The sequence below is a fragment of the Albidovulum marisflavi genome, assembly GCF_025751435.1.
GTDB classification, from domain to species: Bacteria; Pseudomonadota; Alphaproteobacteria; order Rhodobacterales; family Rhodobacteraceae; genus Albidovulum; species Albidovulum marisflavi.
In genome coordinates this window covers 55,039-110,215 of sequence record NZ_JAOWKY010000004.1, presented here as the reverse complement: position 1 = coordinate 110,215, position 55,177 = coordinate 55,039, and the positions used below count along the sequence as shown (strand labels likewise).

The window sequence follows — 55,177 nt, the reverse complement described above, 5'->3', positions numbered from 1 at the left end:
AGGTGACCCGAACAGCGGCCGGCTACGATTACGAGGAACTTCGCCCCGTGCGTTTCGTACCGCTGGTCGAAGGACTGGGGCAGGATTGAGCCCCGGCAAGAACACAAAGGCCCGGAGAACAGGGCCCGTGCGATGAGGAGCGAGCGATGACGAATTCCCGGAAAAGCCGGTTTCCATCCGTGGCCCTTTTGGGCATTTCCGCCCTGTCTCTGGCAGCCTGCAATGGCTTCGATCCGGATCTCAGGCGCTATGGCGGTGGCGGGTTTTCCACCACCACGGCCGCCTCGCAGGCTGCGCAGGCCAGGCCAAGCACGGATTCGCGTGGTGTCATAACCTACCCGAACTACCAGGTCGCGATAGCGCAGGACGGCGACAGCGTTGCCAACGTCGCCACGCGCGTCGGCGTCAACGCCGAGGAACTGGCGCGTTTCAATGCCGTTCCGATGGGAACGCAGTTGCGGCGCGGCGAGGTGCTGGTGCTGCCAACCCGTGTGGCTGCCGGGCCCGTCGGCACGCCCGGCGTTCCGGTTACGGCTGCCCCCGGCGATGGAATCGATGTGACCGCCATAGCGTCCTCGGCCATAGACCGTGCGCAGAGCGGCGGCACGACGCAGGCCCAGCCAGTCGCCGCCAAACCTGCCAGCGCCCCCGTCGGCGAACCGATCCGCCACCGGGTGCAGCGCGGTGAAACCGCCTATTCGATCGCAAGGCTTTACAACGTCAACGTCAAGGCCATGGCGGACTGGAACGGGCTGGGTGCAGATCTGGCCGTTCGCGAAGGTCAGTACCTCCTGATCCCCGTTGCCGCGACAGGCTCGCTTGGCGATCCCGTCACGCAGCCCGGCCAGGGGTCGCCGACCCCCGTACCGCCCTCGGCCTCCACGCCTTTGCCGGACGAAAAGACCACACCGAGCGCGACTCCGGTGGCGACTCCGCCCTCGCCCGAGATGAGTGCGGAACGCACTTCGGCCTCGCGCCTGGGGATGCCGGTAGAAGGCAAGATCATCCGCGCCTACCAGAAGAAGAAGAATGATGGCATCGACATCGGCGCCGCCGCTGGCACGACCGTCAAGTCCGCGGGCGATGGCACCGTCGCCGCAATCACCAAGGACACGGACCAGGTTCCGATCCTCGTGATACGACACGACGGAAACCTTCTGACGGTCTACGCCAACATCGACGGGATCAAGGTCGCCAAGGGTGACAAGGTCAAGCGTGGTCAGCCCATTGCCGTCGTGCGCGCTTCCGATCCTGCATTCCTGCACTTCGAAGTTCGCCAAGGCCTCGACAGCACGGACCCCGTACCGTTCCTTAAATGAGTTCGGCAGGCAGCCCGCGTGATCGCGGGCTGCCGATCGCCACGCATCAGAGCTTGACGCCGCGGCGCCCCGCCAGGTCGGTGAAATACTGCCATGCGACACGGCCCGAGCGCGAGCCTCGCGTCGCCTGCCACTCGATCGCTTCGGCCCGCAGGAGATCCTGCCCGATCTCGATCCCGTAGGCGTCGCAATATCCCCGGATCATGTCCAGGAATTCGTCCTGGCTGCAGGGATGGAAGCCCAACCAGAGGCCGAAGCGGTCAGAAAGCGACACCTTTTCCTCGACCGCTTCGGATGGGTTGATCGCACTGGATCGTTCGTTCTCGATCATGTCGCGCGGCATCAGGTGGCGCCGGTTCGACGTGGCGTAAAAGATCACGTTTTCGGGTCGCCCCTCGATCCCACCGTCCAGAACCGCCTTCAGCGCCTTGTAGTGCTGGTCGTCGTGCGAAAACGAAAGGTCGTCACAGAACAGAAGGAAACGATGATCCCGCGCGGCGCGCAGATGCGCCAGCAGTCGCCCGATGGTGGGCAGATCTTCGCGGCTCAGTTCCACGATCTTCAGGCCCAGGCCCTGGCGCAGGACCTCTGCATGAACCGCCTTCACCAGGGACGACTTTCCCATGCCGCGCGCGCCCCAGAGCAGCGCGTTGTTGGCCGGAAACCCCCTGGCGAACTGAAGCGTGTTTTCAAGAAGGGTGTTGCGAGCCCGATCCACCGCCACCAGCAAGGCCAGGTCAACCCGCGCCACCTCGGGCACCGGGTCCAGCCTGTCCGGCGCGGTGTGCCAGACGAAGGCATCGGCCGCGGTCCAGTCTGGCGCCTGCGCTGGCGCCGGGGCCATCCGCTCAAGCGCGGCGGCGATGCGGCGCAACTCCTCTTCGTTCACGCTTCTTCCTCGTCCTCTTCCCAGGTGCCGTCGGCCCTTGCCTGAGCTTCACGCTCTCGCTCGAAGCGGGTGATCAGGAAGATCGACATCTCGTACAGGGGATAGACCGCGCAGAACAGGATGACCTGCGAAAACACATCCGGCGGGGTTACGACGGCGGCGACAGCAAGGATCGCGACCACCGCGTATTTTCGCGTTGCCTTCAGGCCCTGGGACGAAATCAGGCCTGCCTTGCCCATCAGCGTCAGCAGAACCGGCAACTGGAAACAAAGGCCGAACGCCATCACGAAGGTCATGGTCAGCGACAGATAGGCTTCCATCGACCCCAGGAAGGATATCCCGGCGGGCGGCGACGACAAGGAACCGCCTTCCTTGATCGCGTCGGCAAAGACGTCCTGGAAGCCCAGGAAGAAGCTGAAAGCGAAGGGCAGGATGATGTAGTAGGCGAACGCTCCACCAATCAGGAACATCACCGGAGAGGCGACGAGGAACGGCAGGAAAGCCGCCTTTTCCGAGCGGTACAGCCCCGGCGCCACGAAACGCCACATCTGGTATGCGATGATCGGAAAGGCCAGCGCGAAGCCGCCCCAAAGCGCGATCTTGATGGCGACGAAGAAGCCTTCCTGCATCTTCACCAGGATCAGCTGGCATTCCTGTCCGCGCTCGGTCAGCACCACGCACATCGGTCGGGCAAGGAACTTGAAGACATACTGCCAGACCATGTAGCCGATGACGAAACAGACCGCGAAGGCAGAGATCGAATACAGGATACGTGTGCGCAACTCGCGCAGGTGCTCGATCAGCGGCGCTGCGGAATCGTCGATATGGTCCGTCTTGGTCATGCCTCGTCGGCCTTCTTCTTGCGCGGGGCGCGGGGTTTGGGCGCGGGTTTGTCGGCAGTGTCCGCGGCGGCAGCCTTGGGCTTGGCAGCGGCCTTTGGTTTCGCCGCCGCCTTGGACTTGGCCTCGGCGTCAGGTGCGGCAGTCGCGCCGCCCTCGTCGATTGCCTTGAGCTTGGCGCTGGTTTCCGCGATGACGGCCTTGCGGGCCGCCTGCTTTTCCGCGAGCGCCTGTGTCGCCGGTCCAAGCGGGGGCTTTTGCGTGACCGCGGCCGGTCCGGCCGTGTCGGGCGCGACTTCGGGCGTGGGATTATCAGGCTTGGCGGCGGGCTTGGCCGGCTTCGACTGCTTCAGCGGATCCCATTTTTCAAAGCGATCGGCCGCACCCTTCACCGCATCCAGCCCAAGCGCCTTGGGCGAGGTCGCGGACTTCAGGTCCTTGGCCACATCATTGACGCCCGACTCTTTTGCAGCCTGATCCATGGCGCGCTGGAACTCCCGTCCCATTGCGCGGATCTTGCCCGTGAACCGCCCGAGCTGGCGGAACATTTCCGGGAGGTCCTGAGGCCCTATGACGATCAGCGCCACCACCCCAATGACCAGAAGCTCGGTCCAGCCCATGTTGAACATCTGCGGCCCCCGTCAGTTCGAAATTCAGGCCTTGTCTTTTTCTTCCGGGGTCACGTCCTTGGCCGTGTCGGACGCTTCCTTTTCCAGTTCGGCGGTGCTGTCCTTCACGCCCTTCTTGAACGCGGTAATGCCCTTGCCGACCTCGCCCATGAGAGAGCTGATCTTGCCGCGCCCGAAGAGCACCAGCACAACGATCGCGATGATGATTAGCTGCCAAGGACCCATCTGCATCTCAAGTACCTCCAAAATGCGCCGCCCACGGGGCGGCCTTGCCGGCGGGTTGCCGACGTTCCGAAGCGCATCAAAGACTGAAAGCGCACTGCGCGCCATCTCTCCTACTGCCCGGGCGACGCGGCAACTGACAGGATTCTGTCGGTAAGTCTTGCCAATCCCCCACGTTTTCGGGCAGGATCTGGACGCGCAGGCGCGGTTCCGCCTGACACGACGCCATCATAGACTCATTCGGCACAGACCGCCACCGACCCGCCATGCCCCGTCCCGACCGCCTGCTCGATCTGATCCGCATCCTGCGCGACGGCAAGCTGCATCGCGCGGTCGACCTTGCGGAAAAGACCGGCGTTTCGGTACGCACGATCTGGCGCGACATGGGGCGCCTTCAGGCGGGCGGCGTACCCATCGAAGGGGAAAGAGGGATTGGCTACATGCTGCGCGATCCCGTCGCGCTGCCCCCCGTCGCGTTGTCGCGAGACGAATTCGAGGCACTGAGGTTGGGCCTAGGTCTTGTCGCATCGGGCGCGGACCAAACCGCCGCGCGCGCGGCGGTAAGCCTGCGCGCCAAGATCGCGGCCGTGGCGCCCACGATCCTGGCCGAAGCGGGCAGCGACAGCTTCGTCTTTTCCAGCGCCGAGGCCGCCCGCGCGGCCCCCCATCTGGGCCTGATACGGCGTGCGATCCGCGAACACCTGACGCTTTCGCTGTCCTACCGCGACGAAACGGGCACAGAGACGCAGCGTCGGATCCGTCCCCTGCAGCTTGAGTTCTGGGGCAAGGTCTGGACCTTGCTGGCCTGGTGCGAGCTGCGCGCCGATTTCCGCTTCTTCCGCGTTGACATGATCATCGCGCTGGTGCCCGACGGCGGGGCGTTCATGCCAGAGCCGGGACGCACGGTCGAGGACTACCTGGCTCGACTCGCCGAGCCCTGACGTGTACCTGTCAGGCCTTGGGAAAGACGAAGCAGCGGTCGCGGCGCAGCATCAACCACATCGGCGTGCCCGGTTTCGGCAGAAATACGGCGGGCACGGAGGCCTTCAGGATCTGACCGTCGTGGCACAGCCGGAATTCCACCAGGCTCTCGCGGCCCATGAAGCGTGCGCGCGCGACCTCGGCCCGTGCCGCGGTTCCGTCGACCGCGGTCGGCAGGGGTCCCTTTCCCGCCCGATCGAAGTCGATCTTTAGATGCTGCGGGCGGATGACGATCTCGACCTCGGTGCCGTCGGGAAGGCCGGGCGTCAGGAATTCACCAAACGGGGTCTGGGTCAGCGCGCCCTGCACCCTGCCCTCTAGTATGTTGATGTCCGAAAAGAACGCCGCCGCCGCCCGGTCCACGGGCGCGTTGTACAGGTTGTATGGCGCACCGTGCTGTACGATCGCGCCCGAGCGCATCAGCGCGATCTCATCGGCCATGCGCATGGCTTCGTGCGGCTCGTGCGTGACCAACAGGACCGCTGACCCTTCCTCTTTCAGAAGCGCAAGCGTGTCGTCTCGGATCCCGTCGCGAAGCCGCTCGTCAAGTCCGGAAAACGGCTCATCCATCAGCAGGATGCGAGGGCGCGGCGCCAGAGCGCGGGCAAGTGCCACGCGCTGCTGTTCACCGCCCGAAAGCTCGTGGGGATACTTGGGGCCGAACCCGGACAACGCCACCCGCTCCAGCAGTTCATCAACGCGGGCCATGCGCGCCGCATCCGAACGCGGCAGCCCGAAGGCGATGTTCTCGGCGACGCTGAGATGGGGAAACAGCGCGAAATCCTGAAACATCAAGCCGATGGACCGGCGTTCGGGCGGAACGCGGAAGACCGTGTCGCAGACCAGGTTGCCGTCGACGAAGATGCGGCCCGCGTCCTGCATGTCGACGCCCGCGATCATCCGCAGGGTCGTGGACTTGCCGCAGCCAGAGGGGCCAAGCAGGCAGGTCACCTGCCCAGCTTCGATGGAAAGCGAAACGTCATTGACCACCGTACGCCCATCATAGACGCGGATCAGGTTCTGCACCTGCAATCTCGGCGGTGTTGCGGTCACGTCTTCCCCTTTGCCCGAGCGAAATCGTCGGGTTTCATTCCGATAGCAGGCTGCAGAAGCGGTCGCAAGCGCTACCGGGGCCTGCGACGCCCGACCGCACGGGCATCGCAGGCGGGCGATCTCACATCGTCAGGTTAACCGCGCCGCCGTCCAGCAGGATGTTCTGGCCGACGATGAAACCCGCATGGACAGAGCACAGGAAGGCACACATCGCGCCGAACTCTTCGCTTGTGCCATAGCGGCCTGCGGGAATGGTTGCCGACCTGCGGGCGATCGCCTCTTCCATCGTGACGCCCTCGGCTCTCATCACGCCCTTGTCCAGCGAAACCGCACGGTCGGTCGCGTGAATGCCGGGCAGCAAGTTGTTGATCGTGACGCCGTGGCGCGCGACCTGGCGCGAGGTTCCCGCGACGTAGCCTGTCAGACCGGCGCGCGCGCTGTTCGAAAGCCCAAGCGCCGGGATTGGCGATCTGACCGCCTGGGACGTGATGTTGACCACGCGCCCCCACCGCCGGTCAATCATGCCGGGCAGCGTTGCCTTCATCAGAGCGATAGGGGCCAGCATATTGGCGTCGAGCGCCCGGATGAAATCGTCGCGGTCCCACTCGGACCAAGTTCCGGGCGGCGGGCCGCCCGCGTTGTTGACCAGGATGTCGATGTCGCCCGATGCCTCAAGCAGGGCGCGCTGGCCGGCTTCGGTGGATACATCCGCCGCCACGGTCGTTACCGCGACACCAAAGCGCGACCGAATGTCTTCCGCAGCGGCGTCAAGCGCCTCGCCGCCGCGGGCGTTCATCACAAGCTCCACGCCCGCGGCCGCCAGCGCTTCGGCGCAGCCGCGCCCAAGCCCCTTGGACGAGGCGCAGACAAGCGCGCGCTTTCCGCGAATCCCAAGATCCATCATCATCTCCTTTTCGCTTCGGGACGGAGCATAGCGAAACGGGGCGCCTGGGCCATAGCCCTTGCTGTCCAAACTTGTCATGCCGCTTGGCGCGCGCTAAGCCACCGCGATGACCGATCCCGAACCCCCGCCCGCGCAGTTCGCGCATGTCTATCCCGCGACCGCTTTCAGGGTTGTGCTGGGGGCCAATCAGGGCGACCCGATCGGGGCAGCGGACAATTGCGAACTCGGCGACGTCTATCGCCTTGCCCCGGAGTCGCAATCGTCGCGGCTGGCCCTTCGCCTGTCCGATAGCCCGGCCGCACCGCAGGTCGTTGGCCCCGGCACGCGGATCGGCACCGAAGGCGACACAGTAACCTTGCTGTCGCTTCTGACACTGGTGGCTGCAAACGGGGACAGGGTCGAGGTCCTGATCCTTCGCCATGACCCGTCGGATGAGATATTGGCGCTGCCGCTCTCGCCCCTTTCCCCCCGCGCCGACCATACGCTTGTCTCCGCCGCGCCACCGCCGCCGGGGCTTCGCATTGCCGAAACCGTCTGCGTTGCCTTCGCGCGTGGAACGCTCATTTCCTTGCCCGAGGCGGCTCCGTTACCGATCGAGCAGCTTGCCCCCGGCGACCGCGTCCTGACACGAGACCACGGCGCGCAGGTGCTGCGCTGGACCGGCAAGGCGACCTTTCCCGCGCAGGGCGGGTTCGCCCCTGTGGTGATCGCAGCCGGCGCCATGGGCAATCTTGGCGACCTTGCCGTCAGCCCGCACCACCGCCTTTTCCTCTACGCAAGCGGTGTAACCCCGACTGCCGACCTGCTGGTTCAAGCCAAGCACCTGGTCGACGGCGACCGCATCACGCGGCGCGAGGGTGGCTTCGTCGACTACTACAGCCTTGTGTTCGACCGGCACGAAATCATCTACGCCGAAGGGATCCCATCGGAAAGTCTCAACGTGACCCAATCGGTAATGCCCATGCTGCCGACCGAGCTTTCGGACGAATTGCGCGCACGCTTTCCCGGCCTTGACCAGCACGCGCATGCGGCGATCGAGATTGCGCAGGACGCCGTGCCTTCCGTCGCGGCGCACCTGCGCGACAGAGGGCGCTGATCTGCGCGAAGCGGGCGCATTGCGCGCGGCCCCCGCGCGCGCTAAAGGGCGCCCATGCTGGAGACACCGATGAACCGCCCTGCCCTGCCGACCGAAATCGCCCGCCGCCGCACCTTTGCGATCATCTCGCACCCCGATGCGGGCAAGACCACGCTGACCGAAAAGTTCCTGCTGTTCGGCGGCGCGATCCAGATGGCCGGACAGGTCCGTGCCAAGGGCGAGGCGCGTCGGACGCGATCGGACTTCATGAAGCTGGAACAGGACCGCGGCATCTCGGTGTCAGCCTCGGCCATGTCCTTCGATTTCGACAAGTACCGGTTCAACCTTGTCGATACGCCCGGCCACAGCGACTTTTCCGAGGACACCTATCGCACGCTGACCGCCGTCGATGCGGCGATCATGGTGATCGACGGCGCGAAGGGCGTTGAAAGCCAGACCCGCAAGCTGTTCGAGGTCTGCCGCCTGCGCGATCTTCCGATCCTGACCTTTTGCAACAAGATGGACCGCGAAAGCCGCGACACGTTCGAGATCATCGACGAGATCCAGGAAAACCTGGCCATCGACGTGGCGCCGGCAAGCTGGCCGATCGGCATGGGACGCGACTTCATCGGCGCCTACGACCTGCTGCACGACCGGCTTGAGATCATGGACCGCGCCGACCGCAACAAGGTCGCGGAGTCCATCGCGATCACCGGTCTGGACGACCCGAAACTGGCCGAGCACGTCCCTGCCGAACAACTCGCGAAACTGCGCGACGAACTTGAGATGGCGCGCGAACTGCTGCCCGCCTTCGATCGCCAAGCGTTCCTTGAGGGGCACATGACGCCGATATGGTTCGGATCTGCCATCAACTCGTTCGGGGTCAAGGAACTGATGCGCGGGATCGGCGACTATGGCCCTGAACCCCAGCCGCAGAAGGCCGCCGAGCGCGAGATCCTGCCAGAAGAATCCAAGGTCACGGGCTTCGTCTTCAAGGTGCAGGCCAACATGGACCCCAAGCATCGCGACCGCGTGGCCTTCGTCCGGCTCGCCTCTGGCCATTTCGCGCGCGGCATGAAGCTTCTGCATGTGCGGTCGAAGAAACCAATGGCGGTGTCGAACCCGGTCCTGTTCCTGGCCGCCGACCGCGAACTGGCCGAGGAAGCCTGGGCGGGCGACATCATCGGCATACCGAACCATGGCCAGCTTCGCATCGGCGATGCGCTGACCGAGGGCGAGGCGCTGCGCTTCACCGGGATCCCGTCGTTCGCGCCGGAGCTGCTTCAAACCGTTCGCGCGGGCGACCCGATGAAGGCCAAGCACCTGGAAAAGGCGCTGATGCAGTTTGCCGAGGAAGGCGCCGCCAAGGTCTTCAAGCCGGCGATCGGTTCAGGCTTCATCGTCGGCGTGGTCGGCGCCCTTCAGTTCGACGTTCTGGCAAGCCGGATCGAGATCGAATACTCCCTGCCTGTCCGCTTCGAGTCGTCGCAATTCACATCTGCCCGCTGGGTCACGGGGCCCAAGGCTGACGTGGAAAAGTTCGTAAATGCGAACAAAGGCCATATCGCCAACGACCATGACGGCGACATCGTGTACTTGACGCGGCTACAATGGGACATTGACCGGATCATTCGCGACCATCCCTCGTTGAAACTGTCGGCCACCAAGGAAATGATGGTTTGACGAAAGCGAGCGCGCACTGGCGAATCGTGGCAATAGCGCCGAGCCGTCACCACGAAATCGCCAGAGTCGCGGCTCGCAGTTTCCCATGAACACCCTGTCAAGCCCCCAAGACCCGGATTGACACCCAATGCGGAAACAGTTTGCGTGCGCAGAAGCCAATTGTGGCGCCCGCGCGGAAACAGCGCGCCACGCCACAAAATTGCCCCATTCCCGAACAAGATGATTGATTAAGAGCTTTCAACAATAGGTGCGAAAGTTTGGAGTTAAGCGGTTGGAGCATCGTCGGCCACCCCGGGCCAGAGCAGACGACGGTGCGAAAGCAAAGGGGCGGCGCGCGTTCTCCCTCGTAGCCGCCGCCCCGCTTGATCCGACCGCTTCCATCCGGCCCTGGGCCGGCAACTTGAACCAGCGTCGAAAGGCGCGGGAACAACAGGAAAGGAGACGGCCGGCAATCACCTGACACACCCAAGAACCATTACCCACCCAACGGCGCCGTCCGGCATTCGGGCGGCGTCCGTCTTTGCAAGCAGGATGCGGGGTTGTATGGGTCAGGGGTGGGCAGACAGACAGGCGGCCGGATGCACGGGGAAGACGGATTCGAAACCTATCCAGACGGAATGCGCGACCTGATCGCGGCCCGTCGAAGACGGCGGGCCGGGCTTGTCTATCACGAGGGCGAAGCGCTGCCGCTGCTTGACGTCGATCTGGACGCGCTCGTATCCGGCCTCGTCCCCGACCAGGATCCCGCCCCCTTGCCACGGGGCCACAGCAGCTTTGCACGCAAGCGGCACGATCTTTTGCCCGATTTCAGAGGCAAGCCCGAACTGTGCCTGCTCAACGCGCTGCTCATCGCCAACCTGAGAAAATTCAACTGGCCCGAACAGGCCCCGGCGCTTTTCCTGAGGATATGGCGCGAAAAAGCCGACCTGCTGCTTGAGCATCTGAACTCGCGCTGGCTGATTTCCTCGATCATCACCTTCGCTGAACACGGGCCGACTGAGGCAGACCGGCGCATCGGCCAGTCCATGAACGTGCTGTTTTCACTTATGAAGCTTTATGAGTACGAGCGGCAATATTCAGGCACGCCATCGGATGAGCCCTTTCGCATTCCCGGTCGCGCAAAGGGCCCTCTGCCGCTGAACATGTTGGGCTTTCAGATCGTGGGCGGCGACCTGGAGGCAAACCTGCTGCTCGACATTGTCGAGCAAGCTCTGGCTGCGCCGAACGCCGGTCCGCTTGCAACGGCGCTGATGGACCGGCTGAACAGGGATCCACGCAACATTTTCCGCCGCTTCGCGCTTATGCGTCATCGATTGGAACTTATGCGTTTGAACCGGGAAGAAGCCGGCTAAGCGCGCGGTCTGGCCGCACGAACCTTGACCTTTTGCGCCTCTTCGGCTAACGGAACGCACGGCCTGTGGCCAGACGATGCACGGGCGCCCAGTGTTAGCGCCCATCACCCTTGCGGCCCGATGCCGCAGATTGACGGACGCTAATGACCAAATTCACTGACCTCAAGCTGGACGCGCGCGTCCTGCAAGCTATTGCCGAAGCCGGCTACGAAACCCCCACCCCGATTCAAGCCGGCGCCATTCCCCACGCGCTTGAAGGCCGCGACGTTCTGGGCATCGCCCAGACCGGCACGGGCAAGACGGCAAGCTTCACGCTGCCCATGATCACGCTTCTTGGACGCGGGCGGGCTCGCGCGCGCATGCCGCGGTCGCTGGTTCTGGCGCCGACGCGCGAACTGGCCGCGCAGGTGGCCGAGAACTTCGACATCTACGCCAAGCACACCAAGCTGACCAAGGCGCTGCTGATCGGCGGCGTCAGCTTCGCGGATCAGGACAAGCTCATCGATCGCGGAGTCGACGTGCTGATCGCGACGCCCGGCCGGCTTCTGGACCACTTCGAGCGCGGCAAGCTGCTGCTGACCGGCGTGCAGATCATGGTGGTGGACGAAGCCGACCGGATGCTCGACATGGGTTTCATCCCCGACATCGAGCGCATCTTCCAGCTGACCCCGTTTACCCGGCAAACTCTGTTCTTCTCGGCCACCATGGCGCCCGAGATCGAACGGATCACCAACACATTCCTTCATGCCCCGGCCCGGATCGAGGTTGCGCGCCAGGCCACGACCTCGGAAACGATCGAGCAGAGGCTGATCGAACTGACGCCGACGCGCAAGGACCAGAGTTCCAAGCAAAAGCGTGAACTTCTGCGCGCCCTCATCAACGCCGAGGGCGATTCCTGCACCAACGCGATCCTCTTCTGCAACCGCAAGAGCGAGGTCGACATTCTTGCCAAATCGCTGAAGACGCACGGCTTCGACGCCGCGCCGATCCATGGCGATCTGGATCAGAGCCAGCGAACGAAAACCCTCGACGGGTTCCGCGACGGATCGCTGCGCTTCCTCGTCGCCTCGGACGTGGCGGCCCGCGGGCTGGACATTCCGCAGGTGAGCCATGTCTTCAACTTCGACGTGCCAAGCCACGCCGAGGATTACGTGCACCGCATCGGCCGCACCGGGCGCGCCGGCCGCAAGGGGGTGGCGATCACCATCGCGACGCCGGCCGACAAGAAATTTCTGGACGCGATCGAAAGCCTAGTGAAAAGGGAAATCCCGCGCGGCGCGATCCCCGAGGATTTCGCCTTGTCGGACGCCGCGCAAAAGCCCCCCCGCCCCCGTACCGAAAAGCCCGGACGCGAAGGCGGGCGCCGTGGACGCGAAGACCGCCGCGAACGCCCAGTCAAGCCGCATAACGAGGTCGCGCCGATGCAGGCGCTTGACGTGGAGCAGATCGAGCCCTGTCCCGAACCCGAGCAACCGAAGACGCGCGAACCCCGCCGTGAAGACCGTCGTGAAGACCGTCGGGAAGAGCGCCGTTCGGAACGCCGCAACGAAGGCCGCAAGGGCGACGATCGTCGCGATCGCCGCCGCGACGATGCGCCGGTGATCGGGATGGGCGACCATGTCCCCGACTTCCTGCTGCGCGGGCTTAAATCCTCGGAAGAAGTCTGAGACCGGGACGCCCTCCTTACAAGCCATTGCCGGTCACGGTCCGTCCACCGGCAGGGCGCAGCATCGGATAGCGGGCGGGGCCATCCCCGACCCGCACTTCCGCCAAGAGATCGAACCCCGCCCGGCGGTAGAACGACAGATTGCGGGGATTGCTGGACTCAAGATACACCGGCACCCCCTTTTGATCGAAGAGCGTCAGGCCTTCGCGCAGAAGCGCCGCGCCCACGCCATTGCCGCTATGTGCCGGATCGACCGCGATCAACTCCAAGCTCGCAAAGTCGCCATTGGGACGATAGCGCACGCACGCTTCGATCAGGTCGGAGAATAGCTTTTGCTGCTCTGGCTGCACGACCGCCTGAACAAGCTCCTCCAGCGCCGCGTAATCCGCCTTGATCCCCGGCGGATACCAGATCGCGGCCCCCATCATCATGCTGAACGCAAAGACCGTGCCGCTGTCGAATCCGGGCGCGGCACACAGCCGCGCGTACTGGCGATGGCCATGAAAATACTGCTCTGCCCTAGGTAGGAAGTACCGCGCGGTCGGATCAGTCACGAAGCCCAGATCCATCACGGCTGCGACGGATTCGATTTCGTCCGGGGATGCCTTTCGAACGCGAGCGTCCACGCTGGTCCCCTTTTTCATGGGACCAGCGTACCCGAAAAGCGCGAATTCAGGAAGCCTGAGGCGGGCTGGCCTACTCCACCGCCAGCCGGCTGACGACGACCGTCACCTCGGGCTTCTTGCCGATCTCTTCCATCGTCACCTGGCGCACGATGCGCTTGACCGCCTCTTCGATCTTGTCGTCGTTGGTGATCACCTTGGGGCCTGCGTTTTCGAGGAACTCGGTCAGTTCGCTTTCGATTTCGTCGGCAAGCGACGCGCCGGAGCGCGTGGTTTCCGCGAGCCCCTTCAGGTCGACCCAAGCGTCGCCCAGGGGCTGGTCGTCCTCGTCCAGAAGGATCGTCACCAGCACGTGACCGTTCAGCGCCATGCGGATCCGGTCGCGCACGACACCGTCCATCGCCCCCAGCAGCGTGCTGCCGTCCAGGTAGGTCCGGCCGGCCTCGACATACTCGACCACCGCCGGCTCGTCGCCGGTGATGTCAAGCATCATGCCGTTGGTCGCGATTTCCGAAGCGATGCCTTTGGCCAAGCCAAGCTTCACATGTTCGCGCAGATGCCGGTGTTCGCCGTGCATTGGAATGAGGATCTTGGGTCGCATCAGGTCGTGCACGGCCTCAAGATCAGGGCGGTTTGCATGGCCGGACACATGGTACAGCCCCCCGCGATCGTCCACGATGTCAACGCCCATCTCGGAAAACGCGTTCATCACGCGGATCACGCCGCGTTCGTTGCCGGGGATGGTTTTCGATGAAAACAGGAACAGGTCGCCCGCTTTCATCTCAAGCCCCAGGTACTTGCCGCGCGACAGCTGCGCGGAGGCCGCGCGCCGTTCGCCCTGGCTGCCCGTCACGATCAGCATCAGGTTCCCGCGCGGAACGTCCGCCGCTTCCTCGGGCTGGACCAATGACGGGAAGTCCGAGACGATCCCGGCTTCGACCGCCGCGGTCAGCATCCGCTTCATCGCCCGCCCAAGCAGGCAGACCGACCGGCCCGCATCGCGGCCCGCTTCGGCCAGCGTCTTCAGCCGCGCGATATTCGAGGCGAAGGTCGTCGCGACGACCATTCCTTCCTGCCCTTTCAGCAGTTCGGTGATGGGGCCGACAAGCCCAGCTTCGGACCGACCCGGCTGCGGGGAAAAGACGTTGGTGGAATCGCAAACCAGCGCGCGCACCCCGTCACCTTCCCTGGCGATGGCGTGCCAAAGCTCTGGGTCGAAGGGTTCGCCCACCACGGGCGATCCGTCCAGCTTGAAGTCGGCGGTGTGCACGATCCGACCGGCCGGCGTGTCGATGACAAGCGCCGCGCTTTCCGGGATCGAGTGGCTGACGGGAAGGAACTGGACCCGGAAGGGTCCGGCCTCGGTCGCCGCCGGGTGCGGGCCGACGATGCGCACGCTGTCCGCGGGCTGGCCGGCCTCTTCCATCTTCATCTTGGCAATGGCGCCGGTGAAGGGGCGCGCATAGACGGGCGCGCGCAGTCCGGGCCACAGATGGCCAAGAGCACCGACGTGATCCTCATGCGCGTGGGTTATGAAGATCGCCTCGATCCGTTCCGCATTCGCCTCAAGCCAGCTGACATCGGGCATGATCAGATCGACACCGGGGGTCGTGTCCATGTCCGGGAAGGTCACGCCCAGATCGACGACGATCAGACGCTCCTCGCCTTCGGGGCCGTAGCCGTAGACATAGCAGTTCATGCCGATTTCGCCGGCCCCGCCGAGCGGCAGGTAGATCAGGCGTTCCTTCACGCTCATGCCAGTTCCAGTTCCTTGTTGTGGCGGTGGATCAGCACCAGGCCGTGCATGGTCAGGTCATCCTCGACACTGTCGAAAATGTCGGTGCCCTGGTCGAAAAGGGGCGCGAGCCCGCCGGTGGCGATAACCTTCATCGGCCGTTCGCGTTCCACCCGGATCTGCCGGACGATGCCTTCGACAAGCCCGACATACCCCCAGTAGACGCCCGACTGCATGCAGGCAACCGTATTCGTACCGATCGCGTGTGGCGGCTTGGTGACATCCACATGGGGAAGCGCCGCCGCTGCCATGTGGAGCGCTTCAAGCGACAAGTTGACGCCCGGCGCGATGACACCACCGATATAGGCGCCATCGGCATCCACGACGTCGAACGTCGTCGCCGTGCCGAAATCCACCACGATCAGGTTGCCGCCGTGGCGGTCATAGCTGCCGACCGTGTTGACCAGGCGGTCCGGGCCGACGGTCGTGCCCTGATCGACCCTAGGGGCCACGGGAAGCGCGCAATCCGGCTTGCCCACAACCAGGGGGCGGCAGGTGAAGTACCGATCACAGAGTACGCGCAGATTGAAGACGACGCGCGGCACGGTCGAGGAGATCACCACCGCGCGGATATCGACCGGCACCTTGTGATGCTGCATCAGGGTAGAAAACCAGACGAAGTACTGGTCGGCCGTGCGTTGATGTTCGGTCGAGGTCCGAAGCGTGCAGCGGAACCTTTCTCCGTCCCAGACGGAAAAGACCGTGTTCGTGTTGCCGCAGTCGATGCAAAGAAGCATCCCGCCCCCCGTATCAGAAAAAGACATCCGCCGCCGGAATGGCACGCCGCCCCTGCGGCGTTGCGAGGATCAGCGCACCATCCTCACCCAGCGTATCGAAGGTGCCTTCGATTGTCTCGGTCATGGTGCGGGCCGTCACCGGCTGGCCAAGCCTTGCGGCACGCGACAGCCAGGCATTCCTGATCGGCGCGAATCCGAAGGTCGAAAACTGCGACTCCCACCGGGCGAAGGCTGCGGCGAGATATGTCAGGAATTCCTCCGGCGCGATGCGAAGTCCGGTTTCGCCCAGCACCGATACTGGGGGCAAGGCACCAGGTTCCACGGCCTCTATCGGCGGGGCCGCGACAAGGTTAACGCCGATGCCGATCGCAAGATGCGTGACCCCCGCCCCGGCGCCGGTGCTTTCCAGCAGGATCCCGGCCACCTTGCCGCCGTTCAGCAGCACATCGTTCGGCCACTTCAGCGATAGGACCGCCCCCGGCCCCATGACAAGCGCCAACGCATCCGCCAGGGCCAGAGCGGCGACGAAGCTTCGCAGTGCTGACTGTGCGGGATCACCCGCTGGACGCATGACCAGAGTCGCCGCGAAATTGCCCTCGGGGCTGACCCAGACCCTGCCACGGCGCCCGCGCGCAGAGGTCTGGCGTCGCGCCATGATCCAGGTCGGCTGGCTCAGGCTGGGCGCCAAACGCGCGGCTTCGGAATTGGTGCTGTCCACCTCATCCAGGACGTGGCGCGCCACGCCCTGGGGCCACGCAGTCGGATCACTGGACAAGGACTTCGGCCGCGACCGCCGCCGCGCCCTCGACGCCGAAGACGTTCATCACGCCCAGAACCATGACAGCCGCGGAAACCATCAGCAAAAGCCACTGGGGCGCGGTCATCCGGCTTTCAAGCGCCTCACCCTCTTGGCCGAAGTACATGAAGTACACGATGCGAAGATAATAGAACGCGCCGATGACCGAAGCGATTGCGCCACCCACCGCAAGCCAGACGAACCCGGCATCCAGCGACGCGCGCAGCACGCCGTACTTCGCGAAGAAGCCCAGCATCGGCGGCACACCCGCCAGCGAGAACATGAGGATCAGGACGGCCAGCGCCTTGACCGGCTCGCGCCGGGCGAACAGGTTGAGCGATGCGATGTCGGTAACCGGGGCGCCATCCCGCTCCATCGACAGGATGAAGGCGAAGGTGCCGATGTTCATGGCCACGTAAATCGCCATGTAGGTCAGCATCGCCTGCACGCCCAATTGCGTACCCGCGGCAAGGCCGATCATCGCGAACCCCATATGCGCGATGGAAGAGTATGCCATCAGGCGCTTGATGTTGCGCTGACCGATCGCAGCGATCGCGCCAACGAACATGGACAGCGTCGCCAAAAGCGCGATCACCTGGCTCCAGTCCCCGACGGCGCCGCCGAAGGCGTCAAAGACCAGTCGCGCGAACAGCGCCATCGCTGCCACCTTGGGGGCGGTGGCGAAGAACGCGGTGACTGGGGTCGGCGACCCTTCATAGACGTCGGGCGTCCACATGTGGAACGGCACGGCCGAAACCTTGAAGGCAAGGCCCGTGATCAGGAAGATAAGCCCGAACAGCAGCCCGATGGAAACGTGACCATCGGCGATCGTGTCGAAGATGCCTGCGAAAAGCGTCGTCCCCGTGAACCCGTAGGTGAGCGACGCGCCGTAAAGCAGAAGCCCCGAGGAAAGCGCGCCAAGGACGAAATACTTCAGGCCGGCTTCTGTCGATTTAATGCTGTCGCGGCGCAGGGCGGCCACGACGTAAAGCGACAGCGACTGCAGCTCCAGCCCCATGTAAAGCGACATCAGGTCGCCGGCGGACACCATCATCATCATGCCGACAACCGCCAGCGTGATCAGGACGGGATATTCGAAGCGCGCGATGCCGCGACGCTCCATATAATCCTGACTCATGACCAATACGCCGGCAGCGGACAAGAGGACCGTCACCTTGGCGAACCGCGCGAAGGCGTCGTCGATGAAGGCCCCCCCGAAGGCCATCGCGTCGCCCGACCCGGAAAGACCGATCCATGCCGCGACACCCACGAAGATCGCGGACGTCGCCCATGTCAGCGTCGAGGTCATCTGGTCCTTGCCGCCCCAGACCGCGCCCAGAAGGGCGGCCATCGCGTAAAGCGCCAGCAGCACTTCGGGAAGAACGGCGGAGAAATCAGCGGAGATCATCGCGTGGGATCCTTCAGTGGCTGGCTTCGGCCACTGCCTCGAGCAGCGGCACGTCGGCACGGTAGTCTGCAATCAGCGCCTCGACCGAGGGGCCGACCATGTCGGTCACCAGGCTCGGATAGACGCCGAGGATGAGTGTCATGGCAACAAGGGGCGCCATGACGAACTTTTCACGGGCGGTCATGTCCTTGATGCCCTTCAGGCTTTCCTTGATCAGCTCGCCCATGATCACGCGGCGATAGAGCCATAGCGCGTAGGCCGCGGACAGGATGACGCCAGAGGTTGCCACCAATGCCACCCAGGTGTTGACCTGGAAGATGCCCATGAGCGTCAGGAATTCACCGACGAATCCGGACGTGCCCGGCAGGCCCACGTTCGCCATGGTGAAGAACATGAAGATCAGCGCATAAGCCGGCATCCGGTTGACGAGCCCGCCGTAGGCGTCGATTTCGCGCGTGTGCATCCGGTCATAGATCACGCCCACCGAAAGGAAGAGCGCGCCCGAGATGAAGCCATGGCTCAGCATCTGGAAGATCGCGCCGTCGATTCCTTGCTGGTTCACGGCGAAGATCCCCATGGTGACATAGCCCATGTGCGCGACCGAGGAATAGGCCACAAGCTTCTTCATGTCCGACTGCGCCAGCGCGACCAGCGAGGCATAGACGATCGCGATCGCCGAGAGCCAGAAGACGAAGCCCGACAGAAGGTCCGAGGCGATCGGGAACATCGGCAGCGAGAAGCGAAGAAAGCCGTAGCCGCCCATCTTCAGCAGCACTGCGGCCAGGATGACCGAACCCGCGGTCGGCGCCTGAACGTGCGCATCGGGCAGCCAGGTATGGACCGGCCACATCGGCATCTTGACCGCGAATGACGCGAAGAAGGCCAGGAACAGGAGCGTCTGCATCCCCCCCACGACATGGAAGCCCAGGACCGAGATCGTATCGGACCCGAAGGGATGGCCAAGCAGGGTTGGGATATCCGTCGTGCCGGCGTCCACATACATGGCGATCATCGCGACCAGCATCAGGACCGAGCCGAGGAAGGTGTAAAGGAAGAACTTGAACGCGGCGTAGATCCGCTCTTTCCCGCCCCAGATGCCGATGATCAGAAACATCGGGATCAGTCCGGCTTCGAAGAAGAGGTAGAACAGCACGAGGTCCAGCGCGACGAAGACGCCGATCATCAGCCCTTCAAGGACGAGAAAGGCGACCATGTATTCCTTGACCCGAACGGTCACGTCCCAAGTGGACAGGATCGTGATCGGCATCAGGAACGTGGTCAGAAGCACGAACAGCACTGAAATGCCATCGACGCCGACCTTGTACTTGAGCCCCATGATCCATTCGCGTTCTTCCACGAACTGGAAGCCGGTGTTTCCGGCCTCGAAGCCCGTCAGCACGAAGAGCGAGATCAGGAACGTCGCCGATGTCGCGAAAAGCGCCACCGACTTTGCATTGCGCTGCGCGGCCGGATCGTCGCCTTTGAGAAAGAGCGCCAGGATCGCTGCGGCCACGAGGGGCAGGAAGGTTATGATGGAAAGCAGGTTTTCCATTAGTGCGCGCCCCCCGAGAGCGTCATCCAGAGCATTAGGATCGCGATACCGATGACCATCGCGAAGGCGTAGTGGAACAGGTAGCCCGACTGAGCCCGGTTCACGATCCGCGTCAGCGTCGGCACGAAGCCCATCGCCACGCCGTTGATCGTGCCGTCGATCACGGATCCGTCGCCACGCTTCCATAGGAAGCGGCCAAGGGCCTTGGCCGGACGGACGAAGATCGCGTCATAGATCTCGTCGAAGTACCACTTGTTAAGCAGGAACCGGTAGAGGATCGGCTGGTTTTCGGCAAAGGCGCGCGGCAGATCGGGCCGGCGGATGTAGAACACCCAGGCGACGAACAGGCCCAGGATCATCGCCACGAAGGGCGAAACCTTCACCCAGGCCGGGGCGTGGTGGGCGTCGTCAAGCACCGTATTTGACGCCTCCGACATGTAGATCGCGCCGATTGGGCCATGATCGTCTGCGGTGGCGTGGCCGTCCGACACTGCCGACTCGGCGTGACCTTCGGCGGCTGCCACTTCGCCCTGCCCTTCGGCGGCTGCCGGCTCTGCGTGGCCTCCCGCCGCGGTCGCCTCGGCGCCTTGACCGTCCGTGGCTTCACCCTCGGCCATCGCGGCTTCGTGGTGCGGCATCGCGAAGAACTTGGTCATCGCGTCGTGGTCGCCGAAGAAGGGCTTGTACCAAAGCATCCCGGCAAAGACCGCGCCGATCGCCAGCACTCCCAGCGGCACGGTCATGGTCCAGGGGCTTTCATGCGCGTGTTCATGCGCGTGATGATCGCCGCGTTCTTTCCCGTAGAAAGTCATGAAGATAAGCCGCCAGGAATAGAACGAGGTGAAGCAGGCAGCGACCACCAGCGCCCAGAAGGCGAAACCGTTCGCCGAGCCCCAGGCGGATTCGATGATCGCGTCCTTCGACAGGAACCCGGCGAAACCGATCGAGGTCATCGGGATGCCGACGCCCGTGATGGCAAGCGTGCCGATCATCATCGCCCAGAAGGTCAGCGGGATCTTTTTCCGCAGGTTGCCGTAGTTCCGCATGTCCTGTTCATGATGCATCGCGTGGATGACCGAACCGGCTCCCAGGAACAGCATCGCCTTGAAGAAGGCGTGCGTGAACAGGTGGAACATCGCGGCGCTGTAGATGCCCGCGCCCGCGGCCACGAACATGTAGCCCAGCTGCGAACAGGTCGAATAGGCGATCACACGCTTGATGTCGTTCTGAACCAGGCCCACCGTCGCGGCGAAAAAGGCCGTCGCAGCGCCGATATACATGACGAAGCTCTTCGCCTCGGGCGCGTATTCGAACAGCGGCGACATGCGGCAGACCAGGAACACGCCGGCCGTCACCATCGTCGCGGCGTGGATCAGCGCAGACACCGGTGTCGGGCCTTCCATCGCGTCGGGAAGCCAGGTGTGAAGGAAGAGCTGCGCCGACTTGCCCATGGCGCCGACGAACAGCAGGAATGCCAGAAGGTTCGCCGCGTTCCACTCGGTCCACAGGAAATGCAGGTTCGTCTCGGCCAGCGTCGGGGCGGCGGCGAAGACCTCATCCATGTTGATGCTGTCCACCAGGAAGAACAGCCCGAAGATGCCAAGCGCGAAGCCGAAGTCACCCACACGGTTGACGACGAAGGCTTTGATCGCTGCGGCATTGGCGCTGGCTTTCTTGTAGTAGAAGCCGATCAGCAGGTAGGAGGCGACGCCCACGCCCTCCCATCCGAAGAACATCTGGACAAGGTTGTCGGCCGTGACCAGCGACAGCATCGCGAAGGTGAAGAACGACAGGTAGGCGAAGAAGCGCGCCTTGTAGTGTTCGTGGTGGCCCCAGTTGTCGTCATGGGCCATGTAGCCCCAGGAATAGAGGTGCACCAGCGCCGAGACCGTCGTCACCACGATCAGCATGATCGCGGTAAGCCGGTCCAGCCGGATCTGCCAGGACGTGTCGAGCGTGCCGGAACGGATGAAGTCCAGGACGTGGATATGCTGCGTGGTGCCGTCGAAGCCCAGGAACACGATCCAGGACAGAAGGCAGGCAAGGAACAGCAGACCGGTGGTGATGGCCTGCGCGCCCTGTTCGCCGATCACGCGCCAGCCGAAGCCCGCGATCAGCGAGCCCAGCAGCGGGGCAAAGAGGATGATCGTTTCCATTTGCCCTTACCCTTTCATCACGTTGACGTCTTCGACGTCGATGGTGCCGCGGTTGCGGAAGAAGCAGACGAGGATCGCAAGCCCGATCGCGGCCTCGGCGGCGGCGACGGTCAGGACGAACATCGTGAAGACCTGGCCCACGAGGTCGTTGAGATGCGTCGAGAAGGCGACGAAGTTGATGTTGACCGCCAGAAGCATCAGTTCGATCGACATCAGGATGACGATCACGTTCTTGCGGTTCAGGAAGATACCGAAGATGCCGATCACGAACAAAGCGGCGGCAACGCCAAGGTAATGTGTCAGTCCGATCATTCTCGTCCCTCCGGGCGCGGCCCGTATCGTCTTTCCTTGTCGCCCCGCATCGGCGCGGGGATGATTTCTCAAGCGCCCCAACAGGGGCGGCAGGTCAAAGCCCCTGCCCTGGCTTCACGTCCTTCAGTTCCATCGCCTTGGCCGGATCGCGGTACATCTGCGCCAGCACGTCCTGGCGTTTCACGTTCGGGCGGTGGCGCATGGTCAGTACGATCGCTCCGATCATCGCGACCAGCAGGATCAAGCCAGCCGCCTGGAACATGTAGACGTACCGGTCGTAAAGCAGCATGCCGAGCGCGGCGGTGTTGGTAACACCCTCGGGCGTTGCGGCGGCGCGCATCCCCTCGGCGCTTTCGGCGGTTTCCCATGCACCGAAGGCAATACCGAGCTGCATCAGGATCACGACCCCGATCAAGAGGCCAAGCGGCATGTAGCGCGCCATCTCGCCCTTCAGTTCGGCGAAATCGACGTCCAGCATCATGACCACGAACAGGAACAGCACCGCGACGGCGCCGACGTAGACGATGATCAGAAGCATCGCCACGAACTCCGCCCCCATCAGGACGAAAAGCCCGGCAGAGGACAGGAAGGACAGGATGAGCCACAGGACCGAGTGAACGGGGTTGCGGCTGACCACGACCATCAGACCCGCCGTCACCGCTGTCACGGCGAAGAGGTAGAAGGCGAAAACAAACACGCTCATGCGTCGTCCCCCGTTTCGTTCCTTTCGGCCTCGTCAAAGACCGATTGCGCGATCTCAAGCGCCTTGGTCATCGCTGGAAGCCCGCCGAACATGCTCATCTGATAGATCGTTTCGGCAATTTCGCGCTGCGTCGCACCGGCCTCGACCGCGTGGCGGATGGCAAGCTTCATCTGCGGTTCGGCCTGCGCGCCCAGAACCGTCAGCCCCGCGATGGTCAGCAGAAGCCGCGTCTTTGCGTCCAACCCTTCGCGGTTGAAGGTGTTGCCGAACCACATTTCCATCATGTCCTTGGACATGGTGGGCCACATCTTGGCAAGATCGAAACCCTTGAAATTCTCGAGCGCAGGATTGAGGGTGCGGGCCATTTCCTGGCCCTGCTCCATCATTTGCTGAAACATCTTCTGAAAGGCATCGCTCATCTGTAGGGCGCATCCATTTCGAGGTTGCGGGCGATCTCGGCTTCCCAGCGGGCGCCGTTTTCAAGCAGTTTTTCCTTGGTGTAGAAAAGCTCTTCGCGCGTCTCGGTCGAGAATTCGAAGTTCGGGCCCTCGACGATGGCATCGACCGGGCAGGCTTCCTGGCAGAAGCCGCAGTAGATGCACTTGGTCATGTCGATGTCATAGCGCGTGGTGCGGCGGCTGCCGTCCTCGCGCGGTTCGGCGTCGATGGTGATGGCCTGCGCCGGGCAGATCGCCTCGCACAGCTTGCAGGCGATGCAGCGTTCCTCGCCGTTCGGATAGCGGCGCAGCGCGTGCTCGCCGCGGAAACGGGGCGACAGCGGCCCCTTCTCATGCGGGTAGTTCAGCGTCGCCTTGGGGGCAAAGAAGTACTTGAAGCCAAGGCCGAAGCCCTTGATGAAATCGAACAGCAGGAAGTATTTCGCCGCGCGTGTATAGTCGATCTGGGTCATGTTTGCCTCTCCACGAATTCGCGCGGATTGTCGGGCACTATCATGTAGGCGCCCAGTTTTTCATTGGTGCTGCGCAGCATTCTTGCACGCCCCTCCAGCGCCGGCTTTTCGGCAATCGGCCCGAGCACAACCCGTTCGCCGTCGCCAATTGGATTCTGCACGAAGTACTGCGCAAGAAAGGTCAGCGCCTCTTGCGCATACGCTTTGCCTGAAGCGCAGTTCAGGACAAGTTCGTAGCGCAGGCCTTCCTTACTCGATTTATAATCTTTCGGTTGAGAAAGCTCACTTGTCACGTAGTAGCTTTCGTCCTGAGCTATAATCATGCTGACTGGCCCGCCGAACTGAAATCCGACGATAGACAGTTCAGTCTCGTTCCGAAGAGGACCAAGCCGCTCTTGTACCGACTCAGGAATGGTATCAAGAGGCGAACGCTTATCGAGGCTCTGGGGAAGGCTCATTGTTCACCCCCCAATCGCCCAGCGGGCCCAGAAGCCGCCAAGCACTTCGTATTTCGCAAGGAACGCGATGATCACCACCCAGCCCAGCGACAGGGGCAGGAACACCTTCCAGCCGATCCGCATCAGCTGGTCGTAGCGGTAGCGCGGGACGATGGCCTTCACCATGGCGAACATGAAGAAGAAGACCCACATCTTGCCGACCATCCACCACCAGCCGTCGGCGATCCCCGGAATTGGGCTTAGCCAGCCGCCGAAGAACAGAAGCGAGATCAGCGCACACATCAGGAAGATCGCGATGTATTCACCGGCCATGAACAGCAGGTAGGGGGTCGAGGAATATTCGACCATGAACCCCGCGACCAGTTCCGATTCAGCTTCCGGCAGGTCGAAGGGCGGGCGGTTCGTTTCGGCCAGCGCCGAGACGAAGAACAGAACGACCATGGGCAGGTGCGGCAGCCAGTACCAGTTGAACAGGCCGTAATTGCCATCCTGCGCCGCCACGATCGACGAGAAGCTCATCGACCCGGTCGAGATGATGACGCCGATGATGATCAGGCCCAGCGAAACCTCGTAGGAAATCATCTGCGCGGCCGAGCGAAGGGAACCGAGGAACGGATACTTCGAGTTCGAAGCCCAGCCGCCCATGATGACGCCGTAAACCTCAAGCGAGGACACCGCGAACACGAACAGGATCGCCACGTTGATGTCGGCCAGAACCCATCCCGGATGGAACGGAATAACGGCCCAAGCCAGCACCGCCAGCACGAAGGACAGAAGCGGCGCCAGGAAGAAGACGAACTTGTCCGCGCTGGCGGGCAGGACGATTTCCTTGACGATGAACTTCAGCGCGTCCGCGACGGACTGCAGGATGCCCCAGGGCCCGACGACGTTCGGGCCCCGGCGCATCTGCACCGCCGCCCAGACCTTGCGGTCGCCGTAGACCAGGAACAGCAGAGAGATCATCACGAACGAGATGATCCCCAGACACTGCACCGCGATCAGGAGGAAGGTTCCAAAGGGGGTCGCAAGAAAATCTGCCATGTTGGTTCCTCAGACCGTCGGTATTCCCTTTAGGGCGCATTCGGCCGATGCCGTCGCTGCGGTGTTTAACCGCGCCGCGATGAGCAAATCAGGCGAGACGCTGTAAACAGCATCCGCGTGCCAAATGCCACCCTCTTCGTGGACATTCGTGCCACTGTGGCACAGGAAAATCGCACCGGCGCCAAACCCATAGCCCAAGGGGCAGAGCTGGGCTCCGTCACCGGGGGACATGGCTGAGACGGCGCGCTCCATCACTACTCTGCCGCCATCGGCGCTTCGCCGCGGGCCTTGGCCATCGCCGAAAGCTCCGCCATCAGGCCGGACGCCCGCGCGATCGGGTTCGTCAGGTAGAAGTCCCTGATCGCATGGCGGAAGTCCGCCTTGCCGGGGGCGCTGACGGGAAGCGGCTGCCAGTCGTTTTCCGGCACCGCGTCGATCCCGGCCAGATGCGGGTGGGCGGCGACCAGCGCCTGACGCAGGCCCGCCAGCGTGTCCCAGCCCTGCGTCGCGCCCAGTTCCGCCGAAAGCGCGCGAAGGATCGCCCAGTTTTCCTTGGCCTCGCCGGGCGCGAAGCCCGCGCGGAACGCCAGTTGCGGGCGGCCCTCGGTGTTGACGAACAGGCCGTTTTCCTCGGTATAGGTCGCGGCTGGCAGGATGATGTCCGCCCGGTGCGCGCCGCGGTCGCCGTGGCTGCCCTGGTAGATCACCGTCGCGCCTGGGGCGATATCAACTTCGTCCGCGCCAAGGTTGTAGACCACCTCGGCGCCGTCCAGAGCGGCCAGGCCGCCCTCGGTCACCGCGCCCACGTCAAGCGCTCCGACGCGCGACGCAGCGGTGTGCAACACCAGAAGTTTCGCACCGGCGCCTTCGGTGTAGCGCATGACCTGGCTGAGAACCGCCTCGCCATCGGCTTCGTTCAAGGCGCCCTGCCCCACGATGACCACGGTGTTGTCCTTGGCCTCGACCTTCGCGACCAGATCAGTCAGCGCCTGACGGTCGGTGCCAAAGTGGTGGTAGTCGTAGGTCAGATCGACCTTCGGCCCGATCAGCCCGACGCGCGCGCCGGCGGCCCAGGCCCTGCGGATGCGGGCGTTCAGAACCGGCGCTTCGTTGCGCGGGTTGGTCCCGACCAGCAGGATGACCTTGGCGCTGTCGATATCCGCGATCTTCGCCGTGCCGACATAGGCCGAGCGGTTGCCGGCAGGCAGCCGCGCGCCATCGACGCGACATTCCGCGCTTCCGCCCATCCCCTCGATCAGCTGCTTGAGGCTGAAGGCGGCTTCCACCGGCGCCAGGTCGCCCACAAGCCCCAGAACCCTCTTGCCCTTCATCGCCGCCGCCGCCGCGGTCAGCGCTTCGCCCCAGGAAGCTTTCCGCAACTTGCCGTTTTCACGGATGTAGGGCGTGTCCAGGCGCTGACGGCGCAGGCCGTCCCAGATGAAGCGGGTCTTGTCCGAGATCCACTCCTCGTTCACGCCATCGTGGTTGCGCGGCACGATCCGCTTCACCTCACGCCCCTTCGTGTCGACCCGGATGCTGGAGCCAAGCGCGTCCATCACGTCGATGGTTTCGGTCTTGGTCAGTTCCCAGGGCCGCGCGGTGAAGGCATAGGGCTTCGAGGTCAGCGCGCCGACCGGGCACAGGTCGATGATGTTGCCTTGAAGGTTCGAATCGAGCGTGGTGTTGAGATAGGACGTGATCTCGGAATCCTCGCCGCGGCCCGTCTGGCCCATCTGCGTGATGCCCGCGACCTCGGTCGTGAAGCGGACGCAGCGGGTGCAGGAGATGCAGCGCGTCATCGTGGTGGCGACCAGCGGGCCAAGGTCCAGATCCTCGGACGCGCGCTTGGGTTCGCGGTAGCGGGAAAAGTCCACGCCGTAGGCCATGGCCTGATCCTGAAGATCGCATTCGCCGCCCTGGTCGCAGATCGGGCAGTCCAGCGGGTGGTTGATGAGCAGGAACTCCATCACCCCTTCCCGCGCCTTCTTGACCATGGGCGAGTTCGTCTTGATGACCGAGGGCTCGCCGTTCGGACCGGGGCGCAGATCCTTGACCTGCATCGCGCAGGAGGCCGCGGGCTTGGGCGGGCCGCCAACCACCTCGACAAGGCACATCCGGCAGTTACCGGCGATGGAAAGCCGCTCGTGATAGCAGAAGCGCGGCACCTCGATCCCCGCCTGCTCGCAGGCCTGAATCAGCGTCATCGCGGGATCGACCTCGATCTCGCGTCCGTCGATGATGATCTTCCGAAGCTCGGTCATGCCTTCTTCCTGTCTGCCTCATCCGCCCCAGAGAAGCGATCCAATGAGGGTTTCGTTCGCCATCTCTTGCCGCCCCAGACGGCAATAGTCCTCTGCGACCTCCGGCGTCACGCCGTTGTCAGAGAGGTAATCGTCACGCATCTGCCTGAGCAGAGCCTTGTTGTCCTCGTTCTTCCGGAAGGCGCGAATGTCGTCTTCGGTGTAGCCGAGCGAAAGCGCGTAATTCTCAAGCTCGTTCGCCTTTCTCAGCACGCGGAAGAAGCGCGCGTGGATCGTGGGGCAGTTCTTGCGAATCTCGTCGCCCACGGCGGCGGCAAGAAACTCGCTCACGATGCGCTGGTTTTCTGACAGCGGCGGCAATTCCGCCGCGACCGTCGCGACAGGCAGAAACGCCGTCAATGTCAGTGATTTCAGCAGGTTGCCCATGATCATCGAGAGTTCTCCGTCGTTCTGGAGCGGCTGGAACCCACCGGCGGCCAGGACATGAAGGCCAGCACGAGAAGCGGTGCAAGGGACAGGGCCACGAACACGAGATGGGCCAGCGAAGCCAGCCCGCCGCCCATGTAGAAGCCCGAGAAGAAGACCCAGCTCAGCACTGCACCTAGAAGCGGCGAAAACGCCACCGCAAGGATCGCGCCGCGAAAGCCGGCCTTCTGCATCACGATGACGTAGAGGATCGAGGCAACAAGCGGTCCGAACAATCCGAAGAACATCATAGCGAACGCCCCCTCCCCGTGACGCTCAGACAGCCGCGGCCATTGAGGGTATCAGACACCGGCCGACCGTCGGCAAACCCGCCCCTGCGCGAAGCATCGGACAGCCGCGGAAGCTTACCGCTCTTGGACGCCGCGATATGTTGGCCGGACGGGATCATCGTTACTCTGCCGCCACCGCGCTGATCTTGCCGGTCTTCTTCGCCTTGATCCGGTCCTCGATCTCGTCGCGAAACTGGCGGATAAGGCCCTGGATCGGCCAGGCGGCGGCGTCGCCAAGGGCGCAGATCGTGTGACCCTCGACCTGCTTGGTTACCGACAGCAGCATGTCGATCTCTTCAATCTCGGCCTCGCCCTTCACCAGGCGGTCCATGACCCGCATCATCCAGCCCGTGCCTTCACGGCAGGGCGTGCACTGGCCGCAGCTTTCGTGCTTGTAGAATTTCGACAGCCGCCAGATCGCCTTGATGACGTCGGTGGACTGGTCCATCACGATCACGGCGGCGGTGCCAAGGCCCGAACGGGCCTCGCGCAGCCAGTCGAAGTCCATGATCGCCTCGTCGCACTGCGACGCATTCAGCATCGGAACGGACGAGCCGCCGGGAATAACGGCCTTGAGGTTCTTCCAGCCACCGCGCACGCCGCCGCAGTGCCGTTCCAGCAGTTCCTTCAGCGTGATCGACATCTCCTCTTCGACCACGCAGGGATGGTTGACGTGGCCGGAGATGCCGAAAAGCTTGGTTCCAGTGTTGTTCGGCCGCCCGAAGGACGAGAACCAGGAAGCCCCACGGCGCAGGATCGTCGGCACGACGGCGATGGATTCGACGTTGTTCACGGTCGTCGGGCAGCCATAAAGGCCGGCGCCCGCCGGGAATGGCGGCTTCATGCGCGGCATGCCCTTCTTGCCCTCAAGGCTTTCCAGAAGTGCCGTTTCCTCACCGCAGATATAGGCGCCGGCGCCGTGGTGCAGGTACAGGTCGAAATCGTAGCCCGACTTGCAGGCGTTCTTGCCGATCAGGCCTGCGTCATAGGCCTCATCGATCGCGGCCTGCAGCGCCTCGCGTTCGCGGATGTATTCGCCGCGGATGTAGATGTAGCAGGCATTCGCCCCCATCGCGAAGGACGCGATCAGGCAACCCTCGACCAGCGTGTGCGGATCGTGGCGCATGATCTCCCGGTCCTTGCAGGTTCCGGGTTCGGATTCGTCGGCGTTCACGACAAGGTAGGACGGCCGGCCGTCGGACTGCTTGGGCATGAACGACCACTTCAGACCGGTCGGGAAGCCCGCGCCGCCGCGCCCTCGCAGCCCGGAGTCCTTGATCTGCTGCACGATCCAGTCCCGACCTTCCGCCAGGATCTTCGCCGTGCCGTCCCAATGCCCGCGCTTCATGGCGCCCTTCAGGCTGCGGTCGTGCATCCCGTAGAGGTTGGTAAAGATCCGGTCCTGATCTTTCAGCATCTTAGTTCCTCATCTTTCCTGGCGCCGGGTGCGCCGCCAGATCCGCCAGGTTACCGCGAACGCCCAGATGAACGCCGCCAAAGCCATCAGGTCGAACAGGGCCGCGTAGCGGCTTGTCGGCTCGACCAGCCATTGCGCCGCGACCCACAGGGCGCCGGCAACGGCGATCACGATCGCGACAACCCGGGCCTGCCGGGCCTGGCTCATGTCGCTCTCTTCGTTCTTCCTCGACGCCATCCTACCCCTCGCCCCGCCCGGCCTGGACGATCGCACGGGCCTGCTTGACCCATTCGTCCCGGGTTATGCGGCCGTGAAAGCCCTTCATCTTCTCTTCGACAAGCGCGATATCCCGCGCCCGCCATCCGGCGATCTGGTCAAAGTGCCAGACGCCCGTTTGGTTCAGAAGCGCCTCTAGCTGGGGACCGATGCCCCGGATGCGCTTCAGATCGTCTGCCTTGCCGCCGCGTGGGGCGGTCAGGAATTCCGGCGGGGGCTCGACACTGCGCTGGCGCGCCCGAGACAACGCCGCGTCAAGTCCGATGAGCGGGGCCGCTTCGTCGCGCGGAACAGAGCGAGCCGCGCCGGGTGCCTCTTCAGCCTCTTCCACCTTGTCCTCCACGGCAGCGGCCACGGCAGGCTGCGGGCGCTCGGACTGCTGCGAGGGGGGGGCGTATTCCACCGCGTCCTTCGCTTCCTGATTGCGGCCCGCGCAGAACCTGGATGTCGACAGCGCACCAGACGCGGCGAAGGCAACCAGCCCGATCAGCAAAGAGAAAAACAGGCTCACATTCGCCCATCGGATAAGCGCGACAATTACGACCGCACCCAGAAGTGCCGCGCCCAGCCAGCATCGCGTCCGACAGGATGAATTCGAAACCTGCGCCATCTCTCCCGTTCCCTGCCCCTGCCGGGGCTACTTCAATTCCTCAATCCTTTCCGTCTTCCGCAAGGGCCCTGGCCTGTTCGACCCATCCGTCCCGACTGACACGGCCCTTGAAACCTTCCAGATTCTCATCGACCCAGGCGACCTCGGCCGGGCTCCAGGCCGCGATCTGGTCGAAGTGATAATAGCCCAGTCTGTTCAGAAGCGCCTCGAGCTTGGGCCCAACGCCCTTGATCCGCTTGAGATCGTCTGCCCCGCCCGCCCGCGCGGCCGTCAGGCCCGCAGGCTTTTCCTGCGCGACGCTTGCGGCGTCGGCCGCGCGCTGTTTGGCCGAAACCTTGGGGGCGCCGGTCGGCACCGCCCGCGCTTCCTGAACCGTGATACCCGTCTCATCCACGCGCTTCCCGGCCGCAGGCTTGGGCTCCTTGGGCTTGCCCTTGGCCGGCGTCGCGGGTTCAGCGCGCCCGAGCCAGGGTGTCAAAAGCGGAACCTCGGTTCCGTCGATGCGCTTGATCCCGTCGCGAACGTCCATCGCGAGTTGCACAGAGGCGTTGTACTGCGCCTTGCCGCCTTCGTGATCCTTCAGGGACGTCAGGCCGGAAAGCGGTTCCGAAGCATAGCGCCCGTTCTGGGGCCCCGGGACCGGCAGCTTGCCCGCCGAAAGGTCGTCAAGCAGCCGCGAAAGGCTCTGCGGCGTCAGGTCTTCGTAATAGTCCTTGCCGATCTGCGCCATGGGTGCGTTGGTGCAGGCGCCAAGGCATTCGACCTCTTCCCAGGAAAACTTGCCATCGGCCGAAACCGTGTGCGGCGTGGCGGCGATCTTTTCCTTGCAGACCTTGATCAGGTCCTCTGCCCCGCAGATCATGCAGGACGTGGTTCCACAGATCTGGATATGGGCAACGGAACCAACAGGTTGCAGCTGGAACATGAAGTAGAAGGTCGCAACCTCCAGCGCCCGGATATAGGCCATACCCAACATGTCCGCGACATATTCGATCGCGGGCCGGGACAGCCAGCCCTCTTGCTCTTGCGCGCGCCACAGAAGCGGGATGACCGCCGAGGCCTGACGCCCTTCGGGGTATTTCGTCATCTGCCCCTTCGCCCAGGCAAGGTTCGCGGGCGTGAATTCGAAGGAGGCAGGCTGTTCTTTGTGAAGACGGCGGAGCATGACTTAGATGTATCCCCTGGCGATAGTCAGGATTGCGGCTGTGGCGGCGCCGATGATGGCGCCCATGACCAGACGATTACCCGCCCGCGCGCCGAAGACCGCGGCAAGGCCCGAGGCCGCGCCGAGGATCAGCGTCCAGAGGTTGATCGTCACGTCGGGCATTACCGGTCGATCTCCCCGAACACGACGTCCATCGTGCCGATGATCGCGGCGACGTCGGCCAGCATGTGGCCCTTGGCCATCCAATCGAGCGATTGAAGGTGCAGGAAGCCTGGCGCGCGGATCTTGGCGCGGTAGGGTTTGTTGCTGCCGTCCGACTTCAGGTAGACCCCGAACTCGCCCTTGGGCGCCTCGACGGCGGCGTAGACCTCGCCTTCCGGGACATGGAAACCTTCGGTGTAAAGCTTGAAGTGGTGAATGAGCGCTTCCATCGAGCGCTTCATCTCTCCGCGCTTCGGCGGCGTCATCTTGCCGCGCGCCAGGATGTCGGTTCGGCCCTCGGGCGCGCGCAGCTTGGCGATGGCCTGATGTATGATCGAGGTGGATTCCCGCATCTCGGCCATGCGGCACAGGTAACGGTCATAGCAGTCGCCGTTCTTGCCGACCGGGATCTTGAAGTCGAACTCGTCATAGCATTCGTAGGGTTGCGCACGGCGAAGGTCCCACGCCATGCCCGAGCCGCGCACCATCACACCCGAATAGCCCCAGTCCAGAGCGTCCTGCTCGTGCACGATGCCGATGTCGGCGTTGCGCTGCTTGAAGATGCGGTTGTCGGTCAGAAGGCCGTCGATGTCGTCAAGCACCTTCGGGAAGGCGGTGGCCCATTCCTCGATGTCGTTGATCAAGTCTTCAGGCAGGTCCTGGTGGACGCCGCCCGGGCGGAAGTAGGCCGCGTGCAGGCGCGCGCCGCAGGCCCGTTCGTAGAAGACCATGAGCTTTTCGCGCTCTTCGAACCCCCACAGCGGCGGAGTCAGGGCGCCGACGTCCATGGCCTGCGTCGTCACGTTCAGCAGGTGGTTCAGGATGCGGCCGATCTCGGAATACAGCACCCGGATCAACTGCGCGCGGCGCGGAACCTCGGTCCCGGTCAGTCGTTCGATTGCCAGGCACCAGGCATGTTCCTGGTTCATCGGCGCCACATAGTCGAGCCGGTCGAAATAGGGCAGGTTCTGCAGGTAGGTGCGGCTTTCCATCAGCTTTTCGGTGCCGCGGTGAAGAAGGCCGATATGCGGGTCAGCGCGCTCGACGATCTCGCCGTCAAGCTCAAGCACAAGGCGCAGCACGCCGTGCGCCGCCGGGTGCTGGGGACCGAAGTTGATGTTGAAGTTGCGGATCTTCTGCTCGCCGGTCAGCGCGTCGTTGAAAGTGCCGTCCATCACTTCGCCCCCTTCTCGTCGCCCGGCAGGATGTACTGGGCACCCTCCCAGGGGCTCATGAAATCGAAAAGCCGGTAGTCCTGAACCAGCTTCACCGGCTCGTAGACCACGCGCTTTTCCGCCTCGTCGTAGCGGACTTCGGTGTAGCCCGTCGTGGGGAAGTCCTTGCGCAGCGGATGGCCGCGGAAACCGTAGTCGGTCAGGATCCGCCGCAGGTCCGGGTGGCCGGAGAAGAGAATGCCGAACATGTCGAACACCTCGCGCTCAAACCAATTGGCCGAGGGGTGGACGGAACAGATCGACGGCACCATCTCATCTTCGCGCATGGCGACCTTAACGCGGATGCGGTGGTTCCGGTACATCGAAAGGAAATGGTAGACGACGTCGAAACGCGCCGGCCGCTCTGGGTGATCGACGGCTGTGATGTCGACAAGCGTCGAGAAGCGGCAATTCTGGTCGGCGCGCAGGAACTCTACGAATTCCACGATGCCGGACAAGGTGGCGGTGACGCTCAGCTCGCCAAAGGCGACTTCGGTCGACACGACCTCGTTCGGCCGTTTCAGCTCGATATGCGCGGCAAGTTCCTGAAGGGCTGCGGACATGATCTTCTCCTCAGCGCACGAGCGTGCCGGTGCGGCGGATCTTCCGCTGCAGTTGCAGGATGCCGTAAAGCAGCGCCTCGGCCGTCGGCGGGCAGCCCGGCACGTAGATATCGACCGGCACGATCCGGTCGCAGCCGCGCACCACCGAATAGCTGTAATGGTAATAGCCGCCGCCGTTCGCGCAGGACCCCATCGAGATCACGTAGCGCGGCTCCGGCATCTGGTCGTAGACCTTGCGCAGCGCGGGCGCCATCTTGTTGGTCAGCGTACCGGCGACGATCATCAGGTCGGACTGGCGCGGGGAAGCGCGCGGGGCGGTGCCGAAGCGCTCCAGGTCATAGCGCGGCATCGAGGTGTGCATCATCTCGACCGCGCAGCAGGCCAGCCCGAAGGTCATCCAGTGGAGCGAACCGTTGCGCGCCCAGTTGATGATGTCCTCGGTCGTGGTAAGCAGGAACCCCTTATCCTGAAGCTCGCGGTTCAGCGCCTCGGTCGCGACTTCGCGATCCGCGCCGGCCGTGTTGGCACCGGTCATCACGCCCATTCCAGCGCCCCCTTCTTCCATTCGTAGGCAAAGCCGACCGTCAGCACGGCCAGGAACACCATCATCGACCAGAAACCGACCTCGGAGATGTCCTTGAACGCCACCGCCCAGGGGAACAGGAACGCCACTTCAAGGTCGAAGATGATGAAAAGGATCGAGACGAGGTAGAAGCGCACATCGAACTTCATCCGCGCGTCGTCAAAGGCATTGAAGCCGCATTCGTAGGCCGAAACCTTCTCGGGGTCCGGGTTGCGGACGGCGACCACCACGGCGGCCAGGATCAGGACAAGCCCAAGTCCCACGGCAATGGCCAGGAAGATCAGGATCGGAAGGTATTCTCTGAGGAGTATGTCCAAGGGGCGGCTCCTTCTTCGCGCCGGCGATGTGCCTACGGCGTGTGGCTTCTGAGCCGTTTACTCTCCCGCCATGGCGGGGTCAACCGAAGCCGATGCGCTGCCCGGCAGGGAAAAGCGGGCGATAGCGGGAACATGGTCGATTTCCGGTGGAATGTTACAGCCGCGCCGCAGTGCGGCAATCCGCTGGGACCAAGGGCGGCCGACCCGATTCCGTCAGTGTTTCCACGCTGGCGGGCGCTTTTCGAAGAAGGCGGCGATTCCCTCTTTCGCCTCGTCGCTTTCCCAGCGTCGGACAAGGGCCTGGATCGTATCGGCGATCGTCGCCTCTTCGATCGTGGGCCCCAGGCGGCGCGCCAGGGCCTTGGCCTCGGCCACTGCGCCGGGCGCGCAGGACAGATAGGGCTCGACCTGCGCCTCGACCGCGACGTCCAGATCGGCGGGGTCGACAGCCTGCGCCAGCAGGCCCAGCGACACGGCCTCTTGCGCCCCGAAGAAGCGCGCCGACATGAAGACGCGCCGCGCCATCGCCTCGCCCATGCGCGCCAGCACATAGGGACCGATGGTCGCCGGGATCAGACCCAGCCGGGTCTCGGTCAGGCCGAAACGTGAGCCGGACACCCCGACCGCCAGGTCGCAGACCGACATCATCCCGACACCCCCGCCAAAGGCGTTGCCCTGGATGCGGCCGATCACCGGCTTCGGGCAGGTGTTGAGCGCCTGGAGCATCATGGCCAGCTTCGTCGCCTCGCGCGCACGGGTGGCGGCATCCGCCGCCATCTGCTCGCGCATCCAGCCAAGGTCGCCGCCCGCGCAGAAGCTGTCCCCCGCGCCCGCCAGCACGATGACGCGTACCGACGGATCGCGGCCCAGCCGTTCGGTCGCGGCGGTCAGCTCGGCGATCATCTGCGCGGAAAGCGCGTTGTGCTTTTCCGGCCTGTTCAGTGTCAGCCGCGCGACACCGCGCGCGTCGCAGTCGACTGTTATCGTGTCGGTCATTCCCCTGCCCTTTCGCTTCCCGTCCGCATCGCCCGCGCCACAGCCGCGGCCTCGGCCAGCCGTGCGGGGTCGAGCCCGGTGTCGTACCCTAGCGCCTTCAGGCGCGCGTCCACCGCCTCGGTGGCGACGTTTCCTGCGGCGCCTGGCGCGTAGGGGCAGCCGCCAAGCCCACCCACGGCCGCGTCGAACACGCGCAGCCCACGCGCCAGTGATACCTCGATATTGGCCAGTGCCCGCCCGGCGGTATCGTGGAAGTGGCCGGCCAGACGGTTGGCCGGCATCTCCTGCAGCACCGCGGCCAGCATCGCGTCGACCCGCTCTGGCACCCCCTGTCCGATGGTGTCGCCAAGGCTCACCTCATGGCAGCCCATGTCGCGCAGCGCGGCCGTGACCCGGGCGGCGGCCTGCGGTGCAATAGCGCCGTCATAGGGGCAGTCCGTCACGACGGAAACGTAGCCGCGCAGCGCGATCCCGTCTGCCCGTGCGGCATCGGCCACGGGGTGGAAGCGCGCGAGGCTTTCGGCGATCGAGCAATTGAGGTTCGCCTTGGAAAACCCTTCGGACGCGGACGCGAAGATCGCCACCTCGTCCGCACGTGCGGCGCGCGCCGACTCATACCCCTTCAGGTTCGGCGTCAGCGCCATGTAACGCACACCCGGAAGGCGCGTCATGCCCGCCATCACCCTTGCGCTGTCGGCCATCTGCGGCACCCATTTGGGCGACACGAAGCTGGCCACCTCGATCCGGCGGAAACCCACGAGGTTCAGCGCGTTGACCAGCGCAATCTTCTCGTCCGTCGGGATCAGGCGCTTTTCGTTCTGAAGTCCATCGCGTGGCCCCATTTCGACGATCTCGACGAACTCAGCCATCCGACACCTCGTAGAAGTCCTGCGAATAGAACCGCTGCTCGCCATCCAGCGCCCGCGCCCGCAGGAAAGCAGGCCGCGACTGCACCCGTGACAAATAGGTGCGGATCGCCGGGAACGGATCCAGATGCACGAAACGCGGGACGGCCAGAAGGTTGTAGCCCAGCATCGTATCCGCACCCGAAAAGCCACCCGACAACAGGTGGTCGCGGCCCTCCAGCCGCCCTTCCACCGCGCGCAGTGTCAGTTCGAGCCGCCTGGTGTCCAGCTTCAGCAGGGTCTTCGAGCGCATCGACGGCTCGCGCAGGAAAACCCATTGCAGGTTCAGGTTTGCGATAAGATGCGCCTGCGTTTCAGCGAAGTGCAGCCATTCCAGGTACGTGGGACGCTCCGGGTCGCCCGGCGCGCGGCCGAAACCACGGCCTGCCGGCGTCTCGCACAGGTATTCGGTGATCGCGCCGCTTTCGCACATCGTGATCCCGTCGATCTCAATCGCAGGAACGCGACCGGCGGGCGACTTGCCCAGATAGTCGGGATCGCGAAGCGATCCGTCTGTTATCGCGTGTTCAACGATCTCGGGCTCGATCCCCATTTCGCAAAGCAACCACAGCACCCGGAATGAGCGAGAGAACGGAACGTGATGCAGGCGGACCGTCATGGCTCTTCCTCCAGACGGATCAGGGCGACACCGGCTTCGACCTGTTGGCCGGGGCTGGCCAGAACCTCTGCCACGGTGCCGTCACGCGCGGCGGCAAGAGTGTGCTCCATCTTCATCGCCTCAAGTACCGCGAGGCGATCGCCCGCCTTGACCGTCTGGCCTGCGGCAACGAACACCGCCTTGACCAGACCGGGCATCGGCGACAGCGTCAAACCGCCGCCCGCCGCCTCTGACCGGCGGTCGAGCGGGTCGGTCAGGTCGAAGTGGAAGGCGCCGGGGCCGAAGATGCTGACCCTGCCGGGGGTCAGCACGATGCGCGCGCCCGAGGGGCGGCCATTCACCCACCAGCTGTCCGAGATCAGACGACATTCCGCCTCTGCCCCGTCGATGGCGACGCGGGCATGGTTGGGCGCCAGCACGTCGATTTGGGCGGAAAGTCCGTCCAGCGTCACCGTCCTGCGAAGCGGTCCCCAAAGCGTGAAGCCCGCAACGGCAGAGCCGCCCGTGTCCAGTCCGGCCGCACCAAGCGCCGCAAGCGCCTGCACCGCAAGATCGGGCGCAGAGGCCCGTGTCAGGCCGTCGATGTCCCGGGCGATTAGGCCCGTGTCCACTTCGCCCCGCCCAAAGCCCTCGTGCCTGGCGAGCGCGCCCAGAAACGAAAGGTTGGTGACAGAGCCCGCGACCTCGGTCGCCTCAAGCGCCGCGCGCAGCCGGGACAGCGCGATCGCGCGCGTGGGCCCGTGCGTGATGATCTTGGCGATCATCGGGTCGTACCAGGGGCTGATCGTGTCGCCGGGGCGAACCCCGGTATCGGCCCGCGCGCCTTCGGGAAAACGCAGATGCGTCAGCGTCCCGGTCGCGGGCAGGAACCCGGCCGGGACGTCCTCGGCGTAAAGCCGCGCCTCGAAGGCGTGGCCCTTGATGGCCAGATCCGCCTGAGACGCCGGCAGCGGTTCGCCGCTGGCCACGCGCAGCTGCCATTCGACAAGGTCTATGCCGGTGATCGCCTCGGTCACCGGGTGTTCGACCTGAAGGCGGGTGTTCATCTCCATGAACCAGAAGCGGTCGGGTCGCAGCCCCTCGGACCCGTCGACGATGAACTCGACGGTGCCTGCGCCCTTGTAGCCGATGGCTTCGGCGGCGCGCACGGCGGCCTGGCCCATGGCGGCGCGCATCGCTTCGGTCATGCCTGGCGCGGGCGCTTCCTCAATCACCTTTTGGTGGCGGCGCTGGAGCGAGCAGTCGCGCTCGAACAGATGCACGGCATGTATGCCGTCGCCAAAGACCTGCACCTCGATGTGGCGCGGCTGCTGGACGAACTTCTCTATCAGCACTGCGGGATTGCCAAAGGCGGTCCGCGCCTCGCCCTGCGCGCTCTCAAGCGCGGCGGCGAAGTCCCGATGCCGTTCGACCAGCCGCATCCCCTTTCCGCCGCCGCCCGCGACGGCCTTGATCAGGACCGGGTAGCCGATCGCCTCGGCCGCGCCGGCAAGGTGTTCGGGGTCCTGGTTTTCGCCGTGATAGCCCGGCACGACCGGAACGCCGGCCCGTTCCATCAGCGCCTTGGCTGCGTCCTTCAACCCCATCGCGCGAATGGCCGCTGCCGAGGGGCCGATGAAGGTCAGTCCGGCGGCCTCGACCGCGTCCACGAATTCCGGGTTTTCGGACAGGAACCCATAACCCGGATGGATCGCCTGAGCGCCCGTCGCGATCGCGGCCTGAATGATATGATCGCCCTTGAGATAGCTGTCCGACGGGCGCGGGCCGCCGATGTGGACAGCTTCGTCGGCCATCGCGACATGCCGAGCGGTGGCGTCGGCGTCGGAGTAGACGGCGACCGTCGCCACGCCAAGCTTGCGGGCCGTGTCGATGACGCGGCAGGCGATCTCTCCCCGGTTGGCGATCAGGATCTTCTTGAACATCAGCGGACCTTTCGCATGGCACGCGGCCGGGGGCTGCCTGCCCCCGGACCCCCGGGGATACTTGAGAAAGAGAAGAAGGTGGGATGCCGCATCGGATCACATCCGGAAGACGCCGAAGCGCGTGGGTTCGATCGGCGCGTTCAGCGCAGCGGACAGCGACAGCGCCAGTACCTGACGCGTCTTTCGCGGATCGATGATGCCGTCGTCCCAGAGGCGGGCGGAGGCATACAGGGGATGTGACTGCTCCTCGAACATCTCGATCGTCGGGCGCTTGAACTCGGCTTCCTCCTCGGCGCTCCAACTGCCCCCTGCCCGCTCGATCCCGTCGCGTTTCACGGTGGCAAGCACGCCCGCCGCCTGTTCGCCGCCCATGACCGAAATGCGGCTGTTCGGCCAGGTCCAGAGGAAGCGGGGCGAATAGGCGCGGCCCGCCATGCCGTAGTTGCCCGCGCCGAAGGAGCCGCCGACAAGGCAGGTGATCTTGGGCACGGAGGTGGTGGCGACGGCCGTCACCATCTTTGCCCCGTGACGTGCGATGCCCTCGTTCTCGTACCTGCGGCCAACCATGAAGCCGGTGATGTTCTGCAGAAAGACGAGCGGGATGGAGCGCTGCGAGCACAGTTCCACGAAATGCGCGCCCTTGACCGCGCTTTCGCTGAACAGCACGCCGTTGTTCGCGACGATGCCGACCGGGCAGCCGGCGACATGGGCAAAGCCGGTGACCAGCGTCTCGCCGAAGCGCGGCTTGAACTCGTCGAACCGGGACCCGTCGACGATGCGCGCGATGACCTCGCGGATGTCGTAGGGCGTCCGCAGGTCGGCGGGGACCAGGCCCAGGATTTCTTCCGGGTCGTAGTCCGGTTCCTCGGGGCTTTGCCAATGGACCGTCTGCGGACGCTGCCTGTTGAGGTTGCCGATGGCGCGGCGGGCAAGCGCCAACGCGTGGGCGTCATCCTCGGCCAGGTAGTCCGCGACACCCGAAAGCCGGGTATGCACGTCGCCGCCGCCAAGGTCCTCGGCGCTGACGACCTCGCCCGTCGCGGCCTTGACCAGAGGCGGACCGGCCAGGAAGATCGTGCCCTGGTCCCTGACAATGATCGAGATGTCGGACATCGCGGGCACATAGGCCCCACCCGCAGTGCAGGATCCCATGACGACCGCGATCTGGGCAATGCCCTTGGCGCTCATCCGGGCCTGGTTGAAGAAAATTCGGCCGAAGTGGTCGCGGTCGGGGAAGACCTCGTCCTGGTTGGGCAGGTTCGCGCCACCCGAGTCCACGAGATAGACGCAAGGCAAATGGTTCTGTTCGGCGATCTCCTGCGCGCGAAGGTGCTTCTTGACGGTCATCGGGTAATAGGTGCCACCCTTCACGGTGGCGTCGTTGGCGACGACCATGACCTCTTGCCCCATGACGCGCCCGATGCCCGCGATCACGCCGGCACAGGGTGCTGCACCGTCATACATGCCATGTGCGGCCGTCGCCCCTATTTCCAGGAAGGGCGACCCGGCATCGAGCAGGTTCGCCACCCTTTCGCGCGGGGGCATCTTGCCGCGCGCGACATGCCGGGCCAGCGACTTTTCCCCGCCACCAGCGGCGGCCAGAGCGGCAGCTTCGGAAACGGTTGCCAGCATCGACTCGTGGGCGGCGCGATTTGCCTTGAAGGTTTCGGATGTGGGCAGGACGGAAGAGGTCAATCGCATGTCAGCACCTTGGATCTTCGGCGTTCGGAAGCAGGCCTGTTGCGCCAACGCAACAACCTTGTGACGGACGCGGGATGCTTGGGGAAAGTTGACTTACATCAAAGTGCTGCACCGCAGCGATGCTACGGAGTGTCTGCGCTCGATAACGGAGAAAACTCACATGAAGCTGACACTCGTTCCCGCCCTCATCGCCCTTGTCGCCGCCGCGCCCGCATGCGCCCAGTCCGCCGGGGATTGGACCGTCGGCGTCGGCCTCGGCTGGGTTTCGCCGAAGGGCGACAACGGTCTTTTGGCCGGCCAGCCGACCACGGTCGACAATGACATGCGCCCAACCATCACCGTGGAATACTTCCCCTGGGACAACATCGGCATCGAGCTTCTGGCGGCCACGCCCTTCGAGCACACCGCAACGATTTCGGGCGTCGGCACCGCGACGACCAAGCATCTGCCGCCCACCCTTTCGCTCGTGTACCACATCCCGACCGCCGGGAAGATCACGCCCTTCGTTGGCGCCGGCCTGAACTACACGACCTTCTTCAGCGAGGAATCGGCGCTTGGCAACGTGAAGCTGGACGACTCCTTCGGTCTGGCGGTGAAGGCCGGTTTCGACGTCGCGATCTCTGACAAGGGTGCGCTGCGGACCGAAGTTCGCTGGATGGACATCGACACCGACGCGTCCCTGAACGGAGCGTATATCGGCACGGCTGAAATCGACCCCGTCGTCTTCGGCGTGTCCTATGTGATGAAGTTCTGAGACGGCACCCCGGTCATGGGGGCGGAGGGGGCGCGTCAGGTAGGCGGCGCGCCCTTTCTGTTTGATAAGCGGCAGTCCAAGGATGCGCCCGAGACAGGGCTGCGCGGCACGGATCGCCCTTGGGTCAAGAGGTTGCGTAGCGCTCACCCCATCGCCCCCATCAATTCCCGCCCGATCAGCATGCGGCGGATCTCGGACGTTCCCGCGCCGATCTCCATCAACTTCGCGTCGCGGAAGATGCGCGAAACGGGGGTTTCGTTCATGAAACCCATGCCGCCCATCGCCTGAACCGCCTGATGCGCGACCGTCATCGCCTCTTCCGAGGCGTAAAGGACGCAGGCGGCCGCGTCTTGGCGCGTCACCTCGCCCCGGTCGCAGGCGCGGGCGACTTCGTAGACATAGGCTCGGGCGGAATTCATCTTGGTGTACATGTCGGCGATCTTGGCCTGCATCAGCTGAAAGCTTCCGATCGGCTTGCCGAACTGTTTTCGGGTCGCGAGATAGGGCATGACTTCGTCCAGGCAGGCGGCCATGATCCCGGTGCCGATGCCCGACAGCACGACGCGTTCGTAGTCCAGCCCGGACATGAGGACGCGCACGCCCTTGCCCTCCTGCCCCAGCACATTCTCGAACGGCACCTCGACATCCTCGAAGATCAGTTCCGCGGTGTTCGATCCGCGCATTCCGAGCTTGTCGAAGTGGTTGGAGGTCGAGAAGCCCTTCATGGTCTTTTCGACAATGAAGGCGGTGATGCCCTTCGACCCGGCCTCTGGGTCAGTCTTGGCATAGACGACCAGCGTGTCGGCGTCAGGCCCGTTGGTGATCCAGAACTTGGTGCCGTTCAGCGCGTAGTAGCCGTTGCGCCTTTCCGCCCTGAGCTTCATCGAAACCACGTCGGACCCGGCACCGGTTTCGGACATCGCCAACGCACCGACGTGATCGCCGGAGATCAGGCCGGGGAGGTATTTGCGCTTTTGCTCGTCCGTCCCGTTCAGCTTGATCTGGTTCACGCACAGGTTCGAATGCGCGCCGTAGGACAGGCTGACCGAGGCGGAGGCGCGGGCGATCTCTTCCGTCGCGACGACATGGGCCAGATAGGACATGCCCGCTCCGCCGAACTCTTCGGGCACGGTGATGCCCAGAAGGCCAAGGTCGCCCATTTCCTTCCAGAGCTTGGGTGGGAACGCATTCGTGCGATCCACTTCGGCTGCGATCGGCTTGACCCGATCCTGCGCCCAACGATGCACCATGTCCCTCAGCGCCTCGACCTCTTCGCCGAGGTGGAATTTCATCGATGCGTTGAACATTGGCCGCCTCCCGGAAATGAACGACTGTTCAATTCATAGGGCGAAAGCGTGAGTCGCGTCAATGGGCTCTTGCGCCCCGAAACGGAGCGTCATGCCGGGAACAGTTCCCGGATTTTCAGAAGATCAGTTTCGCGACCAGCGACGGAAGTTCGTCGAACGCATCGAAGGTCGCCTCGGGTGCGAAATCGGTCACGCCCCGGCCCGCCGGGCCGAAAGTTGCCAGCGCCACCGGAACACCCGCCGCCGCGGCCGTCCTTCGGTCCGTGTCGGTGTCGCCAACCAGCATCGACCGGTCCAGAGCGCCGCCCGCGCGCTCCACGGAAAGGCGATAGGGCGCGGGATCGGGCTTGCGCACGGGCAAGGTGTCTGCCCCCACGAGCGACCCGAAAAGATCCCGCACACCCAGGCGCGAAATCAGGATCTCAGCCAGTCTTTCGGGCTTGTTTGTACAGATTCCCGTGGCGAATCCGGCCCTTCGCAGGGCCTCAACCGCCTCGACGGCGCCGGGGTAAAGCCGCGTTTCCCGGTCGATCCCCTCCTCATAGGCGGCCAGCAGCAGCGGATACTGGATGTCCACCTCTGACTCGGAGACTTCGCCCAGACGGGAAAACCCAAGGCGAAGCATCGCACGCCCGCCATGAAAGGCGGTCAGCGCATCGGCGACCGGGTCCAGCGGTGTGCCCATGCCCAGCCCCTTAAAGCAGGCGTTCGCGGCACAAATCAGGTCGGCCGATGTATCCGCCAGGGTTCCATCCAGATCGAATATGACCGTGCGCATGTCACCCCCTATTGGGCGATCAAGCGCCCACCTGTAACCTCCGGTAAGGGATCGTGATGCCCCCGCCCTTGCGGCAAACCGCGCCTTGGGTAAAACGGACGCGACCGAAAGAAAAGAGCAAGACCATGGCCACAGCGCTGATCATCCTCGCCGCGGGACAGGGAACACGGATGAATTCCGACCTGCCCAAGGTTCTACACAAGGTGGCCGGCGCGCCACTTCTGCATCACGCGATGGCGGCGGGCGCATCCCTTGCCCCCGAACGCGTTGTCGTGGTCGCCGGGCATGGCGCGGAGGCAGTCGAGAAAGCTGCACTGGCCTATGATGAAGCGGCGGCCGTTGTCCGCCAGGAAGAACAGCTTGGAACCGGTCACGCGGTCCGCCAGGCGCTGCCCGCGCTGTCGGACTTCGATGGCACCGTCATCGTTCTTTACGGCGACACGCCCTTCATCCAGCCCGAAACTCTGGACGCGATGCTGGTCAGCGGAGCCGACGTGACGGTTCTGGGTTTCGAGGCTGCCGAACCGGGACGCTACGGCAGGCTGATCGCGCAGGACGGCGCATTGGAACGGATCGTCGAGTTCAAGGACGCGACCGAGGCGGAACGCGCCATCCGTCTTTGCAACAGCGGGGTTATCGCCGCTGACGCGCGGCTGCTGGAAGAACTTGTGGCCGGTCTGACGAACGACAACGCCGCCGGGGAATACTACCTGACCGACATCATCGCCGCGGCGCGCGCCAAGGGGCGAAGCGCGCGTGTGGTGACCTGCGACGAAGCCGAAACCATGGGCGTGAACACCCGCGCCGAACTGGCCCGCGCGGAGGCCGCCTTCCAGGCCCGCGCACGGATCCAGGCGCTTGACAACGGCGTGACACTCAGCGCCCCCGAGACCGTGTTCTTCGCGCTTGATACCGTGGTGGGGCGCGATGCGACGATCGGGCAGAATGTGGTCTTCGGTCCCGGTGTCACGGTCGAATCCGGCGCGGATATCCTGCCCTTCTGCCATCTTGAAGGCTGCCACATTTCACGCGGCGCGCGCGTCGGACCTTTTGCCCGCTTGCGCCCCGGCGCCGAACTGGCCGAAGAGGTCCACGTCGGCAACTTCGTCGAGATCAAGAACGCCATTCTGGACGAAGGCGTGAAGGTTGGCCATCTGACCTATCTGGGCGACGCGCACATTGGTGAGCACACCAACATCGGCGCGGGCACGGTCACTTGCAACTACGACGGCGTGATGAAGCACCGGACCGAGATCGGCGCCCATGCCTTCATCGGGTCGGACACGATGCTGGTCGCACCAGTCCGTGTCGGCGCGGGGGCCCTGACCGGATCGGGTTCGGTCATCACTCAAGACGTTCCTGACGGCGCGCTGGCGATTGGAAGGGCCAAACAGGAAACAAAACCAGGTCTTGCGGTAAAATTGTTCGAAAAACTGAAACAACAAAAAGCCCGCAGGGCCGAAGGTGGCAAATAATGTGTGGAATTGTTGGTGTGCTTGGCGGTCACGAGGTCGCGCCCCTTCTGGTGGAGTCGCTCAAGCGGCTTGAGTACCGCGGCTATGACTCCGCCGGGATCGCGACCGTGAACAAGGGGCGCCTTGACCGCCGCCGCGCCGTCGGAAAGCTGGCCAACCTGTCCGACCTTCTGGTGCACGAGCCGCTGGCGGGAAAGTCGGGGATCGGGCACACACGCTGGGCCACGCACGGCGCGGCCACGGTCGTCAACGCCCATCCGCACCGGTCAGGTCCGGTCGCCGTCGTCCACAACGGCATCATCGAGAACTTTCGCGAACTGCGCGCCGAGCTGTCCGACGCGGGCCTGGCCTGCGAGACAGAGACGGACACCGAGGTCGTGGCACTTATGGTGCGGATGCACATGGACCGCGGCCTTGCCCCTCGGGAGGCAGCTCGTGAAACGCTGCGGCGCCTCGAAGGTGCCTTCGCCCTGCTTTTCCTGTTCGAGGGCGAAGAAGACCTGATGATCGCCGCCCGCAAGGGCTCCCCCCTGGCCATCGGCCACGGCGAGGGAGAGATGTTCGTCGGCTCAGACGCGATCGCGCTGGCGCCGATGACCGACCGGATCACCTACCTCGAAGAGGGCGACTACGCGTTCATTACCCGGCAGGGCGCCGAGATATTCGACACCGAGGACCGCCGCGCAAATCGCGAGACCTCTCGCATCCAGCTGGACCAGACCCGCATCGAAAAGGCGGGCTACAAGCACTTCATGGCCAAGGAGATCGCCGAGCAACCCGTGGTGATCGCCGATGCGCTGAAGCACTATTGCCGCGAAGGCCGGATCGGGCTGCCCATCGCGCTGGATTTCACGACCCTCGACCGTTTGACGCTGGTGGCCTGTGGCACTGCGAACTACGCCTGCCAGACCGCGAAGTACTGGTTCGAAAGCCTGGCCGCGCTGCCCTGCGAAGTTGATATCGCGTCCGAGTTCCGGTACCGCGAACCTCCGCTGCCGGCCAACTCCTTCGCGCTTTTCGTAAGCCAGTCGGGCGAAACCGCCGACACCCTTGCCGCGCTGCGGTACGCAAGGGAAAGGGTTGCCAAGACCGTGGCGGTGATCAACGTGCCCACATCGTCCATCGCGCGCGAGGCGGACGTGGCGCTGCCGATCCTCGCCGGGGTCGAGGTCGGCGTGGCTTCGACCAAGGCGTTTACCTGCCAGCTCGTGGTTCTTTACCTGCTGGCGCTCAAGGCGGCGGTCGACAGGGGCCGGATGGGCGCCGATGATCTGTCGGAACGGCTGGGTGAACTCGCGGGGCTGCCAGGTCTCATGAACCAGACGATGGCGCGCGAGGGCGAGATCGCCACCATCGCCGGCGCGGTCGCCGAGGCGCAGGACGTCCTGTTCCTTGGCCGCGGCGCGATGTTCCCCCTGGCCCTGGAAGGCGCGCTGAAACTCAAGGAAATCAGCTATATCCACGCCGAAGGTTACGCTTCGGGAGAACTCAAGCACGGCCCGATCGCGCTGATCGACAAATCCGTGCCGGTCGTGGTTCTGGCGCCGCATGACGCGCTGTTCGACAAGACGGTGTCGAACATGCAGGAGGTGATGGCCCGACATGGCAAGGTGGTCCTGATGACCGATGCCAAGGGTACGGCCGAGGCGCGGGACGGAACGTGGAAATGCGTCACGCTGCCATCGGTAGCGCCAGCGCTCGCCCCGATCCTTTACGCCCTGCCGGCACAGCTTCTGGCCTACCACGCGGCGGTCGCCAAGGGCACCGACGTGGACCAGCCGCGCAACCTTGCGAAATCGGTGACGGTGGAATGACCCTTGACGACGCGATTGCAGCCCTGCGCGCGGGCATCGAGCCTGGCCGCGCCGAGGGGATGGCCGCCTACCACAAGCAGACGCGTGAGGTTCTGGGGATCGCGAACCCCTTCCTCAATGACCTGGCCCGGGACTGGCGGCGGGCGCTGACGGTGCCCGAGCGGGTGACGCTTGCGGATGCCCTGTGGCGCACGGACATCTTCGAGGCGCGGATCGTCGCAGCCAAGCTTCTGACCCAGGCGAGGATCAAGGATGACGAAGCCGTCTGGCGCCTGATAGCCTCGTGGGTGCAGGACTTTGACAGCTGGGCCATCGCCGACCACGTATGCGACGCGGGTGGCAGGCGTTTGGTGGCGGACCCTTCGCGGATCGACCAGGTGGAAGGCTGGTCACGATCGGACATCATGTGGATCCGCCGCGCGGCGCTGGTCATGACCCTGCCCTGGACCAAGCAGAACCATCCGACCGCCCGCGACCTGGAAATCAGGGACCGGGTGCTGGGCTGGGCTGCGGCCTGCGCGGACGATCGGGACTGGTTCATCCAGAAGGCCGTCGCTTGGTGGCTGCGCGACCTGTCGAAGCACGACGCGCCGCGTGTCCGCGCCTTCCTTGACGCGAACGGCGCGCGAATGAAGCCCTTCGCCCACAAGGAGGCGGCGAAGTACCTGGCGTGAACACCTGCCGATCCCCTTCTTGTAGGGGCCCTGCCAAGAGACTAGACTTGTTCGCATGACCCCTCTGATAGACCCCTTCGCCCGGCCAATCTCGTACCTCCGTGTCTCGGTCACGGACCGCTGCGACTTCCGCTGCACGTACTGCATGGCCGAACACATGCAGTTCCTGCCCAAGAAGGACCTGCTGACGTTGGAGGAGCTGGACAGGCTTTGTTCCACCTTCATCCACCTCGGCGTCACCAAGCTTCGCATCACGGGCGGCGAACCGCTGGTGCGGCGCGACATCATGACCTTCTTCCGCACCATCGCCCGCCACCTGGATAGCGGCGCGCTGAGCGAGTTGACGCTGACCACCAACGGGTCGCAGCTGGCCCGGTTCGCGGACGAGCTTGCCGCTTGCGGGATCCGGCGCGTCAACGTTTCGCTCGACACCCTGGACCAGGAAAAGTTCGCCGAGATCACCCGGTGGGGTCGCCTTCCCCAGGTCATGCAGGGGATCGAGGCCGCCAAGCGCGCCGGGCTTCGCGTCAAGATCAACACCGTCGCGCTGAAGGGTTTCAACGAGGATGAGCTGTTCTCGCTTCTGGAATGGTGCGCTCGCGAAGACCACGACCTGACCTTCATCGAGGTCATGCCGATGGGCGAGATGGGCGAAGAGTTGAGGCTTGACCAATACTGGCCGCTCAAGGACCTGCGCGCACGCCTGGCGGAACGCTTCACGCTGACCGACTTGGCCGAACGATCGGGAGGGCCAGCGCGGTATGTCCGGATCGAGGAAACGGGGCAGAAGGTGGGCTTCATAACACCGCTCACGCATAACTTCTGCGAAAGCTGCAATCGCGTGCGCGTCACCTGCACGGGCGAGCTGTTCATGTGCCTGGGCCAGGAAGACATGGCCGACCTGCGCGCGCCGTTGCGCGCCTCGTCCGATGACGCGGCGCTTGAGCAGGCGATCCGCGCGGCGATCGCGCGCAAGCCCAAGGGGCACGACTTCGACTATTCGCGCCAGAAGGTCGCGGGCCAGATGTCGCGTCACATGAGCCACACCGGCGGCTGAGCGCCCTGCCCTCAGCCGGCTCGGCCGCGCCGCCAGGCCTCCGGCGTCACACCTTCGGCCGCGCGGAATACGCGGATCAGATGCGAGACATCCGAGAACCCGGTTTCAGCTGCGATTTGTGTCACGCTTTTTTCGCCGCGCGCAAGCAGCGCGCGCACCTGAGCAAGCCTCATGCGCCGCCCCGCCTCGGCAGGGGATACCGCCAGATCTTCCGCGAAGCGGCGTTCCAAGGTACGCCGGCTGACGCCCAACTGCCGGGCCAGACGTTCGGCCGTCAGCGGCGTTTCGGGAAACTGCTGCATCCAAAGCAGCGCGCGTTTGACAAGCGGGTCGTTCGCACTGAGATCCGAGGGCAGTCCCGGCTGCGGCCGCTCGGCCGCCATCGCCTCGTCCACGATCATGATCGACAGGCTCTTGCGCGCCGCGGCGCGGCCGATGTGCCGGTCAACAAGGAACGCCGCCAGATGCGCGGTCGATGCGCCGCCCGAACAGGTCAGACGGTCGCGGTCCACCACGAATATCTGGTCAGATACCGGATGCATCTCGTCGAACAGTTCCAGGAAATCCTCGCGGTGGAACCAGCTGACGCAGCAGCGGTAGCCTTGCATCAGCCCGGCCCTGGCCAGGATGAAGGCGCCGGTACACAGTCCGATTAGCGGCACGCCCGCCGCCGCGGCCCGCCGAAGCCAGTCCTCCGCCTCGGATGAAAGCCACTGGTTGTCCCCGATCAGGCCGCCGACCACGGCGATGTAATCGAACCGGGTGGGGTCGCCCAGCGTTTCAGCAGCCTCGACGACGAGGCCGCAGCTGGACTCGATCGGACCGGGCCGGGGCGCCACGACGCGCCATGAACACAGGATCGGGCGCGACCTGTCGCCTTCGTCCGCCGCAAGGCGCAGGACGTCGATGAAGTTCGCCATCGCCGCCAGCGTGAAACGGCGCGCAAGCAGGATCCCCACGCGCAGGCGTGCTGGGGGTGGAGCCGGGACAGATTGATTAACGTGACGCATTTGTAACGATAACTTGACGCAAAACTTCTGCGATATTGGCGGAGAATCGACCTAGATGGCAACAGAAGCGACCTGATGTATCCGCCTGCGCGCTTCCTTGGGGGATCGACATGCTGCACCAACACCAGCCGCGCGCTGCGGCCAAGATTACGACAAGTGCACGCAACGTTTCGCGTACGGATACTGAAACCTTTGTCTTTCTTCTGCTCGACGGATTCGACGCGATGGCCCTGTCCTGCGCCACGGAACCATTGCGTCAGGCGAACGAGCTTTCGGGCAAGGCGCATTATGCGTGGCGCGTCGTATCCGTCACCGGCGGCCCCGTGGTTGCAGCTGGGGGCCTGACCGTGCTTGCCGATGATCGCCTTGCGCCGCTTTCGCGGACTGAAACGCTTTTCGTGATCGGATCGCCAACCGAGGATCCGTCCGCGCGCACCGCTCTGAAAGCCGCACTTCGGCGCGAGTCCGCGCACGGGACGCGCATCGGCGCGATCGGATCGGGCATCCAGACCCTGGCGCGCGCCGGACTGCTCGACAACGAAACGGTTGCCGCACACTGGGAACAGGCCGATGGCCTGGCCGAGGAGTTTCCCGACGTGACCGTCAGCCGCGCCGCCTTCATCGCGGGACGCCGACTCACGGCGCCAGGCGGGGCTGCGGCGACGGACCTCATGCTTCACCTTATTGCCGAGCGTCACGGTGGCGACCTGGCCACCCGCATCGCGGACGCGATGGTCTGGGCCAACGTCAGGGGTCCGCAATCGCGCCAAACGGTTTCGGCGCAGTCCCGCTACGGGGTGCGCAATGCGCGCCTTGTCCGCGTCCTGGCGGCGATGGAAGAAAACCTTGAAGCCCCGCTGTCCGCGCAGGAGATCGCAGAGATCGCCGGCATGTCACCGCGTCAGACGGAACGGCTTTTCGCGCGCTATCTCAGCACCACGCCCATGGGTTTCTACACAAAGCTGCGGCTTGAACGCGCGCGCACCCTGCTGATGCAGACAGAGCTTTCCGTGACCGAGGTTGCCGTTGCCTGCGGCTACCGGTCCCTGTCGCATTTCGCAAAGGTTTACCGCGCCTCCTTCGGCCACGCGCCGCGCCGGATGCGGGCCGTCGCCTGATCGGCACGTGTTGATCAGCCGATCGGAATCGGAAACAGTCGCCTTCGCCGCCCTCCGACGGCTGGAGTGTTTCGATGACATCACTTGGCGCCGATGCCCCGCGTTTCTCGCAGGACGATTTCGCCACTCTGGCCATGCGCCATCACGGGGTTTCCGGCACGCTGACGCCGCTTTCTTCCGAACGCGATCAGAACATGATGTTGCGCGACGAACGCGGTCGCGCCTGGGTCTTCAAGATCGCCAATGCGAACGAGAACCCGGCGCTGGTAGACGCCCAGATCGCGGCGCTGCGCCATGTGCAGTCGGTCGACCCGCTTCTTCCGGTGCCGCATGTCCTGCCGACCGTCAACGGGTCCGACAGCGCCATGATCAAGGCCGCGGACGGGCGCCTGCACCGGTTCTACGCGGTGACTTTCCTCGAGGGCGAGGTTGCGGGCGCCTGCAGGCTGGACGCTGCGGACTACCGCCGGATCGGCGCAGGGATCGCCCGGCTTGGCCGCGCGCTGCGCGGCTTCACCCACCCTGCCCTGCTCGATCGTCGGCTGGTCTGGGACCTGCGCGAGGCAGCCGCGGCGCTGGCCAAGGTGGATTGCCTGCCCGAAGCGGCGCCCGCGGCCGAGGTCACGCACTGCCTTGGGCATTTCACGACGAATGTCCTGCCCATCCTGCCGGGGCTCAGGGCGCAGACCATCCACGGCGACGTGCATGGCCACAACCTGATCCTCGGTCCGGGTAACGCGATTGCCGGGCTGATCGACTTTGGCGACCTGATCCACGCCCCCCTGATCTTCGACCTTGGGTCGGCGCTTGGCGATTTCATCGCGCGTCCCGAAGGCGCGGCGGACATCATGCTGTCGATGGTTGAAGGCTACAACAGCGTCACGCCGCTGGAAGAAGCCGAGATCGACGTTCTTTACGACCTGATGATGGCGCGGCAAGCGACCACCATGGTGATTCTGGCCTACCGGATCGCGGAGGACCCCGAGTTTCCACCCTACCTCGCCGACCACGGTTTCGGTGCCCCCGAAGCCTTTCGCGCCTTGCACGCGATAGGGCGTGAACATTCAACCGCGCTTTTCCGCCGCGCCTGCGGCCTGCCGCCACGCAGATCCCGTGCCTCTGTCGGTGAACTGATTGAGCGGCGCAAACGGGTCATGGGGTCGCGGCCCTATGTCTTCTACGACCCGCCGCTTCACATGGTGAAGGGCGAAGGCGTGTGGCTGATCGACGCCGAGGGGCGGCGTTACCTTGACTGCTACAACAACGTGCCGATCGTGGGCCATTGTCACCCGCGCGTGATCGGGGCGATCGACCACCAGATGCGGATCCTGAACACCAACACACGGTATCTGGGTGAGCAAGTTCTGGAATACGCGGAGCGGCTTGGCGCTTCGACCGGTGGCGCGCTGACCGCTTGCGCCTTCGTCAATTCCGGCTCCGAGGCGAATGACATAGCCTGGCGGATGGCGCGTGCGTGGACTGGCAACCCGGGGTTCATCTGCCAGGACTTCGCCTATCACGGCATCACCGAGGCGATCGACGCGGTATCTCCTTCGGCGATGCGGCAGGGCGAAACGCCGGGCCATGTCCGCACGATCCTTGCTCCGGATGGCTACCGCGGCCCCTATCGTCACGGAACGTCAGACATGGCGGCACGCTACGCCGGTGACGCCGACCGCGCAATCGCATCGCTGGCCAAGGCGGGCATGGCCCCCGCCGCCGTGATCGTGGACAGCGCCTTCATGACCAACGGCATTCTTGCGCCGTTGCCCGGCTATGTCGCCGCGATTTTCGAAACGGTGCGCGCGGCCGGCGGGCTTTGCATCGCGGACGAGGTGCAGTCGGGCTTCGGCCGGATGGGAGAACACTTCTGGGGATACCAGCATCACGGCGTGACCCCCGACTTCGTCACCATCGGCAAGCCGGCGGGCAATGGCCACCCCCTTGGCGTGGTGCTGACCAGGCCCGAGATCCTGGACCATTTCTGCAACCAGACCGCTTTCTTCTCGACCTTCGGCGGCAACAACGTTTCGGCCGCGGCGGGCCTGGCCGTTCTTGACGTGATTGAGGACGGCGACCACGTCAGGCAGGCAGGCGAAACTGCGCGCTACATGTTCGCAGGGCTTCGGAACCTGAAGGCACGGCATCCCATCATCGGCGACGTGCGCTCTGCCGGGCTGGCCTTCGGAATCGAACTGGTACACGACCATGCCGACCTATCCCCCGCGCCCCAGGAAACGGACCGCCTTGTCAATCTGATGCGCGAAGAGGGGCTTCTTGTCGGAACCGAGGGCGTGCATGGCAACATCGTCAAGATGCGCCCGCCGCTGATATTCCAGACCGGCCACGCTGATCTGGCGCTGCAAATGATGGATCGCGCGCTGGCGCGGCTTTAGGGGGGTACCATGAACGATCTGGGCCGTTTTCACGAAGCGCAGGATCGGGTCTGGCCCGATGCGCTGGCCGAACTGCGGGGCGGTCGCAAGACAAGCCACTGGATGTGGTTCGTCTTTCCCCAGTTGCGGGGTCTGGGCCGATCCGAAACCGCGCGCTACTACGGCATCGCCGATCTTGACGAAGCGCAGGCCTATCTTGGCGACCCGATCCTGGCGGGGCGCCTGCACGACGCGGCGACGGCCCTGCTGTCGCACCCCGGCGTTTCGGCCGAGGACATCTTGGGATCGGTCGACGCCATGAAGTTGCGGTCCTCTGCCACGCTCTTCGCCCATGCCTCGGAAGGTGCGATGTCGACGCTTATGCATGACCTGCTGGCGCGCTTTTTTGCCGGCAAGCCCTGCCCCCTGACCGAAGCTGCGCTGACCTGAGCGGCCAAGGGGTCAAAAGATGCTGCGCCCCTGCACGTCCATGTAGACCAGGAAATCGCCCTTGGGCTTCGGCGTTTTGGTCAGGCGACAGGTGGCCTTCGCCTTGTTCAGCGGCTTGCCTTCGGGGATCGTGCTAAAGAACGTGATGTCCCTCAGGATCGCCTTGCCGTCGAGCATCACCTTGCCGCGTCTCATCTGCTGAAGCGTCTTTTGCCGAAGGCTCGGATTGACGAACTGACCGACCCCGCACACCGCGATCCGTCCTTGCACATAGGTCAGCCCCCAAAGGAACTTGTAGGACCGCCCTTGCGTCTTCCACCGCAGTTCATCCGCGACGAACTGGTTGTCGACCCGGACGGTAAAGTCCTCTGCCTTCGCCATCGGGGCCGCGCAAAGGGCGATCAGCAGGGCAAACACGAAGCGCATGTCATCTCCTTCCAAAGCCGTTCCGCCGAGGCGGTCCCGCCCATGGTGCACAGGAATGCGGCGATTTCTGGTCAGGCGGCAGGCATCCGCGCCTCGACCATGCCCGCGTACCAGCTGGACCCGAAGGGAATGGCGTTGTCGTCGAAATTGTAGGCCGGGTGGTGAACCATCGCGGTGTCGCCGTTGCCAAGGAAGATGTAGGCGCCCGGGCGTTCGTTCAGCATGAAGCTGAAATCCTCGGCCCCCATCAGGGGCGCGGTGTCGGTATCGACCTTGCCCGACACCATCTGCGCGACCTCGGCCGCAAAGCCGGTGTTTTCCGGGGCGTTCATGGTGACGGGATATCCGCGCTGGTAGGTCACTTCGGCCGTCGCGCCATGGGCCAGCGCCGTTCCCTCCACGATCGACTTGATCCGCGCCTCGACAAGCTCCTGGATCGCGGGGTCCATGGTGCGCACGGTACCGCGCATCTGCACGGTCTGGGGGATGACGTTGTGCGCCTCGCTTTCCGTGCGGACCGTGCAGACGGAAACGACGACCTGCTTCAAGGGATCGACGACGCGTGAAGCAATGGTCTGAAGCGCCAGGATGATGTGGGCGGACACGACCGTTGTGTCGATGCAGTCGTGCGGTTTGGCCGCGTGCCCGCCCTTGCCGGTCACGAGGATGTCGAACTGATCCGCAGCCGCCATCATCGCGCCCGTGCGGATCGCGAACTGACCGACGGGAATGCCCGGCATGTTGTGCATGCCATAGACTTCCTGGACGCCGAAGCGCTCCATCATGCCGTCCTCAACCATCTCTCGCCCGCCGCCGCCGCCTTCCTCGGCGGGCTGGAAGATCACGACCGCGGTGCCGTCGAAGTTGCGCGTTTCGGCCAGGTATTTTGCCGCGCCCAAAAGCATCGCGGTGTGCCCGTCATGGCCGCAGGCGTGCATCTTGCCGGGCGTCTTGGAAGCATAGGGCACGCCCGTCGCCTCCTTGATCGGCAGTGCGTCCATGTCCGCGCGCAGTCCGATCACCCTGCCGCGAGAGTCGCTCTTGCCCTTGATCACGCCGACGACGCCGGTCCTGCCGATCCCCTCCACGACTTCGTCGCATCCGAACTCGCGCAGAAGGTTGGCAACCTTGCCCGCGGTGCGGTGCACATCGAACAGAAGCTCGGGGTGTTCGTGGAAATCCCGTCGCCAGGCGGTGATTTCGGGCAGCAGCTCAGCGAAGCGGTTCTTGACGGGCATGGCATCCTTCCTTTCGCGGTATGCAGGGAAGGTGGCGACTTTCACCGCCGCCCGCAAGGTTCAGAGTGACGGGCCGGGCACGATTCTTGACCC

General features: G+C 64.4%; 57 protein-coding genes (2 of these 57 running past the window's edge). 15 read left to right on the top strand and 42 right to left on the bottom strand.

What is annotated here, in order from left to right:
• Together OEW28_RS14380 and OEW28_RS14375 are read left to right on the top strand one after the other, a co-directional pair.
• A protein-coding gene (locus tag OEW28_RS14380; RefSeq protein WP_263735493.1) for a protein-L-isoaspartate(D-aspartate) O-methyltransferase crosses the window boundary here: on the top strand, positions 1–89 show its 3' portion. 553 nt of this gene lie to the left of the window's left edge; only the last 89 of its 642 coding nucleotides appear in the window; the start codon falls outside the window, past its left edge; it ends in the stop codon at positions 87–89.
• Positions 90–146: 57 nt separating this feature from the next.
• Positions 147–1,319, top strand: coding sequence for a peptidoglycan DD-metalloendopeptidase family protein (locus OEW28_RS14375; RefSeq protein ID WP_263735492.1), 1,173 nt, complete (start codon positions 147–149; stop codon positions 1,317–1,319).
• A 46-nt stretch (positions 1,320–1,365) separates the two neighbouring features.
• Here the strand turns inward: OEW28_RS14375 and OEW28_RS14370 are convergent, their stop codons facing one another.
• The 4 genes from OEW28_RS14370 to tatA are packed head-to-tail and all read right to left on the bottom strand — an operon-like array spanning position 1,366 to position 3,907.
• A complete protein-coding gene (locus OEW28_RS14370; protein WP_412174808.1) occupies positions 1,366–2,163 on the bottom strand; it encodes an ATP-binding protein in 798 nt (265 codons plus the stop codon).
• 41 nt (positions 2,164–2,204) lie between these two features.
• Positions 2,205–3,050, bottom strand: coding sequence for a twin-arginine translocase subunit TatC (gene tatC, locus OEW28_RS14365; protein ID WP_263735490.1), 846 nt, complete (start codon positions 3,048–3,050; stop codon positions 2,205–2,207).
• A complete protein-coding gene (tatB, locus tag OEW28_RS14360; protein WP_263735489.1) occupies positions 3,047–3,676 on the bottom strand; it encodes a Sec-independent protein translocase protein TatB in 630 nt (209 codons plus the stop codon). Before tatB ends, tatC begins: the two co-directional genes overlap by 4 nt.
• Before the next feature lie 24 nt (positions 3,677–3,700).
• Positions 3,701–3,907 (bottom strand): twin-arginine translocase TatA/TatE family subunit, encoded by a 207-nt coding sequence (tatA, locus tag OEW28_RS14355; protein WP_263735768.1) that lies wholly within the window; start codon positions 3,905–3,907, stop codon positions 3,701–3,703.
• Between the two features lie 257 nt (positions 3,908–4,164).
• Here tatA and OEW28_RS14350 point away from each other — a divergent pair, with 257 nt between their 5' ends.
• Entirely contained in the window at positions 4,165–4,839 is a 675-nt protein-coding gene (locus OEW28_RS14350) for a helix-turn-helix transcriptional regulator (protein WP_263735488.1), read from the top strand.
• Positions 4,840–4,849: 10 nt separating this feature from the next.
• Here the strand turns inward: OEW28_RS14350 and OEW28_RS14345 are convergent, their stop codons facing one another.
• Both OEW28_RS14345 and OEW28_RS14340 read right to left on the bottom strand, forming a co-directional pair.
• Positions 4,850–5,932, bottom strand: coding sequence for an ABC transporter ATP-binding protein (locus OEW28_RS14345; RefSeq protein WP_263735487.1), 1,083 nt, complete (start codon positions 5,930–5,932; stop codon positions 4,850–4,852).
• 121 nt (positions 5,933–6,053) lie between these two features.
• Complete coding sequence (locus OEW28_RS14340) at positions 6,054–6,833, bottom strand: SDR family oxidoreductase (protein ID WP_263735486.1); 780 nt, start codon at positions 6,831–6,833, stop codon at positions 6,054–6,056.
• Between the two features lie 109 nt (positions 6,834–6,942).
• Between OEW28_RS14340 and OEW28_RS14335 the strand changes: the two genes are divergently transcribed.
• The 4 genes from OEW28_RS14335 (at position 6,943) to OEW28_RS14320 (ending at position 12,613) form a co-directional block, all read left to right on the top strand.
• Positions 6,943–7,932: a Hint domain-containing protein gene (locus OEW28_RS14335; protein ID WP_263735485.1), complete on the top strand. Its 990-nt coding sequence runs from the start codon at positions 6,943–6,945 to the stop codon at positions 7,930–7,932.
• A 54-nt stretch (positions 7,933–7,986) separates the two neighbouring features.
• The gene (locus OEW28_RS14330) at positions 7,987–9,594 is read left to right on the top strand and encodes a peptide chain release factor 3 (protein ID WP_263735484.1); all 1,608 of its coding nucleotides are present in this window, start codon (positions 7,987–7,989) and stop codon (positions 9,592–9,594) included.
• 554 nt (positions 9,595–10,148) lie between these two features.
• Positions 10,149–10,946 carry a hypothetical protein gene (locus tag OEW28_RS14325; RefSeq protein WP_263735483.1) on the top strand — a complete coding sequence of 266 codons (798 nt, stop codon included), beginning with the start codon at positions 10,149–10,151 and terminating at the stop codon, positions 10,944–10,946.
• Positions 10,947–11,089: 143 nt separating this feature from the next.
• Complete coding sequence (locus OEW28_RS14320; protein WP_263735482.1) at positions 11,090–12,613, top strand: DEAD/DEAH box helicase; 1,524 nt, start codon at positions 11,090–11,092, stop codon at positions 12,611–12,613.
• A gap of 16 nt (positions 12,614–12,629) precedes the next feature.
• On the opposite strand, the gene OEW28_RS14315 is transcribed toward OEW28_RS14320, so the two are convergent.
• The 30 genes from OEW28_RS14315 to OEW28_RS14170 all read right to left on the bottom strand — a co-directional run bounded on the left by OEW28_RS14315 (position 12,630) and on the right by OEW28_RS14170 (position 40,608).
• Positions 12,630–13,256: a GNAT family N-acetyltransferase gene (locus OEW28_RS14315; protein ID WP_263735481.1), complete on the bottom strand. Its 627-nt coding sequence runs from the start codon at positions 13,254–13,256 to the stop codon at positions 12,630–12,632.
• A 52-nt stretch (positions 13,257–13,308) separates the two neighbouring features.
• Complete coding sequence (locus OEW28_RS14310) at positions 13,309–14,991, bottom strand: ribonuclease J (protein WP_263735480.1); 1,683 nt, start codon at positions 14,989–14,991, stop codon at positions 13,309–13,311.
• Positions 14,988–15,767 (bottom strand): type III pantothenate kinase, encoded by a 780-nt coding sequence (locus tag OEW28_RS14305; protein ID WP_263735479.1) that lies wholly within the window; start codon positions 15,765–15,767, stop codon positions 14,988–14,990. The genes OEW28_RS14310 and OEW28_RS14305 overlap by 4 nt, the downstream gene beginning before the upstream one ends.
• A 13-nt stretch (positions 15,768–15,780) precedes the next feature.
• On the bottom strand, positions 15,781–16,509 hold the full coding sequence (locus OEW28_RS14300; RefSeq protein ID WP_263735478.1) for a biotin--[acetyl-CoA-carboxylase] ligase: 729 nt from the start codon (positions 16,507–16,509) through the stop codon (positions 15,781–15,783).
• Between the two features lie 22 nt (positions 16,510–16,531).
• The gene (nuoN, locus tag OEW28_RS14295; RefSeq protein ID WP_263735477.1) at positions 16,532–17,971 is read right to left on the bottom strand and encodes an NADH-quinone oxidoreductase subunit NuoN; all 1,440 of its coding nucleotides are present in this window, start codon (positions 17,969–17,971) and stop codon (positions 16,532–16,534) included.
• Between the two features lie 13 nt (positions 17,972–17,984).
• Entirely contained in the window at positions 17,985–19,523 is a 1,539-nt protein-coding gene (locus tag OEW28_RS14290; protein WP_263735476.1) for an NADH-quinone oxidoreductase subunit M, read from the bottom strand.
• Positions 19,523–21,679, bottom strand: a complete 2,157-nt coding sequence (gene nuoL / locus OEW28_RS14285; protein WP_263735475.1) for an NADH-quinone oxidoreductase subunit L — start codon at positions 21,677–21,679, stop codon at positions 19,523–19,525. Before nuoL ends, OEW28_RS14290 begins: the two co-directional genes overlap by 1 nt.
• 6 nt (positions 21,680–21,685) lie before the next feature.
• A complete protein-coding gene (gene nuoK / locus OEW28_RS14280) occupies positions 21,686–21,991 on the bottom strand; it encodes an NADH-quinone oxidoreductase subunit NuoK (protein ID WP_263735474.1) in 306 nt (101 codons plus the stop codon).
• A 94-nt stretch (positions 21,992–22,085) separates the two neighbouring features.
• Positions 22,086–22,694: an NADH-quinone oxidoreductase subunit J gene (locus tag OEW28_RS14275; RefSeq protein WP_263735473.1), complete on the bottom strand. Its 609-nt coding sequence runs from the start codon at positions 22,692–22,694 to the stop codon at positions 22,086–22,088.
• The gene (locus tag OEW28_RS14270; RefSeq protein WP_263735472.1) at positions 22,691–23,113 is read right to left on the bottom strand and encodes a carboxymuconolactone decarboxylase family protein; all 423 of its coding nucleotides are present in this window, start codon (positions 23,111–23,113) and stop codon (positions 22,691–22,693) included. The genes OEW28_RS14275 and OEW28_RS14270 overlap by 4 nt, the downstream gene beginning before the upstream one ends.
• Positions 23,110–23,604: an NADH-quinone oxidoreductase subunit NuoI gene (nuoI, locus tag OEW28_RS14265; RefSeq protein ID WP_263735471.1), complete on the bottom strand. Its 495-nt coding sequence runs from the start codon at positions 23,602–23,604 to the stop codon at positions 23,110–23,112. The genes OEW28_RS14270 and nuoI overlap by 4 nt, the downstream gene beginning before the upstream one ends.
• On the bottom strand, positions 23,601–24,062 hold the full coding sequence (locus tag OEW28_RS14260; RefSeq protein ID WP_263735470.1) for a hypothetical protein: 462 nt from the start codon (positions 24,060–24,062) through the stop codon (positions 23,601–23,603). The genes nuoI and OEW28_RS14260 overlap by 4 nt, the downstream gene beginning before the upstream one ends.
• A gap of 3 nt (positions 24,063–24,065) precedes the next feature.
• Entirely contained in the window at positions 24,066–25,103 is a 1,038-nt protein-coding gene (nuoH, locus tag OEW28_RS14255) for an NADH-quinone oxidoreductase subunit NuoH (protein WP_263735469.1), read from the bottom strand.
• Positions 25,104–25,357: 254 nt separating this feature from the next.
• Positions 25,358–27,364: an NADH-quinone oxidoreductase subunit NuoG gene (nuoG, locus tag OEW28_RS14250; RefSeq protein ID WP_263735468.1), complete on the bottom strand. Its 2,007-nt coding sequence runs from the start codon at positions 27,362–27,364 to the stop codon at positions 25,358–25,360.
• A gap of 18 nt (positions 27,365–27,382) precedes the next feature.
• Positions 27,383–27,796: a DUF5333 domain-containing protein gene (locus OEW28_RS14245; RefSeq protein ID WP_263735467.1), complete on the bottom strand. Its 414-nt coding sequence runs from the start codon at positions 27,794–27,796 to the stop codon at positions 27,383–27,385.
• On the bottom strand, positions 27,793–28,077 hold the full coding sequence (locus OEW28_RS14240; RefSeq protein ID WP_263735466.1) for a hypothetical protein: 285 nt from the start codon (positions 28,075–28,077) through the stop codon (positions 27,793–27,795). Before OEW28_RS14240 ends, OEW28_RS14245 begins: the two co-directional genes overlap by 4 nt.
• A 163-nt stretch (positions 28,078–28,240) precedes the next feature.
• Positions 28,241–29,536, bottom strand: a complete 1,296-nt coding sequence (gene nuoF, locus OEW28_RS14235; RefSeq protein WP_263735465.1) for an NADH-quinone oxidoreductase subunit NuoF — start codon at positions 29,534–29,536, stop codon at positions 28,241–28,243.
• A gap of 9 nt (positions 29,537–29,545) precedes the next feature.
• Positions 29,546–29,773, bottom strand: coding sequence for a DUF5337 domain-containing protein (locus tag OEW28_RS14230; protein WP_263735464.1), 228 nt, complete (start codon positions 29,771–29,773; stop codon positions 29,546–29,548).
• Position 29,774: 1 nt separating this feature from the next.
• Entirely contained in the window at positions 29,775–30,422 is a 648-nt protein-coding gene (locus OEW28_RS14225; protein ID WP_263735463.1) for a hypothetical protein, read from the bottom strand.
• Positions 30,423–30,462: 40 nt separating this feature from the next.
• Positions 30,463–31,587 carry an NADH-quinone oxidoreductase subunit E gene (locus OEW28_RS14220; RefSeq protein WP_263735462.1) on the bottom strand — a complete coding sequence of 375 codons (1,125 nt, stop codon included), beginning with the start codon at positions 31,585–31,587 and terminating at the stop codon, positions 30,463–30,465.
• A 3-nt stretch (positions 31,588–31,590) separates the two neighbouring features.
• Positions 31,591–31,749: a hypothetical protein gene (locus OEW28_RS14215; RefSeq protein WP_263735461.1), complete on the bottom strand. Its 159-nt coding sequence runs from the start codon at positions 31,747–31,749 to the stop codon at positions 31,591–31,593.
• On the bottom strand, positions 31,749–32,963 hold the full coding sequence (locus tag OEW28_RS14210; RefSeq protein WP_263735460.1) for an NADH-quinone oxidoreductase subunit D: 1,215 nt from the start codon (positions 32,961–32,963) through the stop codon (positions 31,749–31,751). The genes OEW28_RS14215 and OEW28_RS14210 overlap by 1 nt, the downstream gene beginning before the upstream one ends.
• The gene (locus OEW28_RS14205) at positions 32,963–33,565 is read right to left on the bottom strand and encodes an NADH-quinone oxidoreductase subunit C (RefSeq protein ID WP_263735459.1); all 603 of its coding nucleotides are present in this window, start codon (positions 33,563–33,565) and stop codon (positions 32,963–32,965) included. Before OEW28_RS14205 ends, OEW28_RS14210 begins: the two co-directional genes overlap by 1 nt.
• Before the next feature lie 10 nt (positions 33,566–33,575).
• Positions 33,576–34,109, bottom strand: a complete 534-nt coding sequence (locus OEW28_RS14200; RefSeq protein ID WP_263720157.1) for a NuoB/complex I 20 kDa subunit family protein — start codon at positions 34,107–34,109, stop codon at positions 33,576–33,578.
• A complete protein-coding gene (locus tag OEW28_RS14195; RefSeq protein ID WP_263735458.1) occupies positions 34,100–34,465 on the bottom strand; it encodes an NADH-quinone oxidoreductase subunit A in 366 nt (121 codons plus the stop codon). The genes OEW28_RS14200 and OEW28_RS14195 overlap by 10 nt, the downstream gene beginning before the upstream one ends.
• 213 nt (positions 34,466–34,678) lie before the next feature.
• Positions 34,679–35,461, bottom strand: coding sequence for a crotonase/enoyl-CoA hydratase family protein (locus OEW28_RS14190; RefSeq protein ID WP_263735457.1), 783 nt, complete (start codon positions 35,459–35,461; stop codon positions 34,679–34,681).
• Entirely contained in the window at positions 35,458–36,330 is an 873-nt protein-coding gene (locus tag OEW28_RS14185; protein ID WP_263735456.1) for a hydroxymethylglutaryl-CoA lyase, read from the bottom strand. The genes OEW28_RS14190 and OEW28_RS14185 overlap by 4 nt, the downstream gene beginning before the upstream one ends.
• Complete coding sequence (locus OEW28_RS14180) at positions 36,323–36,985, bottom strand: glutathione S-transferase family protein (RefSeq protein WP_263735455.1); 663 nt, start codon at positions 36,983–36,985, stop codon at positions 36,323–36,325. Before OEW28_RS14180 ends, OEW28_RS14185 begins: the two co-directional genes overlap by 8 nt.
• Entirely contained in the window at positions 36,982–38,907 is a 1,926-nt protein-coding gene (locus OEW28_RS14175) for an acetyl-CoA carboxylase biotin carboxylase subunit (RefSeq protein ID WP_263735454.1), read from the bottom strand. The genes OEW28_RS14180 and OEW28_RS14175 overlap by 4 nt, the downstream gene beginning before the upstream one ends.
• 96 nt (positions 38,908–39,003) lie before the next feature.
• On the bottom strand, positions 39,004–40,608 hold the full coding sequence (locus OEW28_RS14170) for a carboxyl transferase domain-containing protein (RefSeq protein ID WP_263735453.1): 1,605 nt from the start codon (positions 40,606–40,608) through the stop codon (positions 39,004–39,006).
• Positions 40,609–40,768: 160 nt separating this feature from the next.
• Here OEW28_RS14170 and OEW28_RS14165 point away from each other — a divergent pair, with 160 nt between their 5' ends.
• Complete coding sequence (locus OEW28_RS14165) at positions 40,769–41,362, top strand: OmpW/AlkL family protein (protein ID WP_263735452.1); 594 nt, start codon at positions 40,769–40,771, stop codon at positions 41,360–41,362.
• A gap of 143 nt (positions 41,363–41,505) precedes the next feature.
• Here OEW28_RS14165 and OEW28_RS14160 read toward each other — a convergent pair whose 3' ends face one another.
• Together OEW28_RS14160 and OEW28_RS14155 are read right to left on the bottom strand one after the other, a co-directional pair.
• Positions 41,506–42,669, bottom strand: coding sequence for an isovaleryl-CoA dehydrogenase (locus tag OEW28_RS14160; RefSeq protein WP_263735451.1), 1,164 nt, complete (start codon positions 42,667–42,669; stop codon positions 41,506–41,508).
• A 115-nt stretch (positions 42,670–42,784) separates the two neighbouring features.
• Entirely contained in the window at positions 42,785–43,447 is a 663-nt protein-coding gene (locus OEW28_RS14155; RefSeq protein ID WP_263735450.1) for an HAD-IA family hydrolase, read from the bottom strand.
• Positions 43,448–43,572: 125 nt separating this feature from the next.
• Between OEW28_RS14155 and glmU the strand changes: the two genes are divergently transcribed.
• Genes glmU through moaA form a run of 4 tightly spaced genes read left to right on the top strand, consistent with a single transcriptional unit; the run spans position 43,573 to position 48,467 of the window.
• Complete coding sequence (glmU, locus tag OEW28_RS14150) at positions 43,573–44,922, top strand: bifunctional UDP-N-acetylglucosamine diphosphorylase/glucosamine-1-phosphate N-acetyltransferase GlmU (protein ID WP_263735449.1); 1,350 nt, start codon at positions 43,573–43,575, stop codon at positions 44,920–44,922.
• Complete coding sequence (gene glmS, locus OEW28_RS14145; RefSeq protein WP_263735448.1) at positions 44,922–46,736, top strand: glutamine--fructose-6-phosphate transaminase (isomerizing); 1,815 nt, start codon at positions 44,922–44,924, stop codon at positions 46,734–46,736. The genes glmU and glmS overlap by 1 nt, the downstream gene beginning before the upstream one ends.
• Positions 46,733–47,410 (top strand): DNA alkylation repair protein, encoded by a 678-nt coding sequence (locus OEW28_RS14140; RefSeq protein WP_263735447.1) that lies wholly within the window; start codon positions 46,733–46,735, stop codon positions 47,408–47,410. The genes glmS and OEW28_RS14140 overlap by 4 nt, the downstream gene beginning before the upstream one ends.
• Before the next feature lie 55 nt (positions 47,411–47,465).
• The gene (moaA, locus tag OEW28_RS14135) at positions 47,466–48,467 is read left to right on the top strand and encodes a GTP 3',8-cyclase MoaA (protein ID WP_263735446.1); all 1,002 of its coding nucleotides are present in this window, start codon (positions 47,466–47,468) and stop codon (positions 48,465–48,467) included.
• An 11-nt stretch (positions 48,468–48,478) separates the two neighbouring features.
• On the opposite strand, the gene OEW28_RS14130 is transcribed toward moaA, so the two are convergent.
• Entirely contained in the window at positions 48,479–49,426 is a 948-nt protein-coding gene (locus tag OEW28_RS14130) for a GlxA family transcriptional regulator (RefSeq protein ID WP_318527553.1), read from the bottom strand.
• Between the two features lie 161 nt (positions 49,427–49,587).
• Here OEW28_RS14130 and OEW28_RS14125 point away from each other — a divergent pair, with 161 nt between their 5' ends.
• The 3 genes from OEW28_RS14125 to OEW28_RS14115 all read left to right on the top strand — a co-directional run bounded on the left by OEW28_RS14125 (position 49,588) and on the right by OEW28_RS14115 (position 53,420).
• Positions 49,588–50,595, top strand: a complete 1,008-nt coding sequence (locus OEW28_RS14125) for a GlxA family transcriptional regulator (RefSeq protein WP_263735444.1) — start codon at positions 49,588–49,590, stop codon at positions 50,593–50,595.
• A gap of 74 nt (positions 50,596–50,669) precedes the next feature.
• Positions 50,670–52,991 carry an aminotransferase class III-fold pyridoxal phosphate-dependent enzyme gene (locus OEW28_RS14120; RefSeq protein WP_263735443.1) on the top strand — a complete coding sequence of 774 codons (2,322 nt, stop codon included), beginning with the start codon at positions 50,670–50,672 and terminating at the stop codon, positions 52,989–52,991.
• Between the two features lie 9 nt (positions 52,992–53,000).
• Positions 53,001–53,420, top strand: a complete 420-nt coding sequence (locus OEW28_RS14115; RefSeq protein ID WP_263735442.1) for a DUF1810 domain-containing protein — start codon at positions 53,001–53,003, stop codon at positions 53,418–53,420.
• A gap of 12 nt (positions 53,421–53,432) precedes the next feature.
• Here OEW28_RS14115 and OEW28_RS14110 read toward each other — a convergent pair whose 3' ends face one another.
• The 3 genes from OEW28_RS14110 to OEW28_RS14100 all read right to left on the bottom strand — a co-directional run.
• Complete coding sequence (locus OEW28_RS14110; RefSeq protein ID WP_263735441.1) at positions 53,433–53,846, bottom strand: hypothetical protein; 414 nt, start codon at positions 53,844–53,846, stop codon at positions 53,433–53,435.
• Between the two features lie 71 nt (positions 53,847–53,917).
• Positions 53,918–55,084: a M20 aminoacylase family protein gene (locus tag OEW28_RS14105; RefSeq protein ID WP_263735440.1), complete on the bottom strand. Its 1,167-nt coding sequence runs from the start codon at positions 55,082–55,084 to the stop codon at positions 53,918–53,920.
• Between the two features lie 60 nt (positions 55,085–55,144).
• On the bottom strand, positions 55,145–55,177 hold the 3' portion of the coding sequence (locus OEW28_RS14100) for an NAD(P)/FAD-dependent oxidoreductase (RefSeq protein WP_263735439.1). Its footprint extends 1,311 nt past the window's final position; only the last 33 of its 1,344 coding nucleotides appear in the window; its start codon lies off the right edge, out of view — the gene reads right to left on this strand; its stop codon occupies positions 55,145–55,147.

What these genes read in the sequence shown, in the direction of transcription:
- OEW28_RS14375 (WP_263735492.1), top strand. Translation starts at nt 147, where the DNA reads ATGACGAATTCCCGGAAAAGCCGGTTTCCATCCGTGGCCCTTTTGGGC.
- OEW28_RS14370 (WP_412174808.1), bottom strand. Translation starts at nt 2,163, where the DNA reads ATGGCCCCGGCGCCAGCGCAGGCGCCAGACTGGACCGCGGCCGATGCC.
- tatC (WP_263735490.1), bottom strand. Translation starts at nt 3,050, where the DNA reads ATGACCAAGACGGACCATATCGACGATTCCGCAGCGCCGCTGATCGAG.
- tatB (WP_263735489.1), bottom strand. Translation starts at nt 3,676, where the DNA reads ATGTTCAACATGGGCTGGACCGAGCTTCTGGTCATTGGGGTGGTGGCG.
- tatA (WP_263735768.1), bottom strand. Translation starts at nt 3,907, where the DNA reads ATGCAGATGGGTCCTTGGCAGCTAATCATCATCGCGATCGTTGTGCTG.
- OEW28_RS14350 (WP_263735488.1), top strand. Translation starts at nt 4,165, where the DNA reads ATGCCCCGTCCCGACCGCCTGCTCGATCTGATCCGCATCCTGCGCGAC.
- OEW28_RS14340 (WP_263735486.1), bottom strand. Translation starts at nt 6,833, where the DNA reads ATGGATCTTGGGATTCGCGGAAAGCGCGCGCTTGTCTGCGCCTCGTCC.
- OEW28_RS14335 (WP_263735485.1), top strand. Translation starts at nt 6,943, where the DNA reads ATGACCGATCCCGAACCCCCGCCCGCGCAGTTCGCGCATGTCTATCCC.
- OEW28_RS14330 (WP_263735484.1), top strand. Translation starts at nt 7,987, where the DNA reads ATGCTGGAGACACCGATGAACCGCCCTGCCCTGCCGACCGAAATCGCC.
- OEW28_RS14320 (WP_263735482.1), top strand. Translation starts at nt 11,090, where the DNA reads ATGACCAAATTCACTGACCTCAAGCTGGACGCGCGCGTCCTGCAAGCT.
- OEW28_RS14315 (WP_263735481.1), bottom strand. Translation starts at nt 13,256, where the DNA reads ATGAAAAAGGGGACCAGCGTGGACGCTCGCGTTCGAAAGGCATCCCCG.
- OEW28_RS14310 (WP_263735480.1), bottom strand. Translation starts at nt 14,991, where the DNA reads ATGAGCGTGAAGGAACGCCTGATCTACCTGCCGCTCGGCGGGGCCGGC.
- OEW28_RS14305 (WP_263735479.1), bottom strand. Translation starts at nt 15,767, where the DNA reads ATGCTTCTTTGCATCGACTGCGGCAACACGAACACGGTCTTTTCCGTC.
- nuoN (WP_263735477.1), bottom strand. Translation starts at nt 17,971, where the DNA reads ATGATCTCCGCTGATTTCTCCGCCGTTCTTCCCGAAGTGCTGCTGGCG.
- OEW28_RS14290 (WP_263735476.1), bottom strand. Translation starts at nt 19,523, where the DNA reads ATGGAAAACCTGCTTTCCATCATAACCTTCCTGCCCCTCGTGGCCGCA.
- nuoL (WP_263735475.1), bottom strand. Translation starts at nt 21,679, where the DNA reads ATGGAAACGATCATCCTCTTTGCCCCGCTGCTGGGCTCGCTGATCGCG.
- nuoK (WP_263735474.1), bottom strand. Translation starts at nt 21,991, where the DNA reads ATGATCGGACTGACACATTACCTTGGCGTTGCCGCCGCTTTGTTCGTG.
- OEW28_RS14275 (WP_263735473.1), bottom strand. Translation starts at nt 22,694, where the DNA reads ATGAGCGTGTTTGTTTTCGCCTTCTACCTCTTCGCCGTGACAGCGGTG.
- OEW28_RS14270 (WP_263735472.1), bottom strand. Translation starts at nt 23,113, where the DNA reads ATGAGCGATGCCTTTCAGAAGATGTTTCAGCAAATGATGGAGCAGGGC.
- nuoI (WP_263735471.1), bottom strand. Translation starts at nt 23,604, where the DNA reads ATGACCCAGATCGACTATACACGCGCGGCGAAATACTTCCTGCTGTTC.
- OEW28_RS14260 (WP_263735470.1), bottom strand. Translation starts at nt 24,062, where the DNA reads ATGAGCCTTCCCCAGAGCCTCGATAAGCGTTCGCCTCTTGATACCATT.
- nuoH (WP_263735469.1), bottom strand. Translation starts at nt 25,103, where the DNA reads ATGGCAGATTTTCTTGCGACCCCCTTTGGAACCTTCCTCCTGATCGCG.
- nuoG (WP_263735468.1), bottom strand. Translation starts at nt 27,364, where the DNA reads ATGACCGAGCTTCGGAAGATCATCATCGACGGACGCGAGATCGAGGTC.
- OEW28_RS14245 (WP_263735467.1), bottom strand. Translation starts at nt 27,796, where the DNA reads ATGATCATGGGCAACCTGCTGAAATCACTGACATTGACGGCGTTTCTG.
- OEW28_RS14240 (WP_263735466.1), bottom strand. Translation starts at nt 28,077, where the DNA reads ATGTTCTTCGGATTGTTCGGACCGCTTGTTGCCTCGATCCTCTACGTC.
- nuoF (WP_263735465.1), bottom strand. Translation starts at nt 29,536, where the DNA reads ATGCTGAAAGATCAGGACCGGATCTTTACCAACCTCTACGGGATGCAC.
- OEW28_RS14230 (WP_263735464.1), bottom strand. Translation starts at nt 29,773, where the DNA reads ATGGCGTCGAGGAAGAACGAAGAGAGCGACATGAGCCAGGCCCGGCAG.
- OEW28_RS14225 (WP_263735463.1), bottom strand. Translation starts at nt 30,422, where the DNA reads ATGGCGCAGGTTTCGAATTCATCCTGTCGGACGCGATGCTGGCTGGGC.
- OEW28_RS14220 (WP_263735462.1), bottom strand. Translation starts at nt 31,587, where the DNA reads ATGCTCCGCCGTCTTCACAAAGAACAGCCTGCCTCCTTCGAATTCACG.
- OEW28_RS14215 (WP_263735461.1), bottom strand. Translation starts at nt 31,749, where the DNA reads ATGCCCGACGTGACGATCAACCTCTGGACGCTGATCCTCGGCGCGGCC.
- OEW28_RS14210 (WP_263735460.1), bottom strand. Translation starts at nt 32,963, where the DNA reads ATGGACGGCACTTTCAACGACGCGCTGACCGGCGAGCAGAAGATCCGC.
- OEW28_RS14205 (WP_263735459.1), bottom strand. Translation starts at nt 33,565, where the DNA reads ATGTCCGCAGCCCTTCAGGAACTTGCCGCGCATATCGAGCTGAAACGG.
- OEW28_RS14200 (WP_263720157.1), bottom strand. Translation starts at nt 34,109, where the DNA reads ATGGGCGTGATGACCGGTGCCAACACGGCCGGCGCGGATCGCGAAGTC.
- OEW28_RS14190 (WP_263735457.1), bottom strand. Translation starts at nt 35,461, where the DNA reads ATGACCGACACGATAACAGTCGACTGCGACGCGCGCGGTGTCGCGCGG.
- OEW28_RS14185 (WP_263735456.1), bottom strand. Translation starts at nt 36,330, where the DNA reads ATGGCTGAGTTCGTCGAGATCGTCGAAATGGGGCCACGCGATGGACTT.
- OEW28_RS14180 (WP_263735455.1), bottom strand. Translation starts at nt 36,985, where the DNA reads ATGACGGTCCGCCTGCATCACGTTCCGTTCTCTCGCTCATTCCGGGTG.
- OEW28_RS14175 (WP_263735454.1), bottom strand. Translation starts at nt 38,907, where the DNA reads ATGTTCAAGAAGATCCTGATCGCCAACCGGGGAGAGATCGCCTGCCGC.
- OEW28_RS14170 (WP_263735453.1), bottom strand. Translation starts at nt 40,608, where the DNA reads ATGCGATTGACCTCTTCCGTCCTGCCCACATCCGAAACCTTCAAGGCA.
- OEW28_RS14165 (WP_263735452.1), top strand. Translation starts at nt 40,769, where the DNA reads ATGAAGCTGACACTCGTTCCCGCCCTCATCGCCCTTGTCGCCGCCGCG.
- OEW28_RS14160 (WP_263735451.1), bottom strand. Translation starts at nt 42,669, where the DNA reads ATGTTCAACGCATCGATGAAATTCCACCTCGGCGAAGAGGTCGAGGCG.
- OEW28_RS14155 (WP_263735450.1), bottom strand. Translation starts at nt 43,447, where the DNA reads ATGCGCACGGTCATATTCGATCTGGATGGAACCCTGGCGGATACATCG.
- glmU (WP_263735449.1), top strand. Translation starts at nt 43,573, where the DNA reads ATGGCCACAGCGCTGATCATCCTCGCCGCGGGACAGGGAACACGGATG.
- glmS (WP_263735448.1), top strand. Translation starts at nt 44,922, where the DNA reads ATGTGTGGAATTGTTGGTGTGCTTGGCGGTCACGAGGTCGCGCCCCTT.
- OEW28_RS14140 (WP_263735447.1), top strand. Translation starts at nt 46,733, where the DNA reads ATGACCCTTGACGACGCGATTGCAGCCCTGCGCGCGGGCATCGAGCCT.
- moaA (WP_263735446.1), top strand. Translation starts at nt 47,466, where the DNA reads ATGACCCCTCTGATAGACCCCTTCGCCCGGCCAATCTCGTACCTCCGT.
- OEW28_RS14125 (WP_263735444.1), top strand. Translation starts at nt 49,588, where the DNA reads ATGCTGCACCAACACCAGCCGCGCGCTGCGGCCAAGATTACGACAAGT.
- OEW28_RS14120 (WP_263735443.1), top strand. Translation starts at nt 50,670, where the DNA reads ATGACATCACTTGGCGCCGATGCCCCGCGTTTCTCGCAGGACGATTTC.
- OEW28_RS14115 (WP_263735442.1), top strand. Translation starts at nt 53,001, where the DNA reads ATGAACGATCTGGGCCGTTTTCACGAAGCGCAGGATCGGGTCTGGCCC.
- OEW28_RS14110 (WP_263735441.1), bottom strand. Translation starts at nt 53,846, where the DNA reads ATGCGCTTCGTGTTTGCCCTGCTGATCGCCCTTTGCGCGGCCCCGATG.
- OEW28_RS14105 (WP_263735440.1), bottom strand. Translation starts at nt 55,084, where the DNA reads ATGCCCGTCAAGAACCGCTTCGCTGAGCTGCTGCCCGAAATCACCGCC.